Below are 56917 nucleotides of genomic sequence, written 5' to 3'. Positions count from 1 at the left end.
GTCCGATGCCGGAAGACGCGGCGATGGTCTCGGACACGATCAGCGTCAGCCACATGATGCCGAGCGCGTAGCGTAACCCGACGAAGATCGACGGCAGGGCGCCCGGAAAGATGACGTTGCGGAACAATGTGAAACCGCGCATCCCGTAGACGCGGCCCATTTCGATCAGATCCCGATCGACGTTGCGTACGCCATGATAGGTGTTGAGATAGACGGGGAAGAGCACGCCCAGCGAGGTGAGGAAGAGCTTCGATTCCTCGCCGATGCCGAACCACAGGATCACCAGCGGGATCATGGCGAGATGGGGAATGGTCCTCAGCATCTGCAATGTCGTATCGGTCAATTGCTCGGAGAGCCTGGACACGCCGTTGAGAATGCCCAGCAGAAAGCCGATCGATCCGCCGACGAGGAGGCCGGCGACGGCGCGTGCGGCGCTGACGGCGATGTCATGCGGCAGGTCGCCCGAAAGCGTAGTCGCCCAGAACGCCTTCACGACATCCACGGGCGAGGGCATGATTCTGGTCGATATTACGCCCATGGAGGACAGAATTTGCCAGACAGCCACCACGGCCACAGGCAGGAGATAGGGCAGGAACGCCGAAAACGTGGGCAGAGCGGCTGCAGGCTTCGGCGATGTCTCGACCACCGCGCGGCGCGGGGAGGCCAGGGTTTCCGTCAGGGCCATCTTCTCTCTCCTTCTCGTCAGAGGGGACGGGCGCAAGAGTTGCGTCTTGCGCCGCGTCTTCGGAATTAGGAACCGGATGCGAGGCGGATATTGCCGCCATGACCGCCGCCGCCGAAGACCTGCGCCTGGCCGAAGGATGTCTTCAGGCGATGATGCGGCGTGTCGATCCCGATCTCGGGGAAAAGCAGCTCCGACACCCGATAGGCCTCTTCCAGATGCGGATAGCCCGAAGCGATCACCGTATCGATGCCGAGATCCTGATATTCGCGAAGGCGGGCGGCCACCGTCTGCGGAGAACCGACCAGCGCGGTGCCGGCGCCCGAGCGCACCAGACCGATGCCGGCCCAGAGATTGGGGGAGACTTCCAGCTTGTCGCGACGGCCGCCATGCAGCTCCCACATCCGGGTCTGGCCGACGGAATCGGACTGTTTGGTGAAGCGTTCGCGCGCTTCGTTGACGGCGTCGTCAGGCAGGCGCGAGATCAACCGATCGGCCGCGGCCCAGGCTTCCTCATCGGTTTCGCGAACGATGAAATGCAGGCGAATGCCGAACGTCACCTTGCGGCCGCGCCGGGCCGAGGCCTTGCGCACACGCTCGATCTTCTCGCCGACCTGCGCCGGAGTTTCGCCCCAGGTCAGATATTTGTCGGTATGCTCGGCGGAGAAGTCGATCGCCGCATCCGATGAACCGCCGAAATAGAGGGGCGGACGCGGATCCTGGATCGGTGGAAAGCCGAGCTGGGCGTCGATCGCCTTGATATATTTCCCGTCCAGAGTCGAGCGGCCCGTGGCGAGCAGTTCGTTGAAGACCTTGAAGAATTCGACGGCGTGGTCATAGCGTTCGTCATGCGGCAGGAAGATGCCGTCGCCGGCCAGTTCCTGCGCGCTGCCGCCCACGACGATATTGAGCAGCAAACGACCGTTGGATACCCGGTCGAGCGTCGAGGCGAGCCGCGCGTAATAGGCCGGAGAGGCGACGCCCGGACGTATCGCGACCAGGAATTTCAGCCGTTCGGTGACCGGGACGAGGGCTGCCGCCACGATGAAGGATTCTTCACAGGCGACCCCGGTGGGGATCAGCACGCCGGAATAGCCGAGCCGGTCTGCGGCCACCGCGATCTCCTTAAGATAGGCGGGATCGGCGGGGCGGGCGAGATCGTTGGAGCCGAGATAAGCGCCGTCGCCCGACGTCGGTATGAACCAGAGAAAATCGAGCGGTTTACGGTGGGATTGGGAGGACATGGTCTATCTCCTTGAAAATACGGGTCAGCTGGCTTTCGGTCGCCAGACGATGTCGCTGATGTCGAGTTTGCGCGGCAGCACGCCGATGTCGTGGAATTCGTCGGCGAGCGCCTGTTGATAGGCCTCAGCCTCCTTGGGGAGCAGATAGACCTTGCCGAGATCGAAGCCGGGACGGGTGAGCGCCTTGCGGGTGACAGGCTCCGGCACGCCGGTGATGGCCGACAGCGCCGGGACGGTTCTATCGATATCCGCCTGTGCGGCGACGCCGACTTTCTTCAGCTCGTCGATGATTTCGAGCACGATTCCCGGATGACTTTCGGTGAAGGCGCGATTGCCGAGAAAGAAGCTCCAGCTCTCGGCGATGCCTTCGGCCGTCGTCAACACGCGCGCTTGCGGATCTTCTTCCGCCACAGCGAAATAGGGGTCCCAGATCGCCCAGGCGTCGATGGCCCCGGTCTTGAAAGCCGCCGCCGCGTCGGGGGGCGGAAGGTCGACCGGCGTTACGTCGTCGGTGGTCAACCCGCCCTTGCGCAGGGCCTTGACGGCGAAGTTGTGCGCCGAGGAGCCGCGCTTGAAAGCTAGTTTTCTACCCCTGAGACCGGCCAGGTTCGTGATGTCGCTGTCTTTGTGAACGAGGATCGCCGAGCCGGACGCCGTGCCCTGATAGGCGCCGACATAGAGAAGATTGCCGCCCGCCGCCTGGGCGAAAAGCGGCGGAACATCGCCGGTCGGCCCGAAGTCGAGCGCGTCGGCGCCGAGCGCTTCGAGAAGCGGCGGGCCTGACGAGAATTCGGACCAGGCGATACCGACGCCTTTGCCCGCCAGACGCTTCTCCAGAGCGCCTTGCGCCTTGGCGAGGGCAAGCATGCCATTTTTCTGCCAGCCCAACCGGATCTTCAGCGCCGGGGCCGCCCTGAGGACGCCGGGCAGGGGAAGGGTTGCGGCGGCCGCCAATGAAATGAGGTGTCTTCGCCGGATCATGACATTCTCCTGTTGAGGCTGATATCAGGACTGCTTGGGCCGCCAGACGATGTCGCTTACCGTCAATTGTCGCGGCAGGACTTTGTAGGCATAGAAGTCGTCGGCGAGCTGCTGCTGGTACTGTATGGCCGCATCCGACACCGTCGCCACCGCCGCAAGATCGGAACCGGCGCGGGTCAGCGTCGCTTTCGTGATATCCTCCTTGACGCCGGTGATATCGGACAGAGCCTTGGCGGTGCCGTCGATATCCGACTGGGCCGCCTTGCCCAGTTTCGCGAGTTCGTCGAGGATCTCGACCACCAGTTCGGGGTGGGCCGCGACAAAGTCGCCGTTGCCGAGGAAATAACCCCAAGCGTCGACGATGCCTTCGGATGTCGCCAGCAGTCGGGTTTCCGGATCGGACTGAGCGACCGCGAAGAACGGGTCCCAGATCGCCCAAGCGTCGACCGAGCCATTATTGAATGCTGCTGCGGCGTCGGGCGGGGGCAAGTCGACACTCTCGATGTCTTGAGGCGTCAGGCCGACTTTGCCGAGCGCTTTGAAGGCGAAGTTATGGGCTGACGAGCCCCTCTTGTAAGCGACTTTCCTGCCCTTCAGATCCTCGATCTTCTGAATCGGGGAATCCTTCTTGACGAGAAGGCCATGAAACGCCGCCGGCGGCTTATAGGTGCCTACATAGAGGAGATTGCCGCCCGCAGCCTGGGCGAAAAGCGGCGGCACGTCGCCGGTGGGGCCGAAGTCGACGGCATTGGCGCCCAATGCCTCGAGCAGCGGCGGCCCCGAATTGAACTCGGACCATTCGATCGAGACGTTCCGGTCTCTGAGCCGTGTCTCAAGCACGCCGCGGCTCTTGGCGAGGGCGAGAATGCCAAATTTCTGCCATCCGATGCGGAGCCTGACTTCTTCCGCTGCTCGGACGGCTGCGCCCGAGCCCATGAACAATGTCGAAGCGCCGGCTGCTGCGGCGAGTTTCAATGTGTGGCGGCGGTTGATCATTTCAGGTCAGTTCCCATTGTCTGTAATTCAAATCTATATAATCTACCAAATTAGTCTATAATATATTTTTGCGAATTTTGCCTTAAAATGAGATTTCCGTTCCAACCGTTCCGGGACCTTTAATCCGAAACAGGCAAATGCGGACGTCGAAGCGTCGAAAGCCCGTTCTTCTCCAGTCTGGACAGATCGGCCAGCGTCTGGGCATCGAGAATATCCGAAATGGCGTCGCGGACTTCCGTCATGGCCCTGCGCACCAGGCATCCCGCCACGTCGCTGCAATCTTGGCAGGGAGCGAAGGCGGTCCGGCTCGCGCAGCTGATCGGGGCGAGCGGCCCGTCCAGCACCCGCATGCAGGCTCCGATGGAAATATCCTCGGCGCGACGCGCCAGAGCATAGCCGCCGGCGGGACCCTTGCGCGACCTGACCAGACCGCTTCGTCGCAGCTCCAACAGAATAGTGTCGAGAAACTTCTTGGGGATGCGCTCGGCCAGAGCGATCTCGGCGGCGAACGCCATTTCGCCGTCCGGCAGGGAGGCGAGGGCGAGCATCGCCTTCAAACCATATTTTCCCTTTTTGGTGAGCATCGCGCGTGCTTCCTTCTGTCTGTTTCGGTCGCGGATTGCTCCGGCGGCGATGAGCGCGTCAGGACAAGTCTTGCGCGATACGCTCGGCGACAGCCGCGGCCTGCACCCGGATGTCGGGCACGGCGAAAATTTCGAAGAACTGGCCGACCGTCATCGGCCCGAGCGCAAAGGCCGATCGGGACACCACGCCCGCCGCGTCGATCAGTCGGGAATCCCGGTCTACCGCCAGACCGAGACCCATCACATCGCTGCTGATCATTCCGCGCGAGGACATTTTCTTGAGAAGCGGCGTCTTGGAAATCGAACAACGCTCCATCCCGGTGCAATTGACCAGCCAGTCTGAGCTGATCTGCCGTAGTGTTCTGGAATGGCGGTCGAGATAGGCGGAACGCACCTTGCCGCCGGCATGGTAGATTTCTTTGAGCCAGCCGGCCGTCACGGTGACCTGGCCGGACTGGCGCATCCGTGAGAAGCTCTCCCACATATCTGGCGCGAGGCGATGGCGGTGAATGCTCCACCAGGCATTGGCGTGCCTGAGAAAGCGGGCGCGTTCGGCCGTCGATAGTTGCTGCCAGAGCGCCTGTGTGACGGGCCGAAGTCCGTCGACGACGGCGCGCCAATCCTCGGTTTTGGAAGCCGCCTCACGCAGCGCCTTCATCATGCCGCTCAGCGGCGTCGTGCCCGCTTCGAAAGTCGGGGCAACAGGATGGCTGCGGGGAACCCGGTGCGGCAAAGGCGTGAGGCCATGGCGCGAAATCACCTGGATGCGACCGCGGTGACGACGAGCCTCGAGGGACAGGACCTGATCGATCATGGTCAGTCCGGAGCCGAGCATGACGATGTCGTCATCTGGATCCACCCTTTCCATCCACGGATCAGACCACACGTTCAGGCATATGTGAGAACGCGCATCCGGCGCCAGTTTCTCCGGGGGAATCGGCAGACCCGCAGGTGTGCCGCCGATGCAGAAAATGCTCTTTTTGGCCTGCAGCAACTGTCCGTCCGTCAAATGATACACTTGCTGCTGGTCCGTCATCTGCTCACAGTCGATCACGTCGGCGTCGACGAGCCATACTTGGGCGCTGTTGTCGGCGCGCAGCAGTCTGTCCGCCAGCGTTTCCTGCAGATAGCGACCATATAGCTGCCGGGGGATGAAGTCCTCCGGGCCGAACTCCGTCGCTTCCTCCGCGAGCCATTGACAGAGATGGTCCGCTTTGTCGGCCAAGAGGCTCATCCGGCCTGCGGGAACGTTCAGACGATGCTTGGGCTCGGTGGTCGAATAGGCCACGCCGCGCCCCAGACCGCTTGATCGCGACACCAGCGCGATCGATTTGTCCTGACCGAGACGATCAAGGACGTTGATGACGGTCGCCACCGCCGAGAACCCTCCGCCGATCACGGCGATATCAACCTGCATAGGAAGCTCCTTTGTATATAGAAATGGTAGATTTATAGGGAGCCACTGTCAACGCCGAAAATTTTCGTTTGGTCGCAGCCGGCAACGTGGGAGAATGCTGACGCAACAGGTTCAGGGGCCCGGACTCCCAGCCAGTCACGCCCATTGCATCCCGGATTCGACAATCGGCGCCGCCCCACCGGCTAGGGCGACGTCGGTCTATGCGCGATCGCTTGTACCGTCTGCGGATTGAATGCTGATCGATCACGAAAGAACTCCCGAGCGCAGGGCGGCGCCCGGGAACAGAGTGTCGAGCCGATCCGCAGGCGAGCGCTTCCACCGCCGGACGCGTGTCCGCGGCCGGAGATCGTGAGCCTTGGTCGATGTCATTCTCCCCGGTTTGGAATTGTCGTCGGAGAGCACTCAACGTCGATCGAGGCGGGCGCCGAAACAAAGGCTTCCGGGCGGCTTGGAGGGTGCTGCATCGCCCACAGCCTTAAGGCTATGGCCAGATCGCTGAGGCGCGAAAGCTCAAGGATGAATCGTCAACGTTGGGCTCAGCATATTGCCGGCGCTCGCGTCAAAGCCGATCCGACAGGTCCCACAGCCGCCTCGCAAGATCTGGATCGATGGCGTATGACGCGACGCCCTTGCGTGCGGCGTCTCCGGAATATAGCGGCGCTATGTTGCAATCCTCCAGATAGAGGCCGCCCTTGCCGTTCAGGAGCGGGGTCGTCGCCGCCCAGACGCTGGTCGCAGCCCCCTGCTCGGGTGATTTCATGCCTTTGTCGGGATCGACGATCGGGTTGCCATGCTCGTCCAGCGCATCGAACCCGGCGATATCCTCATTCGACAGATGTCGCGCGAGATTCGTCAGGATCTGGCCGGGATGCAGTGAAAAGGCGCGGATGCCGTCGTCTGCGCTCCGCCTGTCCAATTCCACCGAGAACAGGATATTGGCGGTCTTGGACTGGCCATAGGCGATCCAGCGGTCATAGGGCCGCACGTGAAAATCGATGTCGTCGAAATCCACGCCCGCAATCTGGTGGCCGCGCGACGACACGCTGATCACGCGCGCGCCCTCCGCTTTGGCGAGCGCCGGCCACAGGCCCTTCACCAGCCGGAAATGACCGAGATGGTTCGTCGCGAATTGCCCCTCATGTCCATCCCCGTCTCGAAACAGCGGCGAAGCCATGACGCCGGCGCTGTTGATCAGGATCGGCAGCGCCAGATCACGCTGCAGAAAGGATGCGACGAAGGTCTCGACCGATCGCCGATCCATCAGGTCCATCGATACGATCTCGACGCCCGTCAGTCCGTCCAATGCGGCTTCCGCTTTTGCCACATCGCGCGCGGGCACGATTACCGAAGCGCCGGCATCAACGAGCGCCCGCGTCGTCTCCAATCCCAATCCTGAATAACCGCCGGTGACGATGGCGGTTTTTCCGGACAGATCGATCTCCCGCGCGACCTCGGACGCCGTGCTGTGAGCATTGTAAGGGGAAGCGATGGGTTGCTGGCGCATGTCGAACTCCTGATTGGTCTTTCAAGAGAGTGAGATAGGGCCTATATGGAGGACGAGCCAGCGCCAGACGTCCAGGATTTCGTCGTGATCGTCCAAAACCAAACTGTCGATGTATTGTCGGATGTCCTCGCGACCATTCAGGCGCAGGCGCGCTGCTCGATCAACCTCAAAGCCGGAGGCCGTTGGGGAGTCGATTTCCCCATGCCGTCCCATCTCAAGTTCAACGCTGTGCGAAAGGGTCGGTGCTGGCTCAGGCTCGACGGACAGCCGCCGATCGAGCTTCAGGCCGGCGATTGCGTCGTGGTCGCAGGCGCGCCGTTCATCCTGTCGAGCGAGCCCGAGGGGCCAACGATTTCAGCGCGAGAGGTGTTCGCATCCGACAGCCTCGCCGCATCGATCGGCGATGGAGACGATTTTGCCATTCTCGGAGGAAGTGTGGTGGTCGACGGGACGGACGGCGTCCTGCTGACCCAGGCGCTGCCGACGGTGATGACGATACGGGGCGAACGCGCCGCGTCGATCGGTTGGTTGCTCAACGAACTCGACAGCGAATGGAGCAGCGCGGCGCCGGGCGCGCGCCAGATCAGCAATGATCTGCTCAGGATGATTTTCATCCATGTTCTGCGTATTCACCTGGCTTCGGACAATGCTCATGCGCAAAACTGGCTCGCCGGCCTGACCGATATCAACATCGCCCGCGCGCTCCAGGCCATTCACAGCCAGCCTGCCCAGAATTGGACCGTCGAGGGCCTCGCGCATGAGGCCGGACAATCACGATCCGCATTCGCGGCCCGCTTCAAAACCCTTCTCGGCGAGGCGCCGATGGAATATCTCACCAGTTGGCGGATGCGCCTCGCGGCGACCAAGCTTCGCTCCACGCAGGCCTCGATCTCCGACATCGCGATCGCCGTGGGATACAAGTCCGACACGTCCCTGAGCGCAACTTTCCGTCGGCTTCATCAAATGTCGCCGGCCCAATATCGTCGCGCCCATCAGCAGTGACGGAAGGTAGGACGTTGGCGAAAAAGCTCTCCGTCCATCCGACCTCCCGCCTGAGCGGTGGGGGCGAGCACGAAACCCGATCAGCTAGGCGGCCTCATTCGAAGCCCGCTCCAAGCTCGCCCGACAAAAACTCCGTTCGATCCGAGACAGCCATGTGAGCGCAATGGCGTTCAATGATTGGCGGCGATGACCGGAATATCCATCAACAGCGTGTCACGCGCTTGGAGGCCGCCGGATGTGTCGGACTTTTTCTTGCCGATCACGTGTCGGGCGAAGACGATTTCCCGATCCCCTTTGCGGGCCCAGCCGACGAACCAGCCCTGCGGCTTCCTCTGGTTGATCCCGCCTTCTGTATCGCGAAGCGAGCCGCTTCCGGTCTTGCCATGAACCTCCCATCCATCCTTGCCCTGGAAGGTCGCTATCGTCGCTTCGGTCAGCGTGTAAGCCTGTTCGCTCACGGGCAGTTTGCGCCCCTTGAAGCGCAGCAGGAAATCGATCTGCTCGTCCGGGGATATGGTGAGCGAGGACATCAGCCAGGCATGCGTCAGCCCGTTTCCTTTGCCCTGGTCGCCCGAAACGTCCATATTGCCGTATTTAAATTTGGCCACATAGTCGGCGAACTTTTCCTGCCCCATCTTCCTGGTCAGTTGCTGGGAGAACCAGACGATGGAGTCCTTCTCCCAGATCGTCGGATCGACCGTCTTGAAAGCCTGTTCCCGCGCCGATGCGTTGTATTCGGGGCGAAGGGTCCAGACCGGATCGTGAGGGCTTTTCAACAGGCCGCTGTCGAAACCCATGATCGCCAAAGGGAATTTGAACGAGGATACTGGGGAGAAACGCTGGTCGCAATCTCCCTTTCGGTAGATCACCCGACCCGTCGACGCATCGGCGGCAACGGTGCAGGCGCGTTCCAACTCGAAATCCGAGGCGAAGGCCGAACCTGCGGACAGAAACGCCGTCACGGCGAAAGCGGTGGCCGTCATCCATATTTTCATCGGTGTCTCCTTTTTTGACACCGCCGGGGTAGAAAAGTTTTGCCCCTCCGGCAAACGATGATAAATCGGGGCGGATCCAAATTTTTCTAGGGCATGATGGTCAGACCCTTTCTTCCTCTCAATGCCTTGCGCGCCTTCGAGGCGTCGGCCCGGCACCTGAGCTTCACCAAAGCCGCAATCGAATTATGCGTGACGCAGGCTGCTGTCAGTCACCAGGTGAAGCTGCTCGAGGATCGGCTCGGGACGAAACTGTTTCGACGGCTGCCGCGAGGCTTGCGCATCACAGACGAGGGCGAGGCGCTCTTGCCCGTACTTCGAGAGTCGTTCGACCGGATGGCGGATATGCTCAATCGGTTCGAAGGCGGGCGGTTGCGTGAAACGCTTCATCTCGGCTGCGTCGGAACCTTCGCGGTCGGATGGTTGCTTCCACGGCTCGAAGGGTTTCGAAAGACACATCCCTATGTCGATATCCGCCTCTCCACCAACAACAATCGGGTGGATATTGCGGCGGAGGGGCTCGACTACGCCATTCGCTTCGGCGACGGGGCTTGGCATAGGACGAATGCGGTCCGCCTCTTCGAAGCGCCTCTGGCTCCATTGTGCCTGCCGCGCATCGCGCGCCACCTGAAACGTCCCGAGGATCTTCAAGCCCAGACTCTGCTGCGCTCCTACCGGGCGGACGAATGGCTGAGCTGGTTTGCAGCGGCCGGCATCGACGAGCCGGCGCGGTTCAACACCGGCAACATCATGTTCGATTCGTCGCTGGCGATGATGGAAGCCGCGTTGCAGGGGGTGGGCGTCGCCCTGTGCCCACCGCTGATGTTCGAACGCTTCCTGTCATCGGGTCAAGTCGAACAGCCGTTCGCCGACAGCGTTTCCTTGGGGTGCTATTGGCTGACCCGGTTGAACTCGCATCCCGTAACCCCGGCTATGGTCGATTTCGAACGTTGGCTTCTCGAGGACGCGACCCGGTTCGGGGCCGCAAGCGGTTAGCCGACCGACGCATTCGGCGGCGCGCGCGCTGAATATCGGCGATTTCGGCGGCTAGGCCCGTTTCCCGGCCCCGTCCACCAGATCGAACAGCCGCCAGCCGAGAATGCCGTCGGGGTCGGCGAGATCCAGGACGATGTTCATGTGATTGAGCCCCGGCGCGACCACTAGGTCGCCGCCCTCGCCGATACCGTTCGACAGGGTATGGAAAGCCGCCGCCTGGTCCTGAAAGGGCGCCGTCTCCTCCGCCCCGACGGCGATGATGCGTCGGGGGCCCGGACGCTGCGCCGATGTCAGCGGCGACCAGTCTGCCGCCTCTTCCTGCGACATTTTCGCTTCGTCGCGAAGGAAACTCGTCGGGATGTCCGAGAGATCGTAGATTCCGCTGACCAGCAATAGCGCCTGTACGGTGGGCAAGCGGGGCATGGCTGTTTCCGCCGGGCCGCGTGCGGCGAGGAACGAGGCGAGATGGGCGCCGGCCGAGTGGCCGCTGACAGTCGTTTTTGTCGGATCTGCGCCGAAGTCGCTCGCCTTCGATTGCAGCCAGAGCAGCGATCGCCTGACCTGCGCCACCAGAACATCGAGCCGCGCGCCCGGCATCAGGTCGTATTCCACGATCGCGGCAATGCCGCCCGCTGCCAGGACCGGGGCCGCGACGAGGCGGTAATTCTGCTTCTCCCCGGAACGCCAGTAGCCGCCATGGACGAAGACGTGAAGCGGGGCGCCCGCGTGCGGGCGTTTGGGCAGAATGACGTCGACCGTCTCCCGGTCGCCTGACCCATATTTGATGTTGGCCATCACTTCGGCTGTGGCCGAAAGCATCCGGCTTCGCTCCGAAAACGCATCGGCTATCGAATCGAAGTCCGACACGAAGTCACGAATTTTATAGGGGTCAGGGGACATCCGCTTTTCCTTGTCGTCAGTAATCCACGGCGTAGTATTTTGGCTCCATGAATTCCAGAATTCCAGTCACGCCGCCTTCACGACCGAGGCCGCTTTGCTTGACGCCGCCGAACGGCGCCGCGGGATCGGACATCAGGCCGCGGTTGATGCCCAGCATGCCCGTCTCCAGGCGTTTGCCGACTCTCAGGGCGCGGGCCAGATCCTTGCTGTAGATATAGGCGGCGAGGCCGTATTCGGTATCGTTTGCAAGCCGAATGACCTCCTCGTCGCTGTCGAACTTGTAGACCGGGGCCACCGGGCCGAAGATTTCCTCGCGCGCGATCGCCGCATCGACGGGGACGTTTTCGAGCACGGTCGGGGGGTAGAAGTAGCCACCCTCTTCGAGCGGTTTGCCGCCCGTCGTCACACGGGCGCCGCCGGCGATCGCCTCCGACACCAGGCGATCGATCTTGCGCACCGCATTCGTCGTGATCATGGGGCCGCATTGTGTCTCCGGATCGTAGCCGGGACCGATCTTCAGGCCGGCCATGCGCTTGGTCAAGCCCGCGACGAAGGCGTCATGTATCCCCGATTGCACATAAAAGCGGTTGGCGGCCGTGCAGGCTTCGCCCGCGTTGCGCATCTTGGCGATCATGGCCCCGTCGAGCGCGGCGTCCAGATCGGCGTCGTCGAACACGATGAAGGGCGCGTTGCCCCCGAGCTCCATGGAGCAGCTGACCACGGATTTCGCAGCTTCGGCAAGGAGATGGCGGCCCACGCCGGTCGAGCCGGTGAAGGACAGCTTTCGCACGCGCGGATCGGCCAGCATGGCGTTCGTCACGCTCGACGGATTGCTGGTGGTGAGCACATTCACGACGCCCGAGGGCACGCCGGCCTGTTCGCCGAGCCGGGCCATGGCGTAGGCCGTCAACGGCGTTTCCGAGGCCGGCTTCAGAATGACGGTGCAGCCGGCGGCGAGCGCAGGGCCGATTTTGCGTGTCGCCATCGCAGCGGGGAAATTCCAGGGTGTGATGAGAACCGCGATGCCGATCGGTTCGTGATCGACCATTATATTGTGTGACCCGGATGGCGTGCGGCGGTATTCGCCGGGAATGCGCGTCGCCTCTTCCGCGTACCAGCGGAAGAATTCGGCGGCGTAGGCCACCTCGCCGCGCGCATCCGGCAACGCCTTGCCGTTCTCCAGCGATATCAGCATGGCGAGTTCTTCCGCATGCTGCGTCATCAGCTCGAACCAGCGGCGCAGGATTTCCGATCGCTTGCGGGCAGGGGTGGCGCGCCATTCGCCGGCGGCGGCCTCGGCGGCGTCGACGGCGCGGGCAGCATCCTCGACCGTTGCGTCGGCAACGTCCGCCAGCCTGTCGCCGGTGGAGGGATTGATTACGGCGATGCCGCCGCGCTTTATCCATGCGCCGCCGATAAACAGGCCTTCGGCGTGAAGGGCCGGATCGGCATAGCCGGAGATCCTGGTCTGGAGTGTCATGAGGGGCTTCCTTTCGATCAGTTCAAGCCGGCGCGGTCGCCATGATAGGCGGCGGCGACGAGACGGCGCATCTCGGATGGGTTCAGGGGGCGGGGATTGTTCTGGATAAGGCGGGTGATGCCGGAGCTTTGCTCGGCCACCCAGTCGATACGGCCCTCATCGAGCCCGAGGTCGCGGAGCGAGGCCGGGATGCCGATCCTGGAGAACAGCGACGCGAGTGACGGGATAACCTGTCCGGGTCCATCAAGGCCGGTCGCACGGGCAATCTCCGCCAGTTCGGCTTCGATCACCGGCGTATTCCACGTCATGACATAGGGCATGAGGCAGGCGACGCCGAGGCCGTGAGCCGTATGGGTCAGAGCGCCGACCGGATATTGAATGGCATGGGCGGCGGCCGTGCCGGCGACGCCGAAGGCGAGGCCCGCCAATGTTGCGCCGAGCATCACCTTTTCACGTGCGGCGACATCGGCGCCGTCCTGGCACGCGGCCTCCAGGCCCTGCCAAAGAAGGGCGATCGCCCGGAGCGCGAAATGATCCGACAATTCGTTCTTGCCGATGAAGACGCGTTGCTGGGAAATTCCCGGCACGGGGTCGCGCCTGATCGCCGTGAAGGCCTCGATCGCATGGGTCAAGGCGTCTGCGCCGGCGATCGCCGTCAGCGACGGCGGGCAGGACAGGGTCAGCTCCGGATCGCAGATCGATACCGTGGGAATGAGATACAAGCTTGAGATGCCGACCTTCAGGCTGCGCTCGGCATCCGAGAGAACCGCCACGGGCGTGACTTCGGATCCTGTCCCGGCGGTGGTCGGAATCGCGATCAGCGGCATGACCGGTCCGGGCACGACATTTTCGCCGTAATAATCCTGCGGACGACCGCCAAAGGTCAGGAGCAGGGCCACGCATTTCGCCGTATCCAGGCAGGAGCCGCCGCCGACGCCGACGACGACATCAGGCGCAAAACCGCGCACAGCCTCGGCGCTGGCGGCGGCTGAATTCACCGGCGCATCCGGCAGCGTGGAACTGTCGATCATGACCTTGAGCCCGGCCGCTTCCATCTGGCCGACGAGGCTGAGGAAATCGGCGTCTTCGGCGAGGCGCGCGTCGGTGACGACCAGAGCGCGCCGGCCGAGGCGCGCGGCGATGGCGCCGAGGGCGTGTCGCTGGCCGGCGCCGAACAGCAATTCTTGCGGCGCCCTCAAAGTGGCGAAAAGGTTCATTCGGTTTGTCCTCCAAAAATGTTCAGGCGGCCTTGAGGGCGATGAGTTGATCGAAAAGTGACTGCGGCAGGTCGATGCCGGCTTCCAAGGCGGATGCGCGACGCGCCCGCGCGCCGTCGCCCGGCGCCGACACCGGATTTGCCGGGTCTAGCGGCCGGGATTGACGCAACCGATCGAGATAGCGCGCAAGCTGATGCGCTTGGCCGGCGCTCGCCGTCGGGTCTATCAGGATGATGAGGTCGCCCTTGTTGGCTGCATGGACGTCATCCAGTGTGCCGCGCACATCGGGCGCGAGATCGGAACCGGCGAGGGCGGCGACCAACAATTCAACCGCCAGCCCCAGCCCGTAACCTTTTGCGCCGCCGAACGGAGCGATCGCGCCGGCTCTCGCCGTCTTCGGGTCCGTCGTCGGCCGGCCGTCCGGGCCGACGGCCCAATCCGGCGGAATAGGCGCGCCGCGCATGGCGTAATTGTTGATTTTTCCCATGGAGACGATGCTGGTCGCCAGATCGAGAATGAACGGTCGCTCCCCGCACGGGATTCCGATGGCGATCGGGTTGGTTCCCAGCATGGCCTGCGTGCCGCCGAAGGGATGAACCAGGGCTTCGCTCGTCGACATGGCGATGGCGATCATCCCGTCCGCAACCGCCGCCTCGACATAATAAGCCAGCATGCCGATATGGTTGGCGTTGCGGATCGCGGCGATGGCCAGGCCGTTTTCGCGTAGTCCGGTCCGCATTTCCCGCATCGCGTTCATGACGATGACCGGTCCCAGGCCGCGTTGGCCATCGACGGTCAGGAACGAATTTCGGCTCCAGTGATGCGCGCCCCGGGCGCAGGCGTCGGCCAGACCCTTGTCGAGACGCGACAGCAGCAGCGGCAGACGTTGGAGGCCATGCGAGGCGAGACCGCGCAACTCGGCTTCGATGAAGAGATCCATCTGCAGCCAGGCATTTTCGGCGGGCGTCCCGCGCCTCTCCAGAAGCCGGATCCCAATTTCACGCAGACGTTCCGGCTGCACCTTCATTTCAAATCCTATATCAGATCATATACGATATTGTATTTGACATAGGATATCTTATCTGCAACGAATGTCGCCATGTCAAGCAGCAGTCAGGAATTGGAAATGGCGCACGCAACGGAAAGGGCAGGCAGGTCAAACACTCTTCGCCCCAGCAGTGTGGTCGACGGAGTGTACGACAGCATCTATCACCAGCTCATGTCGCTGGAGATCGCGCCCGGCTCCCGGATCCCGATCGATGTCTTCGCTCGCGAGCTCGGCGTCTCCCAGACGCCGATCCGTGAGGCGCTGAGCCGTCTCGAGCGCGAGGGCCTGGTGCGCAAGGAGCATCTGATCGGCTACAGCGCCGCTCCGCAATGGACGCGCAAGCAATTTGAGGATCTCTATGCGTTTCGCTTGCTGGTGGAGCCCGAAGTGGCGCGGCTGGCCGCCCTCAATATGACTCCGGAAGCGCTGCAGCAGCTCGAAAACTCTGCCGCCGACATGGGCCATGGCGAGACCCCCGTTGATCGCAACACGCGCTATTCTCGCTTCGCCCGCGCCGACGCGCAGTTTCACGACGCGATCATGAAGATCGCCGGGAATGACGTGATCCGCTCCACATTGTCGAACCAGCATGTCCACTTGCATATTTTCCGCTTGATGTTCCATACCCGCGTCACGCAGGAAGCGCTCGAGGAGCACGAAAATCTGCTGGCCGCCTTCAGGGCGGGGGATCCGCAACGGGCGTTCGACGCCATGCGCGTCCATGTCGAGCGGTCGCGCGACCGGCTGCTGTCGGCTTTCGAATGAACGCGCTTCTTTCGCCCGGATCCGTGACGCGGCCCGCGCAAGCCTCGGTCGCCGCCTTGAGCGCCGAAGGGCTGGGCAAAGCCTTCGGCCCGATCACCGTGCTGTCGGACATCACGCTCGATATCCATCCCGGGGAAGTTCACGCCATCATCGGAGAGAACGGCGCCGGCAAGTCGACATTGATGAAGCTGTTGTCCGGCCATATCGCTCCCACGGCTGGCCAACTGTTCCTGAACGGGCGGCCGGTCGCGTTTCGCAACGCGGTGGAGGCCGAAGCCGCCGGTATCGTGCTCGTCCATCAGGAAATCCTGCTGGCGGCGGACCTCACCGTCGCGGAAAACCTGTTTCTGGGGCGCGAGATCGGCCGCGGCCTGATGGTGAACGATCGGCTGATGAACCGCCGCGCCGCCGAGCTCCTCGCCCGTGTCGGATCCAGCGCCCGGCCGCGGGACCGGCTCGGGGACCTGCCGCTCGCGCAGCGGCAACTGGTGCAGATCGCCCGGGCGTTGCTCGACGAGCGCAAAGTCGTCATTCTCGACGAGCCCACCGCCGTCCTCGCTAATGACGAGGTGGCCGCGCTTCTCGATATCGTCCGCGCTTTGCGCGACCAGGGCGTGGCGGTTCTCTACATTTCGCATCGGCTCGACGAAGTGCAGGCGCTCGCGGATCGCATCACTGTGCTGCGCGATGGCTGCATGATCGGCACATGGCCGGCCGCGGGCCTGGGTCAGCGGGAAATGGCCGAGCTCATGGTGGGCCGTGAACTCGATATGCTGTATCCGCACAAGCGCCCGGCTCCCACCGAAGCCCCCCTCCTGGTCGTCGAGGGCCTCGTCGTCGATCACGGCGCTCACAGAGTTTCCTTCGCCGTGCATCCCGGCGAAGTCCTGGGCATCGGCGGCATGATCGGCGCCGGGCGGACCGAACTGATCGAGGGGCTGCTTGGTCTTCGTCCGTCGGAGGCCAAGCGCGTCACGGTGAAGGGCCGCGACATCGAGCAAAGATCGGTCCGCTCGCTCATGGACGCCGGCTTGGTCTACCTGACGGAGGATCGCAAGGGGAAAGGATTGCTTCTGGAGGAGAAGCTCGGTCCCAACCTCACCCTGCAGGCGCTCGATGCGGTCAATCCCCGCGAAATTCTGGATGCGCGCGGCGAACGTTCGCGCTTGGAACAGGCGGTCGCGACCTACGACATCCGTGTGCGCACGCTGCGGCTCGAAGCCGGCAAGCTGTCCGGCGGCAACCAGCAAAAGCTGTTGCTGGCCAAGGTGATGTTGGCGGATCCCGCGGTCGTCGTCATCGACGAGCCGACCCGCGGCATCGATATCGGCAATAAGAGCCAGATCTATGAATTCATCGACGCGATGGTGCGGGCGGGCAAGGCCTGCATCGTCATCTCGTCGGAAATGGCCGAGCTGGTCGGGCTGGCGGACCGCGTCCTCGTGATGCGGGCAGGTCAGATCGTCAAGGAGCTCCGCGGCGCCGAAATCAACGAGGAGAATGTCGTTTACGCGGCCACGACGGCTGGCCGCACGAACGACGGGGAGGACAGACATGAACGTGGCGACGACAACACTCGCACCGGTTGACGAGGGGCGCTCCATCCGCTGGGCGGATCTCGCGCCCTTTATCGCGCTTGCCGTGATCGTGCTATTCGGGGCGCTGGTGAACTCCAACTTCATCGCGTCGGCAAATCTGATCAATGTGATAACGCGCAGCGCCTTCATCGCGATTATTGCGGTCGGCGCCACCTTCGTCATCGCGTCCGGCGGGCTCGATCTCTCGGTCGGCTCGATGATGGCCTTCGTGACGGGCATCATGATCATGGTGATGAACTACCTAGCTCCCGCCTACGGCGACATGGCCATCGTGATCGGCGCCGGAGCGGCGTTGCTGGTCGGCGCGTTGTGCGGATTGTTCAACGGTCTGATCATCAGCGTGGGGCGCATCGAGCCCTTCATCGTGACCTTGGGAACGATGGGCATTTTTCGCGCCTTCATCACCTTCATGACCAATGGCGGCTCGCTGCCCATCGATCGCAGTCTGCGCGAGGGGTATCGGCCGGTCTATTTCGGCAACCTGTTCGGCATTCCCTATCCGGTGCTCATCACCTTCGTCATCGTCATCCTGGGGGGCTTTCTGCTCTACAAGACGAAGTTCGGACGCCGCCTGACCTCCGTCGGATCGAATGTCGAAGTCGCCCGCTTTTCCGGTGTGAACGTCCCGGCCGTGCGCACCGTCGCCTATGTGATCCAGGGCGTCTGCGTGGCGGTCGCCGCCATCTGCTACGTGCCGCGCCTCGGCGCCGCGACGCCGACCACGGGGCAACTCTGGGAATTGCAGGTCATCACTTCAGTCGTGATCGGCGGCACGCTGCTTCGTGGCGGTCGCGGCCGGATCGGCGGCACCGTTGCCGGCGCGCTCATCCTGGAGGTCATCGCCAATGTCATGGTCCTGTCCGACATGGTCTCGGAATACCTCGTCGCCGCCGTTCAGGGCGCGATCATCATCATCGCCATGCTGGCGCACCGCTTTACCGCAAACCGCTGAAAACCGCACCGACTTCAAAGGAGGAGAAAATGAAGTCTACGATCCAGAGAACCAGCCTGTTCCTATCAACCGTCGCGATGGGGTTCGCCCTGTCGTTCGCCGGGGCAGAGGCGCAGGAAAAAAAGGTAACGATCGCCGTCTCGATCCCTGCCGCGACGCATGGATGGACCGGCGGCGTCGTCTACCACGCCGAGCAGGCGGAGAAGGAAATCGAAGCCGCATTCCCCGACATCGACGTCGTGCTGTCGACGGCGTCGTCGGCGCCCGCCCAGGTTTCGGCTCTTGAGGATCTGTCGGCGAGCCGCAAGCTCGATGCGCTGGTCATCCTGCCGTTCACCTCGGAAGAACTGACGGGACCCGTCGAACAGATCAAGCAGAAGGGCACCTTCATCTCCGTCGTCGACCGTGGTCTGACCGACCCGAGCGTGCAAGACCTCTATGTGGCCGGCGACAACATCGCCGTCGGCGCGAACACTGCCGAATGGCTGGTGGAAAAACTGGGAGGCGAAGGCCAGATCGTCGTATTGCGCGGCATTCCGACCGTGATCGACGACGAACGGATCAAGGGCTTCTCTGACGTCATCGGCAAATCGAACATCAAGATCCTCGACATCCAGTACGCCAACTGGAACCAGGACGAAGCGTTCAAGCTGATGCAGGACTATCTGGCGAAATATCCGAAGATCGATGCAGTCTGGGCCAACGACGACGATATGTTGCTCGGCGTTCTTGAGGCTGTCGACAATGCCGGCCGCAAGGACATCAAATATGCGCTCGGCGGCAACGGCATGAAGCAGGTTATCGAAATGGTCAAGGAGAAGAACGCGCGCACGCCGATTTCGACGCCTTATCCGCCGTCGATGATCAAGTCGGCGATCTACATGACCGCCGCACAGTTCAACGGTCAGGCTCCCGTCCGCGGTTCGTTCCTGCTCGGCGCCCCCTTGATCACGCCTGAAAACGCCGATCAGTTCTACTTCCCCGATTCCCCGTTCTGATCAAATGCGGCGCCCGGCCAGTTCCGGGCGCCGCCACACCATGAAAACAGGAGACATGACATGAGTGGCAAGAAAATCCTCATGCTGACCGGCGAGTTCACCGAAGAATACGAGATCTTCGTGTTTCAGCAGGGCATGGAGGCCGTGGGTCACACCGTGCACGTCGTATGCCCCGACAAGAAGGCCGGCGACCGCATCAAGACCTCGCTGCATGATTTCGAAGGCGATCAGACCTATACGGAAAAGCTCGGTCACTACGCCGACATCAACAAGACTTTTTCGGAAGTCCGGGTCGAGGATTATGACGCCGTCTATGCAGCCGGCGGTCGTGGGCCTGAATATATCCGCACCGACAAGCGCATCCAGGATATGGTCCGCCATTTCCACGAGACGGGAAAGCCGATCTTCACGATCTGCCACGGTGTGCAGATCCTGATGGCCGTGCCCGGCGTGCTGAAGGGCCGCAAGGTCGCGGGATTGGGCGCCTGCGAGCCCGAAGTCACGGCGGTCGGCGGCATCTATATCGACGTCAAGCCGACGGAAGCCTATGTCGACGGCAACATGGTGTCCGCCAAGGGCTGGACCGGTCTTGCCGCGTTCATGCGCGAATGCCTGAACGTCCTCGGCACCAAGATCACCCATAGTTGAGCGACATCCCCGTTCCACGGCCCCTGTGTCGACATGGGGGCTGTGGCGAAAACTTCATGGTCCGGCCCCCCGCCCGAGCGGCTGTTCTTCGGGATGCAAAGCCATTGCGACAGCGGCCGCAGTTCGCAGAACAGGGTTCACATCGGTTCAGAGAGCTTGGTTGACTCGAACCCCGGGACTGCTTACCCCATTCTGAACACTGAATTCCTTTCCGCATCGTTCCGTCGGACGATCTTTTCACCGCGGCCCATCTGCCCAGGCCTTTCCGCATCGCCGGCCAAAGGAGACAGCGGATCACGCCATCCTGTAAGTCTGCTCCCCCCTTGCGGACGATCCATCGAATAAGGCTCATGGCCCCAACGATCAGCAAAGTGCTAATATCGGTTTGTCCCATTTGCTGACACCGTCCGGACGGGTCTTTCCACCCGTCGAGTGCTGTCTTGGAACGAGGCCGAGCCGGGCGGCAAAGTTTTGGCCCCTCTTGAAAGCACGAAGATCGGGTGCGAAGCCAAGGGTCGCGCCGGCGGTCACCGGCCCTACGCCAGGAACAGTGCAGAGACCTCGCATGTCTTCATTCGACTTCGTGGTCTCGCGAAGCTTCAGGCTCAGTTCGTCGATCTTTTCGCTGAGCAGGCCGATCTGATCCAGGTAGAGCTGGCCGATCACGCGAACGCCATCCGGCAGATCCGCAGTCTCCTCAGCCACTATGCCTTCTCCGACCAGAATAAGTTGAGCGGCGCCATGTTTGGACAGGCGCCGCACTCAGATATCGGTGTCAGGATGCGTCCGAAGAACAAGCTGATTGACGGCGCCTGAGCGGCAACAATCTCAACGGCTAGGATGCGACTCGGCTAAAAAATGTAAGAAGCCGCCGAGATCGATCAGATCCGGGCGCCGCCCGTCGCATCAATCATCTGGCCGGTCGTCCAACGCGCGTCATTCGATGCGAGAAAGGCGATGACGTCGGCTACGTCTTCCGGCTTGCCGACCCGTGAGAAGACCGAGAGCGCTTCGGCGCCGGCGCGCGCATCCGGCGAGGCCAGCCACTCGGCATTCATGTCCGTCTCCGTCACGCCGGGTAGTACGGCATTAATCGTAATCCCGCGGGTGGCGAATTCCGGCGCCAGCGCCAAAGTCAATGTCTCCAGCGCCCCCTTCGAAGCAGCATAGGCCGGATGGGTCGGCGCCGCGATCCGCGTGAAGCCGGTAGACACATTGATGATGCGACCGTTGTCGCGGATATGATCGGCCACCGCCTGGATAAGGAAGAACGGCGCCTTGTAATTGATCGTCATCACCTCATCAAAAGCAGCTTCGCTCGTCTGCTTCAGCGGCAGGGCAAAGGCGATGCCAGCATTGTTGACCAGAATGTCGAGAGCGGACGACCCCGTCTCGGTGCGAGCGGCTTCGCTAAACTGCGCCCACAGGTCGTCGGCCGCGTTTTTGCCCTCTCGCAGATCGGCCTTCACCGCGACGGCCTTGACGCCGAGCGCCTCGATGTCGCGCACGGTGGTGTTGGCGGCGTCGGCGTTGGCGCTATAGTGCACCCCGATCAGTGCCGCTCCCTCTTTCGCGAGCGCCAGCGCGACCGCCCTGCCGATACCGCGTGAACTTCCTGTGATGAGGGCGATCTTGTTTGCCATTCTGTTGGTCATCGTCTACTCCGTTGATTAATTTAATAGTGACCTCTATATTAATCATCGAAACCCTCATGTCAACTATTAAATAGGGATCGCTATTTTAATGGAGAAACCAGTTCGCAAAAGGGGCAGACCGCGCGCGCTCGATCACGACGTCGGTCTTGAGATCGCTTCTCGTCTGTTTTGGGAACGCGGCTATGAGGGTACCTCCACAGCCGACCTGACCAAGGCCATGGGTATCAATCCGCCGACGCTTTATTCCATGTTCGGCTCCAAGGAAGAACTGTACCGTCAGGCGCTTGAGTTCAGTGTTAGCCGTGAAAACAGGCGACGTTTGGAGATCCTGCAATCCAGTCGTCCAACATACGAAGCCCTTAGACTGTACCTCTACGATATCGCCGATGGCGACACCCAGCCCGACAGACCGCGAGGCTGCATGGTCGCAACGGCGGTCCTGCAGCACGCGGAAGAAAACGCATCTGTCGCACGGATGACGGCGGCATTGCGCGAGGCTTCGATCCAGACGCTGAAAGCTCGTTTTGATCGAGCGGCCGATGAGGGTGAACTGCCTGTTCAAACCGACACCGACACGCTCGCGCGCTTCTATGGCGCCATTGTTCAGGGCATGTCTGCACAGGCATGCGATGGCGCCTGCAATACGCGGCTGAAGCGACTGATCGATGTGGCCCTCACGGCCTGGCCCGGAAAAGAGAGACCTCCGGAAACAGCCGTGGGCGATAACGCCCCATCAGATCAGCCGGTTTCCATCGCCGGTTCTCACGAACCGTGATGGGGCGATCCCGCTCGATGCCGACGTTTCCTGTCCATCGGTCCTTGCGGGCCTTGTCGCCAAGGTATTTCGGCTGGAGCGCTGACAGAACCACCTTGCGGAACAGCCTCGCTCGAGGCGGTGAACAGACCACGGGCGATGTGCCCCGCTTTCGAGATGGCAGGCAGCGCAATTTGCAAGTTTCGTCTGCCCACAGCCGCGAAATATTGCAAAATTCAATATTCGAAGCTGGATATTACCAAGCGATACAAGTGTTGTGCGAAGTGTTCGCGGACGACGAACCCGTCGCGTCGAAAGGGTGCGCGGCGTCTTCAGACTTTCCGTTTCACCACTCCGCCACCGATCCGTCGGCATGTCGCCAGACAGGGTTGCGCCAGCGATGGCCTTCCTTGGCGCGTTCGATGACATAGGCTTCGTCCACCTCGATGCCCAGGCCCGGGCCTTGCGGAATAGACACGAAGCCGTCTTCGTAGTGGAACACCTCCTTGTTGGAGATGTAATCGAGGATGTCGTTGGCCTTGTTGTAGTGGATGCCAAGGCTCTGTTCCTGGATGAAAGCGTTGTAGGAGACCGCGTCCACCTGCAGGCAGGCGGCGAGCGCGATCGGCCCTAGCGGGCAATGCGGCGCGAGCGCCACGTCATAAGCTTCCGCCATCGCCGCGATCTTGCGGCATTCGGTGATGCCGCCGGCATGCGAGAGATCCGGCTGGAGAATGTCGACATAGCCGTCGGCCAGCACGCCCTTGAAGTCCCAGCGCGAATAGAGCCGCTCGCCGAGCGCGATCGGCGTCGAGCAATGATTGGCGATCTCCTTCAGCGCCTCGCGGTTCTCAGACAGCACCGGCTCCTCGATGAACAGGAGATTATAGGGCTGCAATTCCTTGGCCAGCACCTTGGCCATCGGCTTGTGGACCCGGCCATGGAAATCGACGCCAATGCCGATATGCGGCCCCACCGCCTCGCGGATGATGGCGATGGTCTCGACCGCCTTTTCCACCTTTTCCCAGGTGTCGACGATCTGCATCTCCTCGCAGCCGTTGAGCTTGATGGCCTTGAAGCCGCGGGCGACGACGTCGCGCGCATTGTTGGCCACGTCGGAAGGGCGGTCGCCGCCGATCCAGCTATAGACCTTGATCCTGTCGCGCACCTGGCCGCCGAGCAGCGAATGGATGGGCTGGCCGAGCGCCTTGCCCTTGATGTCCCAGAGCGCCTGGTCGATGCCGGCAAGCGCCGACATATGCACCGCGCCGCCGCGATAGAAGCCGGCGCGATACATGACCTGCCAGTGATCCTCGATCAGGAACGGATCCTTGCCGATCAGGTAGTCGGCGAGTTCATGTACGGCGGCCTCCACCGTCAACGCTCGACCCTCGACGACGGGCTCGCCCCAGCCGGTGACGCCCTCGTCGGTCTCGATCTTCAGGAAGCACCAGCGCGGCGGGACGATATAGGTGGTCAGCTTGGTGATTTTCATCGATTCAGTCTCTGCTTCTGTGGCCGGGCCACGATTTCCAAATTTGTGTGAGATCAGCCTTTTCGCCGCTCCACGGCCGCTGTCAGGTCGCGCTGGGCGATGTCCAGCATCCGTCTCGAACAATCGGCGGCGGCGGCGCGGTCACGCAGCCTGAGCGCTTCGACCAGTTCGAAATGGATGTCGATCGCCTCGTCATGTCGCTCTACCGCCTCGTTGGAGGCATGGAGCGAGAACCGGAGCGCGGCTTCGATGATTCCGGCCATCTGCAGGAAGACGCGGTTGCCGCTGGCCTTGAGCAGGCAGACATGGAAGCGCGCATCGGCTTCGGTGAAGGCTTCGAGATCGCCTTCGCCTTCGCTGTCGCGCATGTCGCGCCAGGCGCGTTCCAGTTCGGCGATGTCCTGCATGCTGGCGCGGGCGGCGGCCATGTCGGCGGCAGCGGGTTCGATCGCGCGGCGCGCTTCCAAAATGCAGGACAGAAGGTCCGATTCGAAGATCTCGGGCCCGATCCAGTCGAGGACTCGCGGATCGAGTATATTCCATTCGGTTTTAGGACAGACGACGGTGCCGACTTTCGAACGGCTGCGGACCAGCCTGAGTGATTCGAGCGCCTTGATGGCTTCACGGATCACTGTGCGGCTGACGCCATAGCGCTCGCAGAGGTCGTTTTCGCGGGGCAGGAATGTCCCTTCGGGATAGATTTCGGAACAGATGTCCCGCGCGATCGCCCCGACCACGCCTTCGCCCACCCTGGGGCGGCGCGCGCTCGCCGCCGCTTCCGACACCGCCGGTATTTGCTCGATCATGTCCACATCCGTCTCCCCCGGATCATGAGAGATGCGCGGCGCGCGCCGTCTCGTCAACCCGCCTCGTCACGATTGTATTATAAACGCCCACATTCATCATACAACAGGAATTGACGGATATGATGATTCATCCTACAAAAGGATGACTGCGGGAGAGGCAGCGACATCACAAGGGAGGACTTCATGCGTATTCTCACCACGATACTGCTCGCCGGCGCCATGGCCGTGACCGGCGCCGTCTCGGCCTTCGCCGAAGACGTGAAGATCGGCTTCATCGTCAAGCAGCCCGAAGAGCCCTGGTTCCAGGATGAATGGAAATTCGCCGACCAGGCCGGCAAGGAAAAAGGCTTCACCGTCGTCAAGATCGGCGCTGAGGACGGCGAAAAGGTCCAGTCGGCGATCGATAATCTCGGCGCGCAGGGCGCGCAGGGCTTCATCATCTGCACGCCCGACGTCAAGCTCGGCCCGGGTATCGTCGCGAAAGCTGCGGCTAACAATCTCAAGGTCATGACCGTCGACGACCGTCTTGTCGACGCCTCCGGCGCGCCGCTCGAAGACGTTCCCCATATGGGCATTTCGGCCACCAAGATCGGCGAAGCCGTCGGTCAGGCGATTTCCGACGAAATGAAGAAGCGCGGCTGGGATCCAAAGGAAGTCGGCGCGATCCGCGTCTCCTATGACCAGCTGCCGACTGCGGTGGACCGTGTCGAAGGCGCTCTGTCGGTGCTGAAGGCCAGCGGCTTCTCGGAAGCCAATATCTTCAACGCGCCGCAGGCCAAGACCGACACCGAGGCCGCGCTCAACGCCGCGACAGTGGTGCTCAACAAGAACGCCAATATCAAGAAGTGGATCGCCGTCGGCCTCAATGACGAGGCGGTGCTGGGCGCGGTGCGCGCGGCCGAATCCGTCGGCGTGACGGCCGACAACTTCATCGGCATCGGCATCGGCGGCGCCGATTCCGCCATCAACGAGTTCAAGAAGCCAGAGGCCACCGGCTTCTTCGGCACTGTGATCATCTCGCCGAAGCGCCACGGTTACGAGACCGCGATGAACATGTATGAGTGGATCGCCAACGGCAAGGAGCCGGAAAAGCAGACGCTGACCGCCGGCCAGCTCGCCCTGCGCGACAACTACGAGGCTGTCCGCAAGGATCTCGGCATCGAGTGATCCGCCTCGGGTCACGGTAGAGTGCGATCTTACAGCCCCGGCGACCAACGCCGGGGCTTTCTGGGAGACGAGGCGCATGGCCGATTATCTGGAATTTTCCGGGCTGACGAAAACCTATCCCGGCGTCCGGGCGCTGTCGGACGTATCCTTCGGCGTTCGCCGCGGCGTCGTGCATGGATTGATGGGTGAAAACGGCGCCGGCAAGTCGACGCTGATCCGTCTTCTCTCCGGCGACCAGTCGGCCGATACCGGCGTCATTCGCATCGAAGACCAAGAGCAGGTCTATCGCTCGGTCAGCGACGCTTTTGCAGCCGGCGTGGTGGTCATTCACCAGGAGTTACAGCTTGCGCCTGATATGACGGTGGCGGAAAATCTCTGGCTCGGACGCTTTCCCGGCCGCTTCGGCGTCATCGACCGCAAGGCGATGCGCGAGACGGTCAAGGCGCGGCTCGGCGCGATGGGCGTCGACATCGATCCCGACCGTAAGGTTGGCTCGCTGTCGATCGGCGAACGGCAGATGGTGGAGATCGCCAAGGCCGTCATGGTGAAAGCGCGCGTCATCGCGCTGGACGAACCGACATCGTCTCTGTCCTCGCGCGAAAGCGAAATCCTCTTTACGCTGATTGACCGCCTTCGCGCGGCCGGCGCCGTCATTCTCTATGTCTCCCACCGGCTCGACGAGATTTTCCGGCTCTGCGACAGCATGACCGTGCTGCGTGACGGCAAGCTCGCGGCCCATCACCCGACACTCGACGGCGTCAGTCGCGACCAGATCATCAGCGAAATGGTCGGCCGCGAGATCAGCAATATCTGGGGCTGGCGGGGCCGTCCGCTCGGAGATGTCAGGCTGAAGGTCGAAGATATCTCCGGATCACGCCTTGGTCACCCCTCGAGCTTTTCGGTGCGCCGTGGTGAGATACTCGGCTTTTTCGGCCTGATCGGGGCTGGGCGGTCGGAAATGGCGCGGCTCGTCTATGGAGCCGATGCGCGCTCGACCGGGCGCGTCAGTCTCGATGGCGTGACGGTCGCCCCCGACAGCCCCGGCGCCTCCATCCGGGCAGGCATGGTGTTCTGCCCTGAAGACCGCAAGCATGACGGCATCATCCACGGCCGGTCGGTGGAGGAGAATATCTCTATTTCCTCGCGCCGGCATTTCTCGCCGCTCGGCGTCATCAAGCCGACGCAGGAAGCTGAGCTCGCCGACCGCTTTATCCAGACGCTGCGCATTCGCACGCCCTCGCGCCGGCAGGATATCGTCAATCTCTCCGGCGGCAACCAGCAGAAGGTCATTCTCGGCCGCTGGCTGTCCGAACAGGGCGTCAAGGCGTTGATCATCGACGAGCCGACGCGCGGCATCGATGTCGGCGCCAAGGCGGAGATCTACGAAATTCTTTACGGGCTCGCGTCCGACGGCACGGCGATCATCGCCATCTCCAGCGAATTGCCGGAGATCATGGGCATCGCCGACCGCATCATCGTGATGTGCGGCGGCGAACACTCGGCCGAATTCAGCCGCGACCAATTCGACGAAAAGACCATTCTCGCCGCCGCGCTGCCCGACGAGGCCGCCGCTTTGGCCGCTCATTCTTGATGGAAAGACCAATGCCCGCTTTGAAGAAAATCCTCCTCGGCGAACAGGGCTTGCTCGTGATCTTCGCGCTCGCCTTCGTCATCGTCTCGCTCACGGTGCCGAACTTCTTGACCGAGCGCAACGTGCTGGGTCTGCTGCAATCGGTCGTCACCATCGGCATCGTCGCCTGCACCATGATGTTCTGCCTCGCCTCGCGCGATTTCGACCTGTCGGTCGGCTCGATCGTGGCCTTCTCGGGCATGGTGGCGGTGATGGCGTCCAACGCCACCGGCTCGATCCTGCTCGGCGTCGCCGCCGCCATCATCAGCGGTCTCGCGGTCGGCGCGGTCAACGGCGTCGTCATCGCCCGCTTCCGCATCAATGCGCTGATCACCACGCTCGCCACCATGCAGATCGTGCGCGGTCTGGCGCTGATCGCCTCGGACGGCCGCGCCGTGGGCATCAACGATCCCGCTTTCTATCAGCTGGCGCTGTCGCGTTTTCTCACCATACCCACGCCGATCTGGGTGATGGCGCTGTTCTTCATCGTCTTCGGCTTTCTTTTGAACCGCACCGTTTTCGGCAAGAATACGCTGGCGATCGGCGGCAATCCCGAAGCCTCGCGGCTCGCAGGCGTCAATGTCGTGCGCATGCGTATCTGGATCTTCGCGCTTCAGGGCCTGGTCTGCGGCGTGGCGGGCGTGCTGCTCGCCTCGCGCATCACCTCGGGCCAGCCGAACGCAGCCACGGGGCTTGAACTCTCGGTCATCTCGGCCTGCGTGCTCGGCGGCGTGTCGCTGGCCGGCGGCCGCGCGACCATGACCGGCGTCTTCATCGGCGTGATGATCATGGGCATCGCCGAAAATGTCATGAACCTCCTCAACATCCAGGCCTTCTATCAGTATCTCGTGCGCGGCCTGATCCTGCTGATCGCGGTGCTTCTCGACAATCTCCGCATGTCGGCGGCAGGCCGTCAGAAGTGACGTCGCTGTCGCTCCCGCTCCCGCTCGCCTCCGACCGGATCGACACCTCGGTCTCGCTCCGGGGCGGCGGTCTGGGCGCGGTGCGGTTCGACGGCGTCGAGGTCATGCCGGCGGTCGGCGGAGTGAATGGGGATCTGAGCTGTTTTCCGCTCGTCCCCTTCGGCAACCGGGTGGAGTTCAACCGGTTCGAGCTTGGTGGGAAGACTTACCAGTTATCTCCAAACAGCAGCGATCCGCTCTATCTCCATGGCGACGGCTGGCTGAGGGCATGGGCGGTGCAAGAGGCGCAAGAGGACCGGATCAAACTGTCTCTGCGGCAGACGCCGAGCGCTGGAACACCCTACGCCTATTCCGCTGAACAAACCCTGTCCGTCTCCGGCGCCCTCCTGTCGCTGTCCTTATTCGTCCGCAACGATGGCGAGGAAGCTCTGCCATTCGGCCTTGGCCAACACCCCTTCTTCCTCCGTACGCAGAATGTCCGCGTGGAAGCAAATGTCACGGGCTATTGGACCGAACGTGCAGGACATCTGCCGGATGCAAGGACAGCGCTTCCTGATGACCTCGATCCCCGAGGCGACGCCACTCTTCCCGACCGCTTCCTCAACAATGCCTTCGACGGCTGGGACGGGGCAGCGCAAATCCGCTGGCCTGACCGCGGCGTCTCCGCCATCATAACCGCGCCGGACCATTCGGTCGCAATGCTCTATTCGCCGAGCGCGGAGGCTGGCTTCTTCTGCTGGGAGCCGATGACGCATCTGCCGAACGGGCATCACCTGCCTGAGTTTGGCGGTCTCAGGCTTCTGGAGCCGGGCGAGGCGATGCGATCGACAATAACGATAGATTTCAGGAGAGACGATCTTGGCTGACAGGTTGACCGGCAAGAGGATCATGATCACCGGCGCTGCCCAGGGCATCGGCCTGGCCATCGCGGAGGCGGCTGCGCGCGAAGGGGCGGCGCTCATGCTGGTCGATCGCGACGGCGATCTGCTGGCTGCCTCGGTCGAGGCGTTGCGGGCTGGAGGCGCGCAAGTGGCGAGCTATGCCGCAGACATCACCGATGCAGCCGGGATCGCGCAGGGCGTGTCTCGGGCGAAAGACGAGATCGGATCGATCAATGCGCTGGTCAACAATGCCGGCGTCAATGTCTTTTCCGAGCCTTTGGCCTTGAGCGACGACGACTGGTCGCGCTGTTTCGACATCAATCTCAACGGCGCATGGAACTGCTGTCGCGCGGTCCTGCCGGACATGCTGGCGGCAGGGGAGGGCGCGATCCTCAACATCGCTTCGACCCACGCCTTCACAATCATCCCCCACACCTTTCCCTATCCGCTCGCCAAGCATGCGCTGATGGGGCTGACAAAATCGCTGGCCATCGAATATGCGCCGCGTCAGGTGCGGGTGAATGCGCTGGCGCCGGGTTATGTGGCGACGCAGAAGGTGATCGATTACTGGAACAGCTTTCCCGACCCCGACGCCGCCAGGACGGAGACGATGAAGCTACATCCCGGCGGCCGCATCGCCGAGCCCGAGGAAATCGCCATGGCGGCGGTGTTCATGGTGTCGAACGAATGCCGCTTCATGACCGGCGCCTGCCTGACGGTGGATGGCGGCATGAGCATTCTTCATCATCCGGCCTGAGCGCGAAAGCCGGCCCGACGGGTCTCCGCTCGCTTTACGTCTGGTCAACTTCCCCAGACGACCGCCTCTTCATGGCGCTTGATCAGGTGACGGAGGTTTTCGAAGCTCGATCGCACGAACACGGCAAACTGTTCGACCGCGGGAGAGCGCGGCGCGTCGACGCGTCGGAGGATCGCCAGCGCGCGTTCCGGATGGGGAATGTTGATCGGCAAGGCCGTGATCGTCTTCTCCTTGCGCTGGGCGAAGACGACGCTGTGAGGCATGACGGTCAGGGCGTCGGCCCCCTTGAGATAGTTGACTACGCTGGCGAGCGAGCCGCCGGAATAGCGGATGCGGATTTCGGTGGCCCCGAACGAAAGCAGCAGCGCCCTGAGGTCGGCGAGCAGTGGGCTGCCCGGCGGCGGAGCCACCCAAGCGAAGTCCAGAAGATGCGCCGGCTGCACGCGCCGCTTCAACAGGAGCGGATGCGTGACGCGACAGGCGATGACATTGCGGCCGGGCAGGATCTGCTGAAAAGCGAGGCCCGAGCCTTCGTCGAGGATGTCGATCGGGCAGATGGCCAGATCGATCTGGTCCGCCCTCAGCGCGGCGCGCAGATCGGGGAAATAACCGTAGGACTGGTCGATGCGCACATCCGGATGCGTGGCCTGGAACTCCGCGCACATCCCGGCGATCAGGGAGTCCATGAAGAACGGGCTGCCTCCCACCCTGACGACCCCGCTTTTGCCGACCCGGAAACTCTCCAGGAGATCGGACGCCTTGCGCGATGCGGCGAGCATCGTCAGCCCATGTTCAGCCAAGGCGATCCCGAGCGGCGTCGGCTGCAGCGGACGTCGTCCCCTGATGAACAGGGGCTCACCCAAGCGCTTTTCGAGCATCGACAGCGTTCGCGACACGGCAGGTTGAGCCAGCCCGAGCAGGGCTGCGCCTTCGGTGACGCCTCCGCTCTTGACCACGGCTGCCAGTTGAATGAGGTGACGCTCGTCGATCTTCATAACGTTTTGTTATATTGGCTGCAAAACAAAACATCAATCCGGCATCCGGCGCCTGCTATACCACCTGCAGCCAGAAATGCAGATTTGGGAGGAGATGCATGTCGCGGGCCGCACAGCACATCACCTTCGACGAAGCGACATCCGCCGAGGCCTTCGCAAATCGCTTCGGCGATCCCGATGACGCCACCGCTCGGCTTTTGTCCGCCGTGGTTTGCCGCGTTCATGTACTCATCAAGGAATTTCGCCCCACCCAGGAGCAATGGCGCAAAGTTCTCGATTTCCTGACCGAAGTCGGACACGCCTCCGACGAGCGACGCCAGGAGTGGGTGCTGTTCTCCGATCTCGTCGGCGCGTCCGCGCTCGTGGAAGAGATCAACAGTCGAAGGCCTTCCGGCGCGACGCCCAACACGATCAGAGGTCCTTTTTTCAGAGCCGACACGCCGGAACGATCGCTCGGCGGTTCGATCTCGCTGGACGGAAAAGGCGAAACTCTCGTCGTCGAAGGACGTGTGGAAGATCTCGACGGCCTGCCTGTTCACGCCGCCGAGATCATAACCTGGCAGGCGAATGCACAGGGCTACTATGAAAACCAGCAGCCGGACCTGCAGCCCGAGTTCAATTTGAGAGGCTTGTTTCGCGCCGATCAGAACGGCCGGTTCCATTACCGCACCATTCGTCCGGCAGGCTACGATGTCCCTGGCGACGGCCCCGTGGGCAGACTGCTCGCCAAGGCGGGTTATCCGCTGCACCGACCCGCCCATCTGCATTTCGTGGTGCGCGCACCGGGTTTCGAGACCATCACCACCCACATCTACGACGCTGAGGACCCGAGGCTCGATGAAGACGCCTTGTTCGGCGTGCGTCCGGAACTCGTTCACAATTTCGAGGAAAATGTTGCCGACGACGAGCGAACATCGCGCGTCAGCTTGAGATTCGTCATGGCCCGCGCACGGCCGGGGAGGAGCAAATGAGGCGCTTCACCTATGCCGCCAGCCCAGCCCGTATCCTTTTCGGCGCAGGCCGCAGCGCGGAAATCGGCTCCGCCATCGAGGAGATCGGCTGCCGCAGGGCCTTGGTGCTCGCGACGTCGCATCAGAAAGCCGATGCCGAGGCTCTCTCCGAACGGCTCGGCGCGCTTTCGGTCGGCGTCTTTGCCGGCGCCGTCATGCATACACCCGTGACGGTGACGCAGACGGCGCTCGACATCGTCGCCGAACGCCGGGCGGATTGCCTGGTGTCGTTCGGCGGCGGATCGACGACAGGCCTTGGAAAAGCGATCGCGTATCGCACGGATCTGCCGCAGATCGTCATCCCCACCACCTATGCCGGTTCGGAGGTCACGCCGATCCTCGGTCAAACGGAAGACGGGCGAAAGACGACGGTGCGGCATCCGAGCATCCTGCCGGAAGTGGTCGTCTACGATCCCGACCTCACACTGGGCCTGCCTGTCGCCATGAGCGTCACCAGTGGCCTCAACGCCATGGCGCATGCGGTCGAGGGTCTCTACGCCAGGGATCGCAACCCGGTTTCGACGCTTATGGCGGTCGAGGGCCTCAAGGCCTTCGCCGACAGCCTGCCCGTTCTCGTGAAGAGTCCGCAGGACGCCGTAGCCCGCGCCGACGCGCTCCACGGCGCCTGGCTCTGCGGCACGGTGCTCGGGGCGGTCGGCATGGCGCTGCATCACAAGATCTGCCACACGCTGGGCGGCTCCTTCGACACGCCGCACGCCGAGACCCATGCAATCATGCTGCCGCACACCGCCGCCTTCAACGCCCAAGCGGCGCGCGAGGAATTGGCGCCGGCCGCAGACATTTTCAGCGGCTCGATCGGCGGGGGGCTCTGGGACTTTGCGAAATCAATCGGAGCGCCGCTGTCGCTTCGGGATTTCGGTCTGTCCGAAGCCGATCTCGACGGCGCGGCCAATATCGCGACTGAAAATCCATACTGGAATCCGCGCCCGATCGACCAGACATCGATCCGGACGCTGCTGCAGCAGGCCTGGGAGGGCGTGAGGCCCGACTGACCGAGACATCCGACGCGCGAGGCGCGCTCTTTGGGAGGAGAGACGATGATGGGAGGAAGCATGTTTACCAGACGCAAGTTCCTGAAAACCACGGCTGCGGGCGGCGCGGTTCTCGCAACCTCGGGTCTGGCCGCGCCGGCGATTGCCCAGCAGGCGGCGGTGAAGCTCGGCTATGTCAGCCCGCAGACCGGGCCGCTCGCCGGCTTTGGCGAGGCCGACAAATTCGTGATCGACAGCTTCCTGGCGACCACGAAGAAGATGGGGCTGAATTACGAAGTCGTGGTCAAGGACAGCCAGTCCAACCCCAACCGCGCCGCCGAAGTCGCCAAGGAACTGATCGTCGACGACGAAATCAATCTGATGTTGGTGTCGTCGACGCCGGAAACCACCAATCCGGTCTCGACCACCTGCGAGGCGGAGCAGGTGCCCTGCCTGTCGACGGTCGCGCCCTGGCAGCCCTGGTTCATCGGCCAGCAAGGCAATCCCGGCGATCCCGCAAGCTGGAAGCCGTTCAACTACGCCTATCATTTCTTCTGGGGGCTCGAAGACATCATCGCCGTGTTCACCGGCATGTGGGGCCAGATCGACACCAACAAGAAGGTCGGCGGCCTCTTCCCCAATGACGGCGACGGCAATGCTTGGGGAGACAAGGTCGTCGGCTTCCCGCCGGTCTTGGAAAAGCTAGGCTATGGCCTCACCGACACCGGCCGCTACCAGAATCTGACCGACGACTTCTCGGCCCAGATCAACGCGTTCAAGCAGGCCGAAACGGAGATCCTGACCGGCGTGATGATCCCGCCGGATCTCACCACCTTCTGGAATCAGGCGAAGCAGCAGGGCTTGAAGCCGAAGATTGCCTCGATCGGCAAGGCGCTGCTGTTTCCGCAGACGGTCGAAGCCTTGGGCGACGCCGGCCACAATCTCTCGACCGAAGTGTGGTGGACGCCCTCGCATCCGTTCAAGTCGTCGCTGACGGGCGAAAGCGCCGCCGATGTCGCGAGCGCCTTCACCAAGGCGACGGGCCGGCCGTGGACGCAGCCGATCGGCTTTGCCCATGCGCTGTTCGAGCTCGCCGTCGACGTCATGAAGCGCGCCGAGGACGTTACGGATGGCGACGCCGTGGCTAAGGCCATCGGCGAGACCAAGCTCGATACGCTTGTCGGCCCAATCGCCTGGAACAGCGACAAGCTGCCGCCCTTCGCGCAGAAAAACGTCGCCAAGACCCCGCTCGTCGGCGGCCAGTGGCGGCTGAAATCCGGCGGCGGCTATGATCTTGTGGTCGTCGAAAACGGACTGGCCCCGAATGTGCCGCTCGGCGGCAAGATGGAGGCGTTGGGTTGATGATGGGAGGGGAGCGTCTGCGGATGCTGCACCCCCCTTTGTCCTGCCGGACATCTCCCCCTCAAGGGGGGAGATTGCCAGAGGCGCGACCACCGTCCAGCAACTGACGTCGAGAGTGAGGGAAGCCGGCGCCGCCAGCCAATCTCCCCCCTTGAGGGGGAGATGGTCGGCAGACCAGAGGGGGGTAACCCCAAAGCGACACACCAATTTTCTAACCGAGAACGCAACCATGCCGATCCTTGAACTCAGCGGAGTGTCCAAATCCTTCGGGGCCCTTGTGGTCGCCGAAGAGATCGGCTTTGCCGTCGAGCCGGGCGAAGCGCTGGGCGTGATCGGGCCGAACGGGGCAGGGAAATCGACCTTGTTCAATCTGATCACCGGCAACCTTTCCGTCGCCAAGGGCAATATCCGCTTTGACGGGAAGGATGTGACCACCATGCCGCCGATGCAACGCTGTTTTGCCGGCATGGGTCGCACGTTCCAGATTCCGCAGCCTTTCGAACGGTTGACGGTCTATGAGAACCTGCTGGTCGCCGGCGCCTTCGGCAGCGAGAAAAAGGAAGCCGATGTTTCCGATCTCTGCGCGGACATACTGGTTGAAACAGGGCTGATCGCCAAGGCCAATCGGCCGGCTGGCAGCCTGTCCTTGCTCGAGCGCAAGCGGCTGGAGCTGGCGCGCGCGCTGGCCACCCAGCCCAAGCTTCTGCTGCTCGATGAAATCGCCGGCGGCCTGACCGAAGGCGAATGCCGGCAGCTGGTCGCCACCATCAAGCGCGTGCATGAGCGAGGCATGACGATCATCTGGATCGAGCATGTGCTGCATGCGCTGACGGCGGTGGCGGAGAAAATCCTGGTTCTCAATTTCGGCCGGGTGATCGGCCATGGCGATCCGCAGACCATCATGAATTCGCGCGAGGTGCGCGAGATCTATTTGGGCATGGAGGTCTGAGCGATGAGCCTGATCGAGACGAACAATCTCACGGCCTTTTATGGCGACTTCCAGGCGCTGTTCGGCGTCGATCTCGTCCTCCATCCCGGCGAAACCATCGCCGTGATCGGCGCCAATGGCGCCGGCAAATCGACGCTGATGCGCTCGATCGCCGGTGTGTTGCGCAATGAGCCGGGCGCGATCCTGCATCGCGGCGCAGCGATCGGCGCGCTGTCGGCCCCGGATGTCATGGCGCGTGGCGTGGCGCTGGTGCCGGAAGGACGGCGGCTGTTCCCCTCGCTGACCGTCGAGGAAAACCTGCTCGTGGGGCGTCATGGCCGCAAAATCGACGGTCCCTGGACCTTGGAGAGCGTTTATCAGCTGTTTCCGATCCTCAAGGAAAGACGCAGCAAACCGTCCACGGCGCTCTCCGGCGGCCAGCAGCAGATGGTGGCGATCGGCCGGGCGCTGATGTCCAATCCGGAAGTGCTGCTCTGCGACGAACTCAGCCTCGGGCTGGCGCCTGTGGTGATCAAGGACATCTACGCCGCCTTTCCGCGCATCCGTGAGACGGGAGCGGCCATCGTCATTGTGGAACAAGACATCGCCCAGGCGCTGAAAGTCGCCGATCGCGTCTATTGCATGATGGAGGGCCGGGTGACGCTTGAAGGGCGACCGGGCGAGCTCGATCGCGCCGACATCCACGCGGCCTATTTCGGAGCGGACGCCCATGAACTGGCTTGACACCATTCTTCAGGGCATTCTGCTCGGCGGGCTCTATGCATTGTTCGCGGCCGGACTTTCGCTCGTCTTCGGTATCATGCGGCTCGTCAATCTCGCCCATGGCGACCTGATCGTATTCGCCGCCTTCCTCATCCTCGTGCTCGTATCGACCCTCGGGCTCAATCCGTTTCTGGCGGCGCTGATCGCCGCGCCGCTGATGTTCGGCGCCGGCTATCTGCTGCAATATCACCTGCTCAACCGCACGCTCGGCAAGGATATCCTGCCGCCGCTGCTAGTGACCTTCGGCCTCTCCATCGTCATCCAGAATGGTTTGTTGGAGAGCTTTACCGCCGACAGCCGCCGCATTTCAGCCGGCGCCCTCGAACAGGCGTCGATCTCGCTCGGCGGCATCAATGCCGGCGTCATGCCGCTCTTGACCTTCGCCTCCGCTGTTATGGTGATCGTCGGCCTCAACCAGCTGATCTACAGGACGGCGCTCGGCCGCGCCTTCCGCGCCACCTCCGACGATGTGGTGACGGCGGGGCTGATGGGCATTCGCCCGAACCAGATTTTCGCCATCGCCACCGGGCTCGCCATGGTCATCGTCACCATCGCCGCACTCTATCTCGGCACCCGCGCCAATTTCGATCCGACCTCGGGTCCGTCCCGTCTGATCTACGCCTTCGAGGCTGTGATCATCGGAGGTCTCGGTTCGCTGTGGGGAACGCTCGCCGGCGGCGTCATTCTCGGCGTGGCGCAGACACTCGGCGCCGCTGTCAATCCGGAATGGCAGATCCTTGCCGGTCACATCGCCTTCCTGCTCGTCCTGCTGTTCCGCCCCCGGGGTCTCTTCCCCCGCGCCGTCGATTGAGGCTGAGATGACTGTCCAGACCCAAACCCTCCCGAAGATGACGAGCCGACCGCAGGCCTGGCGGGTCGAGACCCGCACCCGCGTCTCCCTGCTGTTTTCGATCGCGGCGATCCTTTTCGTGCTGTTGCTCGCCCTTGCCCCTTTCCTCGTGTCGCGCGGTGTCGTGCAGGATCTCTTCTTCATTTTCACCATGCTGGCGCTCGCCCAGAGCTGGAACCTGCTGGCCGGCTATGCCGGGCTGATCTCGGTGGGACAACAGCTCTTCGTCGGCTGCGGCGCCTATGCCTTGTTCGGCTTGGTGATCCTGCTGGGCGTTGATCCCATCCTGGCGATCCCACTCGCCGGCCTGTTCGCGATGCTGATCGCTCTGCCAACCGCCTTCTTCGCCTTCCGGCTCTACGGCCCCTATTTCGCCATCGGCACGTGGGTGATCGCCGAGGTCGGCCGGCTGCTCTTCGCGCAATGGAAGACGCTTGGCGGCGGCACCGGCACGTCGCTGCCGCGCGAGGCGACGCGAGACATGTTTGGTGTGTCGCTGCTCAAGGATTGGTTCGGCATGCGGCCTGCTGCCGCTTCTGACGCCATCACCTTCTGGCTCGCGCTTCTTGTGCTCGTGCTGACGATCGGCTTCGTCTATCGGCTACTGCGCTCCAAGCAGGGCCTGGGGCTGGCCGCCGTGCGCGACAACGAGACGGCGGCCCGCGCGCTCGGCGTCGACGCCCGCCGGCTCAAACTCGCGATCTACCTGTCGACCGCTTTCATCACGGGTCTCGTCGGCGCGCTCATCTATCTGCAGAAGGCGCGGATTTCGCCGGACGCCGCCTTTTCGCTCACCGATTGGACGGCCTATGTCGTGTTCATCGTGGTGATCGGCGGCATTGGCGCCATCGAAGGGCCGATCCTCGGGGTCATCCTGTTCTTCCTGCTGCAGAATGCTTTGTCGAGCTATGGCTCCTGGTATCTGCTGCTGCTCGGCGCCATCGCCATCATCACCATGCTGTTTGCGCCCAGGGGCATCTGGGGTCTGATCACCGACCGCACCGGCATCGAACTCTTTCCGGTCCGCCGCACCTTGCGGGGCGGGCCGCTCGAACACACAGAAAAGGGAGGGCCTCATGGCTGACATCACAACCGACGTCCTGATCATCGGCACCGGGCCGGCCGGCTCGGCCACCGCCGCGCTGCTCGCGAGCTACGGCCTGGAGCCGATGGTGATCAACCGCTACCGCTGGCTCGCCACGACGCCGCGCGCCCACATCACCAATCAGCGCACGATGGAAGTGCTGCGCGATCTCGGCCGTGACGTGGAGGACGAGGCCTATATGTATGCGACCGAACAGGACCTGATGGGCCAGAACGTGTTCTGCACGGCGGTCGCCGGCGAGGAAATCGGCCGCATGCAGAGCTGGGGCAACCATCCGCTGTCGCGCGCCGAACATCTGCTCTCATCACCCGGCCGGATGAACGACCTGCCGCAGACTTATATGGAGCCGCTGCTCTTCAAGACCGCCTGCTCGCGCGGCGCGCAGGCGCGGATGTCGACGGAATATGTGAGCCATGTGCAGGACGCCGAAGGCGTGACGACCACCTGCCTCGACCGTCTCACGGGCAAGGAATTCACCGTCCGTTCGAAATTCCTCGTCGGCGCCGATGGCGGCAATTCCAAGGTCGCCGAGCATGCCGGTCTCACTTTCGAGGGCAAGATGGGCGTGGCCGGCTCGATGAACATTCTGTTCGAATGCGATCTGTCACGCTATGTCGCTCACCGGCCGTCGGTGCTCTATTGGGTGCTGCAGCCCGGCGCGGATGTCGGCGGCATCGGCATGGGTCTGGTGCGCATGGTGCGCCCGTGGAACGAATGGCTGATCGTCTGGGGCTATGACATCAACCAGCCGGCGCCGGCGGTCGACGACGCTTTCGCCACCAAGGTGGTTCGCGATCTCGTCGGCGTGCAGGACCTGCAGCCGAAGATCAAGTCTGTCTCCACCTGGACCGTCAACAATATGTATGCGACGACCATGTCGAAGGGCCGCGTCTTCTGCATGGGCGACGCCACGCATCGCCATCCGCCGTCCAACGGTCTCGGCTCCAACACCTCGATCCAGGACGCCTTCAATCTCGCCTGGAAGCTCGCGATGGTCATTCGCGGCCAAGCCGGGGAGGGGCTGCTGGACAGCTACCAAGCGGAGCGCGCCCCGGTCGCCAAGCAGATCGTCACCCGCGCCAACAAGTCGATCGAGGAATTCGGCCCGATCTTCAAGGCGCTCGGCCTGCTCGATTCCGTCGATCCGGTGAAGATGCAGGAGAATATGGACGCCCGCTGCGACGACACCGCCGACGCCGAACGGCAACGCGAGGCGATCCGCCAGGCGATCGCCGCCAAGGTCTATGAGTTCGACGCCCATGGCGTCGAGATGAACCAGCGTTACACATCTGCCGCCGTCGTGACCGACGGCCAGCCGGAACCCGCCTTCGAGAAGGACGCGGAGCTGCATTATCAGCCCACCACTTGGCCGGGCGCGCGCCTGCCGCATGTCTGGCTCTATGGACCTGAGGGCGAGAAGGTCTCGAGCCTGGACCTCACCGGCCATGGCGTCTTCACGCTGCTGACCGGCATCGGCGGCGACGGCTGGGTCGCGGCAGCCAAGGCGCTGTCGAAGGAGTTCGGTCTGCCGATTACGGTGCACAAGATCGGCCCGCGCCAGACCTGGCAGGATTTTTCCGGCGATTGGGCGCGCGCTCGCGAAATCCGCGATTCCGGCGCGCTCTTGGTTCGTCCCGACCACCATGTCGCATGGCGGGCGGATGCGGCGGTTGCCGATCCCGAAGGCGAATTGCGTCGTGTTCTCAACACCATCCTGGACAGGTGAGGGCGCGCCATGGATATGCATGAAAAAGGCTATTTCACCGAGGAAAACTCCGTCGAAGTGGTCACCGGCCGCAACGCCAACGCACAAAACGAGCGGCTGAAGCAGGTGCTGGAGGTCGTCACCCGCAAGCTGCACGAGGCGGTGAAGGAGCTGGAGCCGACGCAGGACGAATGGATGGAAGCCATCTTCTTCCTCACCCGCACTGGCCAGACCTGCAACGAATGGCGGCAGGAATTCATCCTGCTGTCCGACGTGCTCGGCGTTTCCATGCTCGTCGACGCCATCAACAATCGCAAGCCGTCGGGCGCCTCCGAAAGCACGGTGCTCGGCCCCTTCCATGTCGCCGACGCGCCCGAACTGCCGATGGGCGCCAATATCTGCCTCGACGCCAAGGGCGAAGACATGGTGATCTCGGGCCGCATTCTCGACACCGAGGGCCGGCCGATCGCCAATGCGGTCATCGATGTCTGGCAGGCCAATGACGAGGGCTTCTACGATGTTCAGCAAAAGGGTGTGCAGCCCGATTTCAACCTGCGCGGCGTCTTTCGCACTGGCGCCGACGGGACCTATTGGTTCAGGGCGGTGAAGCCGAAATACTATCCGATCCCCGACGATGGCCCGGTCGGCCAGTTGCTCGGCAAGCTCGGCCGCCATCCCTATCGGCCGGCGCATCTGCACTACATCATCAAGGCCGACGGATTTGAAACCCTCGTCACCCATATCTTCGATCCGGACGATCCCTACATCCATTCGGATGCGGTGTTCGGCGTCAAGGAGAGCCTGCTCGCGGAGTTCGTCCTTCGCATGGATCCGCAACGCGCCGCCGAATACGGTTTCGCCGCGGAATTCTGGGAGGTGAAGCACGATTTCGTCTTGGCGCCGGCGCAGTAGAGTGCGGACGCTGCCCGGACCGCCACGGCTCCGCCGTAGAGGCCGATTCGGAATCCCGTCCGGCAGAGACGAACTTCATCTCAATGAAACGCTCCGGGCTGATGGCGTCCAATTCGTTTCAAAGCGGCCCCGACAAACCGTCATGAGTTGAGCTCCTGCTTGCTGGATATGCAATTCACGCTCAGTCTTCGAGGACCGTTTCGCCGGCCCTGTTACGGCGCCACAAATCGAGCTTCGCCGGGACAAACGCCCACCGCCGCCTTGACGAAAGACGACACCGCGGCGGTATAATCGTCCACGGAGACGCCGCGGCGACGGTATTTGGAGCGCTTGACATACCAGTCCTGCAACAGCGGCTTGACGAGCGACGCCGTCAGGTCGGGGTGAGGGGTGGCGAAAACCGTTAGCTCCACGCCGCGAGCGATCACGTCGGCGAAGATCTTCTCGGTCGTTTCTTCGCTCTCCGTCGCCAGCCGGCGCGCCGGTTGCGGAAATGTCTTGGCCTCCATGAAAGCGAAGACGAACCAGGGCTGCATCGCCTCGGTCAGGCGGATATGGGTCGAGATCAGCCATTCCAGATGCAGGGCGGGATCGCCCGCTATCTCCGCCGGTGCCTGTCCGAGCGCCTCCGAGGCGGTGCTGGCCACCTCCGTCAGGATCATCGACAACAGGGTCGTCTTGCTGTCGAAATAGGAATAGAGCCCGCCCATCGACACGCCGCTTTCCCGCGACAGATCGCGCAGGCTCATGGCGTGAAAGCCGAGCCGGTTGGAAAGCTCCAGCGCGGCCGCCACGATCTTGACCAGCTTCTTCACCGCCAGATGATCTTTCTGGACCCGTATGATGTCCCGGTGGCGCTCCAGCATCCGCTGGCACAGGCGCTCCGTCGTATAGCTCTCGGGCGAATGTTCCTGGAGTGTGGGAGTGTCGTCGGGCATGGCGCGTTCCATGAGCTGATTTTTCCTGCTTATACGAAAATCCATTGCAATCAACCGGAACCGCCGATATATAAAACGAGCGCTCGCTCGATTTCGGAGGAAGATCGGTATGTTCGGGGGTCTTTCGGGTAAATCCGCACTGGTTACAGGCGCGTCAAGCGGCCTGGGCCTCCACTTCGCCCGGCTGCTGGCCGAGCACGGCTGCCATGTCACGCTGGCGGCTCGCCGTCTCGACATCGTCTCTCAAGAAGCCGAGGCGCTGAAGGAAGCTGGAAACAGCGCGGATGCGATCGCACTCGATGTCGCTTCAGCCGCATCGATCGAGGCGGCGTTCGGCGCCGTCAGCGCGCCCTTCGACATCGTCGTCAACAATGCCGGGATCACCGTCAGCGAGGCCGCGCTCGATATGGCCGACGGCGAGTTCGAGCGGATCATCGCCACCAATCTCACCGGCGTGTTCAACGTCGCCAAAGCCGCAGGCGGCGCCATGAAGGCGGCGGGGCGCGGGGGCGTGATCGTCAACGTCGCCTCCATTCTCGGGCTACGCGTCGCGAGCCACCTCTCCGCCTATGCCGCCTCCAAGGCGGCTGTGGTGCAGCTCACGAAATCGCTGGCGCTCGAATGGGCGCGCTACGGCATTCGCGTCAACGCGCTGTGCCCCGGCTATATCGAAACGCCGCTCAACGCCGATTTCTTCGCGAGCGACGCAGGCAAGGCGTTGATCAAGCGCATTCCCCAGCGCCGGCTGGGCCGCATGGAGGAACTCGACGGGCCGTTGCTGCTGCTCGCCTCCGACGCCGGAAGCTATATGACCGGCTCCATCATCGCCGCCGATGGCGGTCATCTCGTCTCGTCGCTTTGAGGACGCCATGGACTTTTCAATCTCCCCCGTCGTCGAGGACCTCAGGATCCGCATCGCCGCCTTCGTCGAGACGGAGATCCTGCCGCTCGAAGCCGATCGCTCAACCTATGACGAGCATGGCAACATCCGAATGGATCTTCTCGACGGCGTCAGGGCCAAAGCCAAGTCTGCCGGATTATGGACGTTGCAGCTCGACCGGCCGGGCCGTCCGGCGATCGGTCGGATGGGCATGGCCGTGTGCTATGAGGAGATGAACCGGTCGATCTTTGGCCCGGCCTGCTTCAACTCCGCCGCACCCGACGACGGCAATATGATGGTTCTCGACGCGACGGCTACGCCGGAGCAGAAGTCGACATGGCTGACGCCGATTGAAACAGGCGCGGTCAAATCCGCCTTCGCCATGACCGAGCCGCATCCCGGCGGCGGCTCCGATCCGTCGATGATCCAGACTTTCGCCGAAAAGCAGGGTGACCGCTATATCGTGCGGGGCCGGAAATGGTTCATTACCGGGGCCGAGGAGGCGAGCCATTTCATCCTCGTCGCCCGCACCTCGGATGATCCGCGGCATGGATTGACCGCCTTCCTGTTTCACAAGGACCAGCCGGGCTGGCGCATTGTCCGCCGCATCGGCATCATGGGGCCGGAAGAACATGGCGGCCATTGCGAGCTCGAATTCGATGGCCTGGAAATTCCTGTCGAGAATGTGCTGCTCGGCGAAGGCAAAGGCTTGAAGGTCACCCAGATCCGCCTCGGTCCGGCGCGGCTCACCCATTGCATGCGCTGGTTGGGTCTCTCGAAGCGCTGCGTGGAGATCGCCACCGCCTATGCCGCCGAGCGCCACGGCTTCGGCGTTCGTCTCGCCGATCGCGAAAGCATTCAGATGATGCTCGGCGAGCTCGCCATGGGCATCGAGATCGGCCGTCTGCTGGTGATGAAGGCGGCCTGGGAGCTCGATCGCGGCGGCTTCGCCCGCAAGGAAGTGTCGATGGCTAAGATCCATGTCGCCAATCTCCTGCACAAGGCGGCGGACACCGCTATCCAGATCAACGGCGCCCGCGGCTATTCGACAGACACGGTTCTGGAATGGATCTATCGCTATGCGCGTCAGGCGCGGCTGGTGGACGGCGCCGACGAGGTTCACAAGATGGTGTTGAACCGTCATCTCGAAGACCAGGGCCGCGGCTTCTGGCGCTGGGAGATCGGCGCATGAGCCCGACGCCGCCAGGCCGGATCGCCATCGTCACCGGCGCCGCACGCGGCATCGGCGCTGCGATCGCGCACGCACTGACGGAGGTCGGCTGGCGTGTGGCTGGCGTCGACCGATCCTGGTCCGGAGAGGATGAAGCCTGCGCGATCCGCGAGACGCTTGATGTGACCGACTACGAGGCGGTGGCGAATTTGGTCGCCAGACTGGAGGCGGAGGGCGAGATCGGCCTTCTGGTCAACAATGCCGGCATCACCCGCGACGCCATCGCCCATAAAATGGACCCGGCTGATTTCCGTCTTGTGCTCGAAGTCAATCTTGTTGGCCCGTTCAATGCCTGCCGCGCGGTGCTGCCTGGCATGCGCGCCCGCAACGCCGGCAAGATCGTCAGCCTGACGTCGATGAACGCCCTGCGCGGCGCGGCGGGACAGGCCAATTACGCCGCAGCCAAAGCAGGCCTGATCGGCATGACGAAATCGATGGCGCTGGAAAATGCCGGCAAAGGCATTACCGTCAATTGCATCGCGCCGGGCTATATCGAGACGGAGATGACGCGGGCCATTCCAAGTCAACTTCGCGAGGCGGAGCTGGCGCGCATTCCGGCGGGTCGGGTGGGAACGCCGGAGGATATCGCAGGGACTGTCGTGTTCCTCGCCTCGCCGGCGGCCGATTTCATCACCGGCCAGGTGATTTCCGTCAATGGCGGGCAATTGATGCCCTAGACATCGCGCATGGGAGGAAACGATGCGACTGGAGGCACATCTGGCGCGGCGGGAGGCCAATCACCGGCCGCTGACGCCGCTCGACTTTCTCGCCCGCGCGGTCACGGGCTTTCCGCAGCGCAAGGCCGTCGCCTGGCGCGACCGGACGCTGAGCTATGGCGAATTCGGCAGTCTCGTCGCGGCCATGGCGGATCATCTCCGGCAGAACGGCGTGGGTCCCGGCGACGTGGTGTCGGTCATGTCGGGCAATCGGCCGGAAATGCTGGCCGCGCATTACGCCGTGCCGATGGTCGGGGCGGTGTTGAACTCCATCAACACAAGGCTCGACGCCGCCACGGTGCGCTACATCCTCGATCACTCCGAGAGCCGGCTGGTCATCGCCGATCCCGCCTCCTTCGCTCTCGCTTCGGCTGCTGCGCGCGAAGCGGGCGTGCCCGTCTTCCGCCTTGTCGATCCCATGGCGCCCGCAGTGGATGATCTCGATCTCTTTTCGACTGACGCCGCGCTGCCCCGCGATCTCGCCGCCGCCATCACCGACGAATGGCAGCCGATCTGCCTCAATTATACCTCCGGAACCACAGGCACGCCGAAAGGCGTCGTCTATCACCATCGCGGCGCCTATCTGAACGCGATCGGCAATGTGCTGGCGCTCGGGCTCGGGGTCGGAATGCGTTATCTCTGGATCCTGCCGATGTTTCACTGCAACGGTTGGTGCCACACCTGGGCGGTGACGGCGGCGGGCGGGCTGCATGTCTGCCTCGACCGGGTCGATCCGGCCGAGATCTTCGCCGCGATCGAACGCTACGCCATCACCCATATGGCCTGCGCGCCGGTGGTTCTCTACATGCTGCTGAACAACCCGGCCCGCGCGAGCCGCGACTCCGCCCGGCGGGTGACGGTGGCGACCGGCGGCGCCTCGCCCACCAGCGCGTTGATCCTCGAAATGGACGCGCTGGGCTTCGACCTCATCCATCTCTACGGACTTACCGAATCCTTCGGCCCTGTGACGATGCGCGGCCTGAGCGAAGCCGAAAGCGAGCGGCCCGTCTCGGAACGCGCCACGCTTCTCGCCCGCCAGGGCAGCCGCCATCTCACCGCCAACCAGGTGCTGATCGCCGATGTCGAGGGGAATGAGACGCCCTGGGATGGCGAGACTGTCGGCGAGATCCTGCTGTCGGGCAATACGCTGATGGCCGGCTATTATCGCGACGCCGACGCCACATCCGCAGCCTTCGCCGCCGGACGCTTTCATACCGGCGATCTGGCCGTGCGGCATCCGGATGGCGATATCGAGATCCGCGATCGCTCCAAGGACGTCATCATCTCCGGCGGCGAAAACATCTCGAGCCTGGAGATCGAGAGCGTGCTGCACCAGCATCCGGGCGTACTGATGGCGGCGGTCGTCGCCGCGCCGGATGACAAATGGGGCGAAATCCCCGTCGCCTTCATCGAACCGCGATCGGATCAGCCGCTGTCGCCTGAGGATCTCAAGGCGTTCTGCAGGGAGAGGCTGGCGGGATTCAAACTGCCGCGCCGCTTCCTGTTTCGCGAATTGCCCAAGACGGCGACCGGCAAGATCCAGAAATTCGTCCTGCGCGACATCGCCCGCGACGGCGAAGAGCCCTGAACGACAGGATCGACAGCATGCAGAATGGCTTTCCAGACATCGATTTCGACTCACGGCGCCTTTCGGATTATCTCGACCTGCGCATGGGCGGCGGGGCCGAGATATTGTTGACCCGCATCAGCGGCGGGCAATCCAATCCGACCTATTTCCTCGATCGCGGCGGCGAGCGTTTCGTGCTGCGCAAGAAGCCGGCGGGTCCGATCCTGCCCGGCGCTCATGCGATCGAACGCGAGTTTCGGGTGCTCACCGCGCTGCACGGCACGCAGGCGCCTGTGCCCAGGCCAGTCCTGATCGAAGAGGGCAGCGAAGTTCTCGGTACGCCGTTCTATCTGATGGAGCGGGTGGAGGGACGCGTCTTTTCCGATTGCGCTCTGCCGGAGTTGGACCGCGAGGAGCGCGCACCCCTTTATCTCGCCATGGCCGAGGCGCTCGCGAAGCTCCACGCCATCAGGCCCGACGAGGTGGGATTGTCCGATTACGGCAAGCCCGGCAATTATTTTGAACGGCAATACAACAGGTGGGGCCGGCAATGGCGCGAATCCCCGAGCGAACGGATCGCGGCGCTCGATAGGCTCGCCGAATGGCTCGGCGCCAATCTGCCTGAGGACGACGGCGCGACATCGATCGCCCATGGCGATTTTCGACTCGGCAATATGCTGTTTCATCCGACCGAGCCGCGTGTGGTGGCCATCCTCGACTGGGAACTATCGACGCTGGGACATCCGCTGGCCGATCTCGGCTTCTGCGTCATGCCCTGGCACACCGCGCCCGACGAATATGGCGGCATTCTCGGTCTCGACCGACAGGCGCTCGGCTTGCCGGAGGAGCGGGAATTCATCCGCCATTATTACCGGCACGCCATCCCGACCCCGGCGCTGACGCCCTTCCATGCCGCCTTCGCTTTGTTCCGCTTCGCGGTGATCTTCGTCGGCATCGCCGACCGCGCTCGCGCCGGCACTGCCGCGTCGAGCGATGCGGCCGATGTCGCGCCGCTGGCGCAGAGTTTCGCCGAGCGCGCCATGGAGATCATCGAAGGGCGGCAGCCCTTCGACACATAAACTCACGCCGGCGGCAGGATGCGTTCTTGCTGCAGTTGCGCGAAGATCTGATCGAACATCGCCTCGGTGTCCATGCAATCGTGAAACCCGTGCTGCCGCGCCTTGATCGTCGAGACGATGGAGTGGTGGGGATAGGTCTTTCCATAACGCAACAGGTAATCCATGAACTGCCAGGAAGAGACGATCTCGGCGTAGCTGTAGGGCCTGAGGCCATGCTTGCGCACGATCCTATCCCAGACCTGCCCCTTGTCCGCCATCACCTCCGCAAGTGAAAACGGATGCGCCACGCCAGGCTCGACGCCGAAGCGGCGGGCGATCGAGGGCCAGATGGTCGGCCAGGAAAAGCAGTCGCCATTGGCGATGTTGTAGATCTCGCCGCGGCAACGCGGCTCGCTGCCCGCCCATTTGATGGCGCGTCCCAGGAGCCCGGCGTCGACGGCCTCCTGCAGGCAGGCGGGACCGCCCGGAAACCGCAGCGGCTGGCCGAGTTCACGGCAGATCGAGGCATAGACGCCGAGCGCGGTGACCGCATTCATCGGATTGCCGAGCGCAAAGCCGCAGACGATCTGCGGCCTGAGCACGGTGATGTGAAAGCCGTCCTCCGCCGCCCTTTGGCGCGCCAGATCCTCCTGGTCGTAGTAGAAGTTCGACGCGATGAAGCGCGGATCGCTCTCCCGCGCCGGCATGCGGTAAGCGCCGTGATGAACGCCGTAAGCCTTGGTGCCCTGGAGAAGCGTCAGATGCGTGACGCCGGATTGCGCCGACCTCAGCGCGTCCAGCAGGGTTTCCAGCATTTGCCTGTTGCGGCCGATCTGGCTTTCCGAAGTCCAGCCGGAGACGAGGCTCGCTTCTTCCTGCAGCGCCGCGAAAACGACATGGGTGATATGCCCGGCCTCCGCAATGGCGCGCGACGTCTCCGGGCCGTCGAGAAGATCCACCGAGATCCAATCGTCAGCAGCGGTCGTCTCGGGGCGTCGTCGCGATAGACCGATCACCCGCCATGCCGGATCTGCGGCATAGACGTCGAGCGTCGCGCGGCCGACGACGCCAAGCGCGCCTGCGATCAGAACGGTTCCTCCTTCCATTCCCGGCATGGCTTCCTCCCTTTGCGTTGTTATCCTTCGAAATTGCCTTTCGGCTGGGCGTTCAAAAGCCTCTCAAGGCGCTCGCAGGCCATCTGCAGGGTCTCAACCGACGAAGGCGAGCCGATCACCAGACGCACCGCATGCGGCATCGTCCGCCGGCCCACCATGAAACTATGTGTCGGCGCGATCGACACGCCGAGGCCGGCGGCGGCGTTGACGAAATCTTCCGCCCGCCATTGCTCCGGCAGAGACAGCCAGACATGCGGACTGGCGACATGGGTGCGGGCGGCGCTGAGCATCGGAAAGGTTGCGAGAAGCGACAGGCGGCGGATATTTTCGGCCTGCTGCCAGCGGATCATCGAATCAAGCCGGTTGTCCGCCACCCAGCGCATGCCGATTTCGACGGCGATCAGCGAGGCCGAGCCTGTGGACATGCCGACGCCGGATTGCGTGCGCGCGACGTCAGCGAGCGGCGACACGAGACAGCCAACCTTCATTCCCGGCCCCGAGATCCGGCCAAGACTGGTGATGAAATGGGTGCGTTCGGGCGCGATCGCGGCGATGGGCGGCTCGTTGCCCTCGCTGAACAGCGTGCCGTAGATATCGCTTTCGATGATCGGCAAATCGTGGCGGCGAGCGATCTCGGCGATGGCGATCCGCCGCTCGGCCGGCAGCGTCGCATTGGTGGGGTTCTGCGCGCGCGGCGTCACATAGATGGCCGACACCGGATGATCGCGGCAGAGTTCCGCGAGGCTTTCCGGGATCATGCCATTCTCGTCGATCGCCACGCCCACGAGTTTGCGGTCGAGATAGCTGGCCACCGATTTCATCCGCGGATCGGTAAGTTCTTCCGTCGCAATAGTCTCGCCGGCATGTGTGAGCGTCGACAGCGCCGCCATGGTCGCATGCTGGCCGCCATTGGTGATGATGATTTGGCCGGCTGTGGCGGCAAGGCCGAAGCGCGCCAGCCAATCCGCCATCACCTCCCGGTGGCGCATGGTGCCGGCTGTGGGGCTGGCGCCCAGCAATTGCTGCGGATGATGCTCGGCGATGATCGTCTTCAGCGTGTCGGCGAGCGTGGTGTCGATATCCGGCACCGGCACCTTGTATGTCGAGAGGTCGATTGTCTCCGCCAGCGGCGCTTCAGACGAGGCGTTAACCATTCGCCCGCCGGCGATAAACGTGCCGCGCCCGACATGGCTGACGACGAAGCCCTGCTGTTCGAGCTGCGTATAGGCGCGACCCACCGTTGCGATTGCCACACCAAGCTGGTGTGACAATTCCCTCTGCGGAGGCAAGCGCTCGCCTGCCACGAGTTTTCGTCGTGCAATCGCATCGACGATCGCCGAGACGATGGCGGCATATCCAGGTTTTTCGCCGAATTGTATCTCTTTTATGCTCATGTAAGTAGGTCAATATTTTTATTGTCATAGTCCAATAACATGGCTACCGTATTTGGGAAAGCAAATTCTGTCGATCGACGGTTGGAGGGCCGGAGATCAGCCATGGCAGGATCGCTGACAAGCATCCGTTTCCAGGAGGAGAGAAACATGCATCGTATATTCAATCGCCCGAAATCCCAGGAAAGAGATCTCGACATTTTGTCGAGCGTCGATACCCGCGGCATCATTTCCCGCCGCGAGCTCATGCGCCGCGCCAGCCTGTTCGGCGCCGCTGCGACCCTGTCGACCTTCGGCGGAATTCTCAAGGCCGGCGCCCAGGAAGGCGGCGGCAAGGTGACCGTCGGTCTCGACTCCGGCGCGTTCACGCCGATCCTCAAGACCTTCGCACCGGAATTCAAAAAGGCCACGGGCATCGAAGTCGAGTTCGCGTCCTATCCGCTCGGCAATATGTATGACCAGAACCTGCTGGCGCTGCGCCAAGGGACCGCGCGCTTCGACGCCTTCGATTTCTGGCCGAACTTCGTCGGCGACTTCGGCCCCTTCCTGACGCCGCTCGAAGAGGTGGGCTCGCTTGAGGAGCTCAACTTCGCCGATATCGCCAAGCCGTTTCAGCAGCTGAATTATTACGAGAACAAGCTCGTCGGCGTGATGATCGACGGCGACATGTTCATCAACACCTATCGCACCGACCTCTTCGAAAACGCCGAGGAGCAATCGGCCTTCAAGGCGAAATACGGCTACGATCTCGTCCCGCCGAAAGGCTATAAAGAATATCGCGACACCGCCGAGTTCTTCACCCGGCCGGACAAGAACCTCTACGGCATGGTGGAAGTCACCAGCTTCTTCGTCTACGCCTTCTTCATCAACCAATTAGTCCAGCTTGGCTCGGAAAAGGGTGTTCGTTACGGCGAGCTGTTCGACGCCGAGATGAAGCCGCAGCTGTCGAACGAGATCGGCGAAGAGGCGCTGCGCCGCTATGCCGAGATGACCGCCTTCATGCCGAAGGATCTCGCCCAGGCCATGCCGTGGGATGTCGGCCGCCAGATCTTCTTCGAGGGCAAGGTCGCCCAGGCGAATTGGTGGACCGACATGCCCAAGGGCGCCGCCGATCCCAAGATCTCCAAGGTCGCCGGCAAGGTCAAATGCGCGAGAAGCTGGGGCGACGTCACCGTCCTGCCCTATGGCCGCGCCATGGGCATCGCCGCCAACTCGAAGAACAAGGAAGGCGCGTTCAAGGCGATCGCCTGGATGCAGCAATCGGTCAACGCCAATCGCTGGGTCGCCGAAACCTTCGAGCAATCGCTGATGGATCCCTGGCGGATGAGCATGTTCGACGATCCCAAGAGCACCTTCCCGCTGCAGGCCGAGTCCGGCTTCGCCGACAACTTCGCCTCCGTCAGCAAGGAACTGCTGGCGAGCCCCAAGGCCTATCTCGACATCTCCATCCCCGGCACCAACCGCTACCTGGCGTCCATGATCCAGCACGTGCAGCGCGCGGTCACCGGCCAAGCGACGCCGAAGGAAGCGCTGGACGCGATGTCGACGGAGTTCGAGGAAACCACCGAGACCTATGGCCGCGATCGCCAGGTCGCCCATTACGACGAATATCGTCAGCGGATGATCAAGCAGGGCTACTGGTCCTGATCCTCCCCAGCCGCCTCCGGCTTTGACCGGAGGCGCCCGATCGAACCGTGGAATCCCCGCGCGTGCGGGGATTCCGAACGCAGACCGGATTACCGACAATGGCATTTTCATCAATACCGACGACGGACGACGGCGCCGAGCGGCGCGCCACCTGGCTGTTGCTGGGCCCGGCGCTGGGCTTTCTGACGCTCATGTCGATCTGGCCCTTCGCTTATCTGATCTACGCGTCCTTCACCTCGTATCAGCTGGCGATCCCGATCCCGATCGAATGGGTCGGCGTCAAGAATTTCATGCGGGTGATGTCCAGCGCCCGTTTCTGGAGTAGCCTCGGCATAACCGCCGTCTTCGCGCTGATCGCCGTTCCCCTGCAGATCGCGCTGGGCCTCGCCTTGGCCATGCTGCTGAAATCCGTCACCCGCGGTCGCGACATTTACGCTTCGCTGTTTCTCATTCCCATGATGGTGGCGCCGATCGTGGTGGGCTTTTCGTGGAACCTGTTCCTCAACCCCATCTACGGTCCGCTCAACGCTTTTCTGAAGGGCGTCGGCTTTTCGCCCCCGGCGTGGGCGCAATCGCCTGATTGGGCGCTGCCGACCCTGGTTCTGGTCGACACCTGGCAGTGGACGCCCTTCGTGATGGTGGTGCTGCTTGCCGGCCTGCAGGCCATTCCGAAGCGGGTCTATGAGGCCGCGCGCGTCGATGGCTCCAGCCGTCTCCAGACGTTCTGGCACATCATGCTGCCGATGCTCGCCCCCTATATGACCGTCGCCTTCGTGCTGCGCTTCATCGACAGCTTCCGCGTGTTCGACATCATCTATATCCTGACGCGCGGCGGACCGGGCACGTCAACCCAGAATCTCGCTTATTACACTTATGACGTGGGCTTCGGCCGCTTCGAATTCGGCATGGCCGGCGCTCTGTCCATCATCCAGCTCGTGCTCCTGACTGTCGGCACCATGTCGATCCTGGCGCTCGCGAAACGCCGCGCCCAGCCGCCGCGCGAAGCGGAGCTGCCGCCCACCATCAAGCCCTTCCGGTCCACCGCCGCCATGGGAGCCAATTCATGAGTCCGACCGTGCTTCCCGCAGACGACGAGAAGACGTCCACCGCAGCCTGGGTGGCGATCGTGGGCCGCCATCTCGTCATCATCCTTCTCCTCGCACTGTTCCTGTTGCCGCTGGCCTGGCTGTTGCTCACCGCGTTCAAGCCCTATGCGGAACTGTTCACCAGCCCGCCGAGCGTGATCCCCGTCAATCCAACGCTCGTGAATTTTTCCGAAGGCTGGTCCATCGGCGGCGGCAAGGGCATCATGGACAGCCTGATCGTCTCGTCGATCTCGACGCTTCTGTGCCTGCTGCTCGGCTTTCCAGCCGCCTATGGCCTGGCGCGACGCTTTCCGCCGCATGGCCAGCTCAGCTTCACCATTCTGTCGCTCAGGATGATGCCGCCGATCGTGCCGGTCATCGGCTTCTACCTGCTCTTTCAGGAACTCTCCCTGTTCGACACCTATACGGGGCTGGTGATCGTCTACACCTTCATGAACCTGCCGCTGGTGATCTGGCTGCTCGCCGAGTTCATCCGCCAGATCCCGACCACCTATGAAGAAGCCGCGCGCATCGACGGCGCGCCCTGGCACCGCCTCGCCTGGGATGTGCTGTTGCCGCTTTCCGCGCCGGGCATTCTGACCGCCGGCATACTTTCGATGATCTTCGCCTGGAACGAGTTCCTCTTCGCGCTCGTGCTGACAGGCGAACATGTGATCACGCTGCCCAAGGCGCTGGCGAGTTTCTTCCTCTTTCAACAGCCGAACTGGGGCCAGCTGGGCGCCATCGGCATCGTCGCGACGGCCCCGCTTCTCGTCCTGTCCTATTACATGCAGCGGTTCCTGATCCGCAGCTTCAGCGTCGAACTCGGCGGCCGGTAAGGAGTATTTCCATGGCAAAAGTCACCCTCTCTGGCCTCAACAAATGGTATGGCGGCGTCGTCCATGCCGTACAGGACATCTCCTTCGAAATCGCCGACGGCGAGTTCTTCGGCCTGCTCGGCCCCTCCGGCTCCGGCAAGACCTCGGTGCTGCGCATGCTTGCGGGCCTGGAAAAGCCGACCTCCGGCACGATCGCCTTCGACGGCGTTCCCGTGGAGCGCCAGACGCCGCAGGCCCGCAACGTCGCGATGGTGTTCGAGCAGAACGCGCTATACCCGCATATGACCGCGCGGCAGAACATCTCCTACCCCTTGCGTATCAGGGGTCTCTCCAAGGGCGAGATCGACGCCAAGGTCGGCGAGGTCGCCGACATGCTCAACATCCGCCATTTGATCGATCGGCGCGCCTCGCAGATGTCGGGCGGACAGCAGCAGCGCGTCGCCATCGCCCGGGCGCTGGTGCGGCGGCCGAACCTGCTCTGCCTGGACGAGCCGATTGCGCATCTCGACACGCTGTTGCGCGCCCGCCTCCGCGGCGAACTCAAGCGCCTGCAGCGTTCGCTCGGCACGACATCGGTCATCGTCACCCATGATCCGATCGAGGCGATGACGATGACCGACCGGATCGCGGTGATGCGCGACGGCGTCATGCAGCAGATCGGCTCAGCCGACGAAATCTACAATCGCCCCGTCAACGCCTTCGTCGCCCAGTTCTTCGGCCTGCACTCGATGAATGTGCTCGAGATCGACCGGATCGACGACGGCGCCGCGCTGTCGGGACACTGCGGCGGCGAGGCCGTGAGCCTGCCGGATATCGTGCGCGGCCATGTCGGCGCGGATCGCAAGCTGGCGCTCGGCGCGCGGCCTGCGGGGGTCGCGGTTCACAAGCCCGGCGAGATGGCGCGCGACAGCAAGCGCCTGATGCTGCCCGGGCGCGTCTATGTCGCCGAGCAGCTCGGCGATTCCCTGCTGGTTACCGTCCAGGCAGGGGAGACGACGCTGCAGGCGATGACCGCGCCCGACCGCCGCTTCGGCATCGACGAGCCGGTGGAAATCTCCATCCGCGAGGATAGCCTTTACGTTTTCGAGGGCGCGGATCGCCGCACGGTCCGTCACGCCGCCGGCGCGAGCGGCGCCATCGTCGACCGTCTCCTGGCGAATTACGCGTGAGGCGGCGATGGCGTTCGTTCTAGGCATCGATAAGGGAACATCTGTCGTCAAGGCCGTGGTCTTCGACGAGGCGGGCGCGGCGCGCGGCCAGGCGCAGAGGCGCGTCGGCGTCCTGTCGCCACGGCCGGGCTGGCATGAAGAAAGTCCCGACGCGACCTGGGACTTGACCGCGGCGGTCATTCGCGAGGCGATCATCGGCGCAGGCATCGAGGCCAAAGACATCAAAGGCGTCGGCATCTCCGGCCATATGGGCGGCGCCTGGCTGATCGACAGCGAGGGACGGCCGACGCGCAATGCGATCTGCTGGCCGGACGAACGCGCCCAGCCCGACCAGATGGAGATCGAGCGCGCGGGAAAGACGCGGGAGATCTTCGCCATCTCCGGCAACGGGTTGATGCCCGGCATCACCGCCATGCTGCTCGGCTGGCTGTCGAAGCACGAGCCGCAAATCGTCGCCGACACACGCCATGTTCTCTGCGCCAAGGATTATCTTCGCTTCCGGCTGACTGGCGACATCGGCACAGACCCGTCGGACGTCTCCTTTGTCCCCGGAGACATCGACGCCAGAGGATTCTCGAACCACGTCCTGGACCTCTGCGGCGCATCCGCCTGGATCGAGAAACTGCCGTCGATCGAGCCGTCCGAGGCGATTGCCGGAACCGTCACCCGCATGTCGGCAGAGGAGACGGGCCTGGCCGAGGGCACGCCTGTCGTCACCGGCCTGGGCGACGCCTGCGCCAATGCGCTGGGCGTCGGCGCGCTGTCTCCTGGCGCTGCCCTGACCGTGCTCGGCACCAGCTGCCTCAATAGTCTCGTGACCGCAGGTCCTGATCGGGCGCCGGAGGGGCTCGGCTTCCTGTTCTCGATGCCCGGCGGCCATTATGTCCGCATCCTGCCCAACACATCGGGCACCATCGCCTTCGACTGGTTTCTCGACCGCTTCGGCGCGCCATTGACTTCCGACGGCAAGCCGGATTTCACCGCGCTCGCCGCGCAAGCGGCTTCGGCTCCGATCGGCAGCCAGGGCGTGATCTTCATTCCCTATGTCAATGGCAGCGGCGTTCTCGCGCCCTTTCATGACGCCCAGGCGCGCGGCGGCTTCTTCGGCACGGGCAGCCACACGACCTATGACCACCTGTTGCGGTCGGTCTATGAAGGCCTCTGCTTCGCCACCCGCGACTGTTTCGATGCGATGACCACCCGTCCCCGGACTTTGACGCTGACAGGCGGCGGCGCGCGCAGTCCCTTCTGGGCGCAACTTTTCGCCGATGTGCTCGACCTGCCGATCGAGACCGTCTCCGCGGAAGAATCCGGCGCCTTCGGCGTCGCCATGCTGGCCGGCGTCGCCACCGGCGTCTGGAAGGATCTGGACGAAGCCGCGGGCTGCAACAGGGTGACGGCGCGCTATGAGCCCGATGCCCAGCGCTCTGCAGACTATGACGACTGGTTCGGCCTCTATCAGGACGCGCGCGACGTCTACAGGCGCTATTCCGCCCGTCGCGCCGCGCTCAAGACAGGTCCGGAGGTCGCGGCATGAGCTATGTTCTCGGCATAGACAAGGGCACCACCACCACCAAAGCATCCCTCTTCGATGTCGCCGATGGACGCGTCGTCGCCACCGCGCGACGTCCGACCACCTCTTTCCGCCCACGCCCGGAATGGCATGAGGAGGATATGGAGGGCACATACGACAATGTCGCCGCCGCGATCCGCGAGGCTCTCGCCTCCAGCGGCATCGCTGCGGCCGAGATTGTCGGCGTCGGCGTCTCCGGCCATATGGGCGGCCTCTGGGCGGTAGACCACCATGGCAACCCCGCCGGTCCCGCCATCGCCTGGCCCGACAGCCGCGCCGCTGGTCTCCTCGATCGATGGAAGGCGGACGGGCGTGTGGATCGCCTGTTCCAGATCTCCGGCAACGCGCCGATCCCTGGCCTGCCACTGGTGCTGCTCGCTTGGCTGAAAGAAAACGATCCCGAATTCTATGGACGCATCGACAAGGTGATGCTCGCCAAGGACTATGTGAATTACCGGCTGACCGGCGTGATGGCCACAGACGAATCCGATCTCTCCTTCCTGCCTTGCGATATCCGCACGCGCGGGCCCTCACGAGAGCTCTTCGATCTCGCCAGCATCGGTGATGCCTTCGGAAAACTGCCGCAGGTGCTCGAAATCGGGGAGATCGTCGGGAAGGTCAGCGCGAAAGCGGCAGCCGAAACCGGGCTTCTGGAAGGCACGCCCGTCGTGACGGGCGCAGGCGACGCGGTGGCCGCCGCCATCGGCGTCGGAGCGCTCCGCGCCGGCCAGGCGGTGACGGTGATCGGCACCTCCTTCATGAACAATCTGACCGTCGATGCGCCGCTCTTCCAGCCCGAAGGCGTCGGCTTTCTCTTCCTGATGCCGGGCGGCCGCTGGCAGCGGCTCATGTCCAACACCGGCGGCGGCTCGCTCTGCCTCGACTGGATAGTAGAGGCATTCGGCGCCAAAGCCTTCACCGGCGATGATCGTTTCGAAAAAGTGGAACGCGAGGCGCGCGCCGCGCCGCCGCTCGGCAACGGCCTGTTCATCCA

The 56917-nt window shown here is 63.2% G+C and carries 53 protein-coding genes (2 of these 53 running past the window's edge); 33 read left to right on the top strand and 20 right to left on the bottom strand.

From position 1 onward, the window contains the following. The 7 genes from ssuC to OCK01_RS19665 all read right to left on the bottom strand — a co-directional run. Positions 1 to 685 carry the 5' portion of an aliphatic sulfonate ABC transporter permease SsuC gene (gene ssuC, locus OCK01_RS19695; RefSeq protein ID WP_263825408.1) on the bottom strand. 149 nt of this gene lie to the left of the window's left edge, so only the first 685 of its 834 coding nucleotides appear in the window; its start codon is at positions 683 to 685; its stop codon lies beyond the left edge, outside the window. Between the two features lie 65 nt (positions 686 to 750). Next, on the bottom strand, positions 751 to 1926 hold the full coding sequence (gene ssuD / locus OCK01_RS19690; RefSeq protein WP_263825407.1) for an FMNH2-dependent alkanesulfonate monooxygenase: 1176 nt from the start codon (positions 1924 to 1926) through the stop codon (positions 751 to 753). A gap of 24 nt (positions 1927 to 1950) precedes the next feature. Then, a complete protein-coding gene (locus tag OCK01_RS19685) occupies positions 1951 to 2907 on the bottom strand; it encodes an aliphatic sulfonate ABC transporter substrate-binding protein (protein WP_263825406.1) in 957 nt (318 codons plus the stop codon). A 24-nt stretch (positions 2908 to 2931) separates the two neighbouring features. Then, positions 2932 to 3903, bottom strand: coding sequence for an aliphatic sulfonate ABC transporter substrate-binding protein (locus OCK01_RS19680; protein ID WP_263825405.1), 972 nt, complete (start codon positions 3901 to 3903; stop codon positions 2932 to 2934). Positions 3904 to 4022: 119 nt separating this feature from the next. Then, a complete protein-coding gene (locus OCK01_RS19675) occupies positions 4023 to 4487 on the bottom strand; it encodes an RrF2 family transcriptional regulator (protein WP_182829553.1) in 465 nt (154 codons plus the stop codon). Between the two features lie 58 nt (positions 4488 to 4545). After that, the gene (locus OCK01_RS19670) at positions 4546 to 5904 is read right to left on the bottom strand and encodes an FAD/NAD(P)-binding protein (protein ID WP_263825404.1); all 1359 of its coding nucleotides are present in this window, start codon (positions 5902 to 5904) and stop codon (positions 4546 to 4548) included. Between the two features lie 559 nt (positions 5905 to 6463). Then, a complete protein-coding gene (locus OCK01_RS19665) occupies positions 6464 to 7408 on the bottom strand; it encodes an oxidoreductase (RefSeq protein WP_263825403.1) in 945 nt (314 codons plus the stop codon). A gap of 84 nt (positions 7409 to 7492) precedes the next feature. On the opposite strand from OCK01_RS19665, the gene OCK01_RS19660 reads away from it, so the two are divergent. Next, positions 7493 to 8410 carry an AraC family transcriptional regulator gene (locus OCK01_RS19660; RefSeq protein ID WP_263825402.1) on the top strand — a complete coding sequence of 306 codons (918 nt, stop codon included), beginning with the start codon at positions 7493 to 7495 and terminating at the stop codon, positions 8408 to 8410. 170 nt (positions 8411 to 8580) lie between these two features. Here OCK01_RS19660 and blaOXA read toward each other — a convergent pair whose 3' ends face one another. Beyond that, positions 8581 to 9405, bottom strand: a complete 825-nt coding sequence (gene blaOXA, locus OCK01_RS19655) for a class D beta-lactamase (protein ID WP_412179039.1) — start codon at positions 9403 to 9405, stop codon at positions 8581 to 8583. Positions 9406 to 9501: 96 nt separating this feature from the next. Between blaOXA and OCK01_RS19650 the strand changes: the two genes are divergently transcribed. Then, positions 9502 to 10398, top strand: coding sequence for a LysR family transcriptional regulator (locus tag OCK01_RS19650; RefSeq protein ID WP_263825401.1), 897 nt, complete (start codon positions 9502 to 9504; stop codon positions 10396 to 10398). 51 nt (positions 10399 to 10449) lie between these two features. On the opposite strand, the gene OCK01_RS19645 is transcribed toward OCK01_RS19650, so the two are convergent. The 4 genes from OCK01_RS19645 to OCK01_RS19630 are packed head-to-tail and all read right to left on the bottom strand — an operon-like array spanning position 10450 to position 15022. Further along, entirely contained in the window at positions 10450 to 11298 is an 849-nt protein-coding gene (locus OCK01_RS19645; RefSeq protein WP_318530246.1) for an alpha/beta hydrolase, read from the bottom strand. A gap of 16 nt (positions 11299 to 11314) precedes the next feature. Beyond that, on the bottom strand, positions 11315 to 12778 hold the full coding sequence (locus OCK01_RS19640; RefSeq protein ID WP_263825399.1) for an NAD-dependent succinate-semialdehyde dehydrogenase: 1464 nt from the start codon (positions 12776 to 12778) through the stop codon (positions 11315 to 11317). A 17-nt stretch (positions 12779 to 12795) separates the two neighbouring features. After that, positions 12796 to 13995, bottom strand: coding sequence for an iron-containing alcohol dehydrogenase (locus OCK01_RS19635; protein WP_263825398.1), 1200 nt, complete (start codon positions 13993 to 13995; stop codon positions 12796 to 12798). A gap of 22 nt (positions 13996 to 14017) precedes the next feature. Beyond that, entirely contained in the window at positions 14018 to 15022 is a 1005-nt protein-coding gene (locus OCK01_RS19630) for an Ldh family oxidoreductase (RefSeq protein WP_263825397.1), read from the bottom strand. A gap of 99 nt (positions 15023 to 15121) precedes the next feature. Here OCK01_RS19630 and OCK01_RS19625 point away from each other — a divergent pair, with 99 nt between their 5' ends. The 5 genes from OCK01_RS19625 to OCK01_RS19605 are packed head-to-tail and all read left to right on the top strand — an operon-like array spanning position 15122 to position 20004. Further along, complete coding sequence (locus tag OCK01_RS19625) at positions 15122 to 15808, top strand: GntR family transcriptional regulator (RefSeq protein ID WP_263825396.1); 687 nt, start codon at positions 15122 to 15124, stop codon at positions 15806 to 15808. After that, a complete protein-coding gene (locus tag OCK01_RS19620; protein ID WP_263825395.1) occupies positions 15805 to 17397 on the top strand; it encodes a sugar ABC transporter ATP-binding protein in 1593 nt (530 codons plus the stop codon). The genes OCK01_RS19625 and OCK01_RS19620 overlap by 4 nt, the downstream gene beginning before the upstream one ends. Next, a complete protein-coding gene (locus OCK01_RS19615) occupies positions 17363 to 18358 on the top strand; it encodes an ABC transporter permease (protein ID WP_263825394.1) in 996 nt (331 codons plus the stop codon). The genes OCK01_RS19620 and OCK01_RS19615 overlap by 35 nt, the downstream gene beginning before the upstream one ends. Before the next feature lie 29 nt (positions 18359 to 18387). After that, a complete protein-coding gene (locus OCK01_RS19610) occupies positions 18388 to 19356 on the top strand; it encodes a substrate-binding domain-containing protein (RefSeq protein ID WP_263825393.1) in 969 nt (322 codons plus the stop codon). A gap of 60 nt (positions 19357 to 19416) precedes the next feature. Beyond that, positions 19417 to 20004, top strand: a complete 588-nt coding sequence (locus OCK01_RS19605; RefSeq protein ID WP_182829563.1) for a DJ-1/PfpI family protein — start codon at positions 19417 to 19419, stop codon at positions 20002 to 20004. A gap of 363 nt (positions 20005 to 20367) precedes the next feature. On the opposite strand, the gene OCK01_RS19600 is transcribed toward OCK01_RS19605, so the two are convergent. Both OCK01_RS19600 and OCK01_RS19595 read right to left on the bottom strand, forming a co-directional pair. Beyond that, positions 20368 to 20709 (bottom strand): transposase, encoded by a 342-nt coding sequence (locus OCK01_RS19600; protein WP_263825392.1) that lies wholly within the window; start codon positions 20707 to 20709, stop codon positions 20368 to 20370. A gap of 176 nt (positions 20710 to 20885) precedes the next feature. Beyond that, positions 20886 to 21659: an SDR family oxidoreductase gene (locus OCK01_RS19595; protein ID WP_263825391.1), complete on the bottom strand. Its 774-nt coding sequence runs from the start codon at positions 21657 to 21659 to the stop codon at positions 20886 to 20888. 88 nt (positions 21660 to 21747) lie between these two features. Here OCK01_RS19595 and OCK01_RS19590 point away from each other — a divergent pair, with 88 nt between their 5' ends. Beyond that, entirely contained in the window at positions 21748 to 22434 is a 687-nt protein-coding gene (locus OCK01_RS19590) for a TetR/AcrR family transcriptional regulator (protein ID WP_263825390.1), read from the top strand. Positions 22435 to 22759: 325 nt separating this feature from the next. On the opposite strand, the gene dgoD is transcribed toward OCK01_RS19590, so the two are convergent. Together dgoD and OCK01_RS19580 are read right to left on the bottom strand one after the other, a co-directional pair. After that, on the bottom strand, positions 22760 to 23908 hold the full coding sequence (dgoD, locus tag OCK01_RS19585) for a galactonate dehydratase (protein ID WP_263825389.1): 1149 nt from the start codon (positions 23906 to 23908) through the stop codon (positions 22760 to 22762). 53 nt (positions 23909 to 23961) lie between these two features. Further along, positions 23962 to 24714 (bottom strand): FadR/GntR family transcriptional regulator, encoded by a 753-nt coding sequence (locus OCK01_RS19580; RefSeq protein ID WP_263825388.1) that lies wholly within the window; start codon positions 24712 to 24714, stop codon positions 23962 to 23964. Between the two features lie 183 nt (positions 24715 to 24897). Between OCK01_RS19580 and OCK01_RS19575 the strand changes: the two genes are divergently transcribed. The 5 genes from OCK01_RS19575 (at position 24898) to OCK01_RS19555 (ending at position 30072) form a co-directional block, all read left to right on the top strand. Further along, positions 24898 to 25881 (top strand): arabinose ABC transporter substrate-binding protein, encoded by a 984-nt coding sequence (locus OCK01_RS19575; protein WP_263825387.1) that lies wholly within the window; start codon positions 24898 to 24900, stop codon positions 25879 to 25881. Between the two features lie 76 nt (positions 25882 to 25957). Continuing rightward, a complete protein-coding gene (gene araG, locus OCK01_RS19570; RefSeq protein ID WP_263825386.1) occupies positions 25958 to 27472 on the top strand; it encodes an L-arabinose ABC transporter ATP-binding protein AraG in 1515 nt (504 codons plus the stop codon). Positions 27473 to 27483: 11 nt separating this feature from the next. Next, entirely contained in the window at positions 27484 to 28434 is a 951-nt protein-coding gene (araH, locus tag OCK01_RS19565) for an L-arabinose ABC transporter permease AraH (protein WP_263825385.1), read from the top strand. Next, positions 28431 to 29300 (top strand): aldose 1-epimerase, encoded by an 870-nt coding sequence (locus OCK01_RS19560; protein ID WP_263825384.1) that lies wholly within the window; start codon positions 28431 to 28433, stop codon positions 29298 to 29300. Before araH ends, OCK01_RS19560 begins: the two co-directional genes overlap by 4 nt. Then, entirely contained in the window at positions 29293 to 30072 is a 780-nt protein-coding gene (locus OCK01_RS19555; RefSeq protein WP_263825383.1) for an SDR family oxidoreductase, read from the top strand. The genes OCK01_RS19560 and OCK01_RS19555 overlap by 8 nt, the downstream gene beginning before the upstream one ends. Before the next feature lie 44 nt (positions 30073 to 30116). On the opposite strand, the gene OCK01_RS19550 is transcribed toward OCK01_RS19555, so the two are convergent. Continuing rightward, positions 30117 to 31067 carry a LysR family transcriptional regulator gene (locus OCK01_RS19550; RefSeq protein WP_263825382.1) on the bottom strand — a complete coding sequence of 317 codons (951 nt, stop codon included), beginning with the start codon at positions 31065 to 31067 and terminating at the stop codon, positions 30117 to 30119. 98 nt (positions 31068 to 31165) lie between these two features. On the opposite strand from OCK01_RS19550, the gene OCK01_RS19545 reads away from it, so the two are divergent. The 9 genes from OCK01_RS19545 to OCK01_RS19505 all read left to right on the top strand — a co-directional run bounded on the left by OCK01_RS19545 (position 31166) and on the right by OCK01_RS19505 (position 40714). Further along, a complete protein-coding gene (locus tag OCK01_RS19545; RefSeq protein ID WP_263825381.1) occupies positions 31166 to 32038 on the top strand; it encodes a dioxygenase in 873 nt (290 codons plus the stop codon). Beyond that, positions 32035 to 33090 (top strand): maleylacetate reductase, encoded by a 1056-nt coding sequence (locus OCK01_RS19540; protein ID WP_263825380.1) that lies wholly within the window; start codon positions 32035 to 32037, stop codon positions 33088 to 33090. Before OCK01_RS19545 ends, OCK01_RS19540 begins: the two co-directional genes overlap by 4 nt. A 60-nt stretch (positions 33091 to 33150) precedes the next feature. Beyond that, positions 33151 to 34431 (top strand): ABC transporter substrate-binding protein, encoded by a 1281-nt coding sequence (locus tag OCK01_RS19535; RefSeq protein ID WP_263825379.1) that lies wholly within the window; start codon positions 33151 to 33153, stop codon positions 34429 to 34431. Between the two features lie 229 nt (positions 34432 to 34660). After that, positions 34661 to 35380, top strand: coding sequence for an ABC transporter ATP-binding protein (locus OCK01_RS19530; protein WP_263825378.1), 720 nt, complete (start codon positions 34661 to 34663; stop codon positions 35378 to 35380). Positions 35381 to 35383: 3 nt separating this feature from the next. Continuing rightward, positions 35384 to 36103 (top strand): ABC transporter ATP-binding protein, encoded by a 720-nt coding sequence (locus OCK01_RS19525; protein WP_263825377.1) that lies wholly within the window; start codon positions 35384 to 35386, stop codon positions 36101 to 36103. Next, positions 36090 to 36953, top strand: coding sequence for a branched-chain amino acid ABC transporter permease (locus tag OCK01_RS19520; RefSeq protein WP_263825376.1), 864 nt, complete (start codon positions 36090 to 36092; stop codon positions 36951 to 36953). Before OCK01_RS19525 ends, OCK01_RS19520 begins: the two co-directional genes overlap by 14 nt. 7 nt (positions 36954 to 36960) lie before the next feature. Beyond that, the gene (locus OCK01_RS19515) at positions 36961 to 38076 is read left to right on the top strand and encodes a branched-chain amino acid ABC transporter permease (protein ID WP_263825375.1); all 1116 of its coding nucleotides are present in this window, start codon (positions 36961 to 36963) and stop codon (positions 38074 to 38076) included. Continuing rightward, the gene (locus OCK01_RS19510) at positions 38069 to 39823 is read left to right on the top strand and encodes an FAD-dependent oxidoreductase (RefSeq protein ID WP_263825374.1); all 1755 of its coding nucleotides are present in this window, start codon (positions 38069 to 38071) and stop codon (positions 39821 to 39823) included. The genes OCK01_RS19515 and OCK01_RS19510 overlap by 8 nt, the downstream gene beginning before the upstream one ends. 9 nt (positions 39824 to 39832) lie before the next feature. Beyond that, a complete protein-coding gene (locus OCK01_RS19505) occupies positions 39833 to 40714 on the top strand; it encodes an intradiol ring-cleavage dioxygenase (RefSeq protein ID WP_263825373.1) in 882 nt (293 codons plus the stop codon). Between the two features lie 212 nt (positions 40715 to 40926). Here the strand turns inward: OCK01_RS19505 and OCK01_RS19500 are convergent, their stop codons facing one another. Further along, the gene (locus OCK01_RS19500; RefSeq protein WP_263825372.1) at positions 40927 to 41652 is read right to left on the bottom strand and encodes a TetR/AcrR family transcriptional regulator; all 726 of its coding nucleotides are present in this window, start codon (positions 41650 to 41652) and stop codon (positions 40927 to 40929) included. A gap of 109 nt (positions 41653 to 41761) precedes the next feature. On the opposite strand from OCK01_RS19500, the gene OCK01_RS19495 reads away from it, so the two are divergent. From OCK01_RS19495 to OCK01_RS19475, 5 genes are read left to right on the top strand one after another with little or no spacing between them, the layout of a single operon-like run. After that, positions 41762 to 42514: an SDR family NAD(P)-dependent oxidoreductase gene (locus tag OCK01_RS19495; protein ID WP_263825371.1), complete on the top strand. Its 753-nt coding sequence runs from the start codon at positions 41762 to 41764 to the stop codon at positions 42512 to 42514. 7 nt (positions 42515 to 42521) lie between these two features. Continuing rightward, complete coding sequence (locus OCK01_RS19490; RefSeq protein WP_263825370.1) at positions 42522 to 43724, top strand: acyl-CoA dehydrogenase family protein; 1203 nt, start codon at positions 42522 to 42524, stop codon at positions 43722 to 43724. Next, positions 43721 to 44440 carry a 3-oxoacyl-ACP reductase FabG gene (gene fabG / locus OCK01_RS19485; protein ID WP_263825369.1) on the top strand — a complete coding sequence of 240 codons (720 nt, stop codon included), beginning with the start codon at positions 43721 to 43723 and terminating at the stop codon, positions 44438 to 44440. The genes OCK01_RS19490 and fabG overlap by 4 nt, the downstream gene beginning before the upstream one ends. A 22-nt stretch (positions 44441 to 44462) precedes the next feature. After that, a complete protein-coding gene (locus tag OCK01_RS19480) occupies positions 44463 to 46067 on the top strand; it encodes an AMP-binding protein (protein ID WP_263825368.1) in 1605 nt (534 codons plus the stop codon). Positions 46068 to 46084: 17 nt separating this feature from the next. Next, positions 46085 to 47125: a phosphotransferase family protein gene (locus OCK01_RS19475; RefSeq protein WP_263825367.1), complete on the top strand. Its 1041-nt coding sequence runs from the start codon at positions 46085 to 46087 to the stop codon at positions 47123 to 47125. A gap of 2 nt (positions 47126 to 47127) precedes the next feature. On the opposite strand, the gene OCK01_RS19470 is transcribed toward OCK01_RS19475, so the two are convergent. Both OCK01_RS19470 and OCK01_RS19465 read right to left on the bottom strand, forming a co-directional pair. Continuing rightward, the gene (locus tag OCK01_RS19470) at positions 47128 to 48219 is read right to left on the bottom strand and encodes an SDR family oxidoreductase (RefSeq protein WP_263825366.1); all 1092 of its coding nucleotides are present in this window, start codon (positions 48217 to 48219) and stop codon (positions 47128 to 47130) included. A gap of 20 nt (positions 48220 to 48239) precedes the next feature. Next, on the bottom strand, positions 48240 to 49613 hold the full coding sequence (locus OCK01_RS19465; protein ID WP_263825365.1) for a PLP-dependent aminotransferase family protein: 1374 nt from the start codon (positions 49611 to 49613) through the stop codon (positions 48240 to 48242). A gap of 147 nt (positions 49614 to 49760) precedes the next feature. Between OCK01_RS19465 and OCK01_RS19460 the strand changes: the two genes are divergently transcribed. The 6 genes from OCK01_RS19460 to OCK01_RS19435 all read left to right on the top strand — a co-directional run. Further along, positions 49761 to 51257, top strand: coding sequence for an ABC transporter substrate-binding protein (locus tag OCK01_RS19460; RefSeq protein WP_263825364.1), 1497 nt, complete (start codon positions 49761 to 49763; stop codon positions 51255 to 51257). A gap of 98 nt (positions 51258 to 51355) precedes the next feature. Further along, entirely contained in the window at positions 51356 to 52324 is a 969-nt protein-coding gene (locus OCK01_RS19455; protein WP_263825363.1) for a carbohydrate ABC transporter permease, read from the top strand. Next, complete coding sequence (locus OCK01_RS19450) at positions 52321 to 53181, top strand: carbohydrate ABC transporter permease (RefSeq protein ID WP_263825362.1); 861 nt, start codon at positions 52321 to 52323, stop codon at positions 53179 to 53181. The genes OCK01_RS19455 and OCK01_RS19450 overlap by 4 nt, the downstream gene beginning before the upstream one ends. 11 nt (positions 53182 to 53192) lie before the next feature. Beyond that, positions 53193 to 54350: an ABC transporter ATP-binding protein gene (locus OCK01_RS19445; protein WP_263825361.1), complete on the top strand. Its 1158-nt coding sequence runs from the start codon at positions 53193 to 53195 to the stop codon at positions 54348 to 54350. Positions 54351 to 54357: 7 nt separating this feature from the next. Beyond that, positions 54358 to 55887: an FGGY-family carbohydrate kinase gene (locus tag OCK01_RS19440; RefSeq protein ID WP_263825360.1), complete on the top strand. Its 1530-nt coding sequence runs from the start codon at positions 54358 to 54360 to the stop codon at positions 55885 to 55887. Next, positions 55884 to 56917: the 5' portion of a xylulokinase gene (locus OCK01_RS19435; protein ID WP_263825359.1), read on the top strand. Its footprint extends 499 nt past the window's final position; the window shows 1034 of its 1533 coding nt (coding positions 1-1034); its start codon is at positions 55884 to 55886; its stop codon lies beyond the right edge, outside the window. The genes OCK01_RS19440 and OCK01_RS19435 overlap by 4 nt, the downstream gene beginning before the upstream one ends.

Origin of the sequence: Rhizobium sp. TRM95796 (assembly GCF_025779995.1) — a bacterium.
Taxonomy (GTDB): Bacteria; Pseudomonadota; Alphaproteobacteria; order Rhizobiales; family Rhizobiaceae; genus Rhizobium_E.
Note: the sequence above shows the minus strand (reverse complement) of the source record. Positions and strands in the feature narration are given on the sequence as shown.

Coding starts and splice junctions, on each gene's coding strand:
- OCK01_RS19545 (WP_263825381.1), top strand. CDS start 31,166: ATGTCGCGGGCCGCACAGCACATCACCTTCGACGAAGCGACATCCGCC.
- OCK01_RS19520 (WP_263825376.1), top strand. CDS start 36,090: ATGAACTGGCTTGACACCATTCTTCAGGGCATTCTGCTCGGCGGGCTC.
- OCK01_RS19595 (WP_263825391.1), bottom strand. CDS start 21,659: ATGACCAACAGAATGGCAAACAAGATCGCCCTCATCACAGGAAGTTCA.
- OCK01_RS19470 (WP_263825366.1), bottom strand. CDS start 48,219: ATGCCGGGAATGGAAGGAGGAACCGTTCTGATCGCAGGCGCGCTTGGC.
- OCK01_RS19680 (WP_263825405.1), bottom strand. CDS start 3,903: ATGATCAACCGCCGCCACACATTGAAACTCGCCGCAGCAGCCGGCGCT.
- blaOXA (WP_412179039.1), bottom strand. CDS start 9,405: ATGAAAATATGGATGACGGCCACCGCTTTCGCCGTGACGGCGTTTCTG.
- OCK01_RS19610 (WP_263825393.1), top strand. CDS start 18,388: ATGAAGTCTACGATCCAGAGAACCAGCCTGTTCCTATCAACCGTCGCG.
- OCK01_RS19630 (WP_263825397.1), bottom strand. CDS start 15,022: ATGAAGGTGCAGCCGGAACGTCTGCGTGAAATTGGGATCCGGCTTCTG.
- OCK01_RS19525 (WP_263825377.1), top strand. CDS start 35,384: ATGAGCCTGATCGAGACGAACAATCTCACGGCCTTTTATGGCGACTTC.
- OCK01_RS19440 (WP_263825360.1), top strand. CDS start 54,358: ATGGCGTTCGTTCTAGGCATCGATAAGGGAACATCTGTCGTCAAGGCC.
- OCK01_RS19460 (WP_263825364.1), top strand. CDS start 49,761: ATGCATCGTATATTCAATCGCCCGAAATCCCAGGAAAGAGATCTCGAC.
- OCK01_RS19515 (WP_263825375.1), top strand. CDS start 36,961: ATGACTGTCCAGACCCAAACCCTCCCGAAGATGACGAGCCGACCGCAG.
- araG (WP_263825386.1), top strand. CDS start 25,958: ATGGCCGATTATCTGGAATTTTCCGGGCTGACGAAAACCTATCCCGGC.
- OCK01_RS19505 (WP_263825373.1), top strand. CDS start 39,833: ATGGATATGCATGAAAAAGGCTATTTCACCGAGGAAAACTCCGTCGAA.
- OCK01_RS19685 (WP_263825406.1), bottom strand. CDS start 2,907: ATGATCCGGCGAAGACACCTCATTTCATTGGCGGCCGCCGCAACCCTT.
- OCK01_RS19450 (WP_263825362.1), top strand. CDS start 52,321: ATGAGTCCGACCGTGCTTCCCGCAGACGACGAGAAGACGTCCACCGCA.
- OCK01_RS19580 (WP_263825388.1), bottom strand. CDS start 24,714: ATGATCGAGCAAATACCGGCGGTGTCGGAAGCGGCGGCGAGCGCGCGC.
- OCK01_RS19500 (WP_263825372.1), bottom strand. CDS start 41,652: ATGCCCGACGACACTCCCACACTCCAGGAACATTCGCCCGAGAGCTAT.
- OCK01_RS19530 (WP_263825378.1), top strand. CDS start 34,661: ATGCCGATCCTTGAACTCAGCGGAGTGTCCAAATCCTTCGGGGCCCTT.
- OCK01_RS19495 (WP_263825371.1), top strand. CDS start 41,762: ATGTTCGGGGGTCTTTCGGGTAAATCCGCACTGGTTACAGGCGCGTCA.
- OCK01_RS19480 (WP_263825368.1), top strand. CDS start 44,463: ATGCGACTGGAGGCACATCTGGCGCGGCGGGAGGCCAATCACCGGCCG.
- OCK01_RS19550 (WP_263825382.1), bottom strand. CDS start 31,067: ATGAAGATCGACGAGCGTCACCTCATTCAACTGGCAGCCGTGGTCAAG.
- dgoD (WP_263825389.1), bottom strand. CDS start 23,908: ATGAAAATCACCAAGCTGACCACCTATATCGTCCCGCCGCGCTGGTGC.
- OCK01_RS19675 (WP_182829553.1), bottom strand. CDS start 4,487: ATGCTCACCAAAAAGGGAAAATATGGTTTGAAGGCGATGCTCGCCCTC.
- OCK01_RS19650 (WP_263825401.1), top strand. CDS start 9,502: ATGGTCAGACCCTTTCTTCCTCTCAATGCCTTGCGCGCCTTCGAGGCG.
- OCK01_RS19665 (WP_263825403.1), bottom strand. CDS start 7,408: ATGCGCCAGCAACCCATCGCTTCCCCTTACAATGCTCACAGCACGGCG.
- OCK01_RS19540 (WP_263825380.1), top strand. CDS start 32,035: ATGAGGCGCTTCACCTATGCCGCCAGCCCAGCCCGTATCCTTTTCGGC.
- OCK01_RS19640 (WP_263825399.1), bottom strand. CDS start 12,778: ATGACACTCCAGACCAGGATCTCCGGCTATGCCGATCCGGCCCTTCAC.
- OCK01_RS19590 (WP_263825390.1), top strand. CDS start 21,748: ATGGAGAAACCAGTTCGCAAAAGGGGCAGACCGCGCGCGCTCGATCAC.
- OCK01_RS19575 (WP_263825387.1), top strand. CDS start 24,898: ATGCGTATTCTCACCACGATACTGCTCGCCGGCGCCATGGCCGTGACC.
- OCK01_RS19475 (WP_263825367.1), top strand. CDS start 46,085: ATGCAGAATGGCTTTCCAGACATCGATTTCGACTCACGGCGCCTTTCG.
- OCK01_RS19620 (WP_263825395.1), top strand. CDS start 15,805: ATGAACGCGCTTCTTTCGCCCGGATCCGTGACGCGGCCCGCGCAAGCC.
- OCK01_RS19490 (WP_263825370.1), top strand. CDS start 42,522: ATGGACTTTTCAATCTCCCCCGTCGTCGAGGACCTCAGGATCCGCATC.
- OCK01_RS19535 (WP_263825379.1), top strand. CDS start 33,151: ATGTTTACCAGACGCAAGTTCCTGAAAACCACGGCTGCGGGCGGCGCG.
- OCK01_RS19445 (WP_263825361.1), top strand. CDS start 53,193: ATGGCAAAAGTCACCCTCTCTGGCCTCAACAAATGGTATGGCGGCGTC.
- fabG (WP_263825369.1), top strand. CDS start 43,721: ATGAGCCCGACGCCGCCAGGCCGGATCGCCATCGTCACCGGCGCCGCA.
- OCK01_RS19465 (WP_263825365.1), bottom strand. CDS start 49,613: ATGAGCATAAAAGAGATACAATTCGGCGAAAAACCTGGATATGCCGCC.
- OCK01_RS19605 (WP_182829563.1), top strand. CDS start 19,417: ATGAGTGGCAAGAAAATCCTCATGCTGACCGGCGAGTTCACCGAAGAA.
- OCK01_RS19625 (WP_263825396.1), top strand. CDS start 15,122: ATGGCGCACGCAACGGAAAGGGCAGGCAGGTCAAACACTCTTCGCCCC.
- OCK01_RS19635 (WP_263825398.1), bottom strand. CDS start 13,995: ATGAACCTTTTCGCCACTTTGAGGGCGCCGCAAGAATTGCTGTTCGGC.
- ssuD (WP_263825407.1), bottom strand. CDS start 1,926: ATGTCCTCCCAATCCCACCGTAAACCGCTCGATTTTCTCTGGTTCATA.
- OCK01_RS19455 (WP_263825363.1), top strand. CDS start 51,356: ATGGCATTTTCATCAATACCGACGACGGACGACGGCGCCGAGCGGCGC.
- OCK01_RS19615 (WP_263825394.1), top strand. CDS start 17,363: ATGAACGTGGCGACGACAACACTCGCACCGGTTGACGAGGGGCGCTCC.
- OCK01_RS19645 (WP_318530246.1), bottom strand. CDS start 11,298: ATGTCCCCTGACCCCTATAAAATTCGTGACTTCGTGTCGGACTTCGAT.
- OCK01_RS19670 (WP_263825404.1), bottom strand. CDS start 5,904: ATGCAGGTTGATATCGCCGTGATCGGCGGAGGGTTCTCGGCGGTGGCG.
- araH (WP_263825385.1), top strand. CDS start 27,484: ATGCCCGCTTTGAAGAAAATCCTCCTCGGCGAACAGGGCTTGCTCGTG.
- OCK01_RS19510 (WP_263825374.1), top strand. CDS start 38,069: ATGGCTGACATCACAACCGACGTCCTGATCATCGGCACCGGGCCGGCC.